Source organism: Aggregatilinea sp., assembly GCF_036822615.1.
In the GTDB taxonomy this organism is placed as follows: Bacteria; Chloroflexota; Anaerolineae; order Aggregatilineales; family Aggregatilineaceae; genus Aggregatilinea.
In genome coordinates this window covers 42091-94524 of the sequence record NZ_DAISHJ010000010.1, presented here as the reverse complement: position 1 = coordinate 94524, position 52434 = coordinate 42091, and the positions used below count along the sequence as shown (strand labels likewise).

Here is a 52434-nt window from a genome sequence, read left to right as displayed (position 1 = left end):
CCGGACGCCGGGCGAGCGTCGCCGCGCCGTAGGGTACGCGCTAGCGGGCGGCGTCCACCAGGTGCACGGGCGGCAGGTGGGCCCGATCCAGCGCGCCGGGATCGCCGCTTTCGAGCGCGGCGCGCACCTGGGCTGCATCGTCGCGCAGGCGGCGTACATCGACGCCCTGGCAAACGTCTGGCAGATCCGCGAACCACTGCACGCTGCGCCGCAGCATCTTCAATGCGCCGCGATCGTTGCCGCGCATAACGTGATAGTAGGCCACACCCACTTGCAGGATCGCGCGGTAGAGATCGCGCACCGGCCCCGGCTCGGCCATCCACAGCGCCTCGAATAAATCGTGCTGCCGGTAATACTCGCCTGCATTGAAGCGCTCGACGCCCTCCTGCCCTTGCGGCGACAGCGGCTGCGCGCACTGGCAGTCCAGTTCGGCGCGGCGCGCGGCATCGGGCTGGCGGGCCAGATCGCCCACGACGGCCAACAGGCGCGTTTCGAGCGCATTCACGAGCAAACACTCATCTGCGCCCGCCCCAAGCGCCTCTGCGCCCTGCTGCGCGTCCGAGAGCAGTGCCAGGGTGGGAATCCGGCGCGTGGCCTGCTCGATTTTGGCGCGGGCGATCCAGGTGCAGGCGTCGGTGTCCGCACCCGCCAGAACCAGCACGGCGGAGGAATCGATCAACTGAGTAATGTACGCTGCCGGATCGTCACAGCGCAGGACCGCATACCCGCCGTCACGAAGGACTGCGGCGGCGCGATCCATCCACGGGACGGCAGCGCCCACCAGCGCGATCACGAGCCCCTGTGCGAGCATCAGCCGGGGAAGCGCTCGCGGATGAAGGCGAGCACGACGGGATCGAGCACGTCCGGCGCGTCCGGGGACCAGCGTTCTTCGAGGTTTTCGATGCTCACGAAACGCCAGAATGCCTCAACCGAGGAGGCGTCCCACGCGCCGCTGACCGGGCCGTCCAGGAAACCGCGCTGGACGAGCAGCGTTTGCAGCTCCGCCGCCAGCGCCGCGTCGATGGGCAGCAGCGCGGCGGGATCGGATTCGCCAAAGTACAGGGCGTGCAGCGCCAGCAGTTCGGCCAGCCGCCCGACCGGGTTCGGATCGTCATCCACGCGCAGATCGAGGTATCGGTCGTTGTCGCCGCCGTAGCCACCGCCGGGCTTGACTACCAGCAGACCCGCTGACTGTTTGCCGCGTCGATCGCCGCCGATGCGGTCGCCCGCGTCCAGCGCCGCGACCAGCCGCTGTTCCAGCGCACCGGGCGTATGTTCGAAAGCGTCCGCCATTGCATCGAGCGTTTCCGGCCCGGTCAGAATATTGCCCTGGCATGCGTAGCCCTGCCCAACGCGATGCCCCGCCCAGGCCATGCACGCCTCACCCGTATATGCGGCAGCGCGGCCCTGTGCATCAACAAGCCCGACCTGACGGTGCGCGCGTCCCTCGTCGCCCGCGATCAGACGTGACAGCGCGTCGTCCGCGCTGAGGCCGCCCGCCATCAGGTCCAGGCCCTGCACGCCAAACGGCACGTTCGCGTGAGCCTGTGTCGCCACCGCCCCCGCGCCCACACGCGCCCAACTGACGACCGCACCCGCCGCCAGGAACTTGCTGGCGACCGCCACGCCCCAGGCAGGCACGGACGGATCGCACGCGACGATGGAAAACGTGTGCAGATGCGGGGTCTTCATGGCTGCGCTCCTCTGGGAAGGGCTAGAACGGCGGCTCACCGTCGAAGAACAAGTTCCACCACAGCGACCAGTTCGGTTCTTCCTGCTGCGGCGTCGGCGGCGCGATGATCAGGGCGGGCGGTGTCGGCGTTGGCGTCGGTTCGGTCGATCCGCCGCCGGGGATGGGGATAATCAGGATCTCGCCCTCGCGCACCATCTTGCCTTCCTGGTGCGCCCACTGCTCGATGCTGGCGTCGCTGGCGGCGTAATCACGCTCGCGCTGGAGGTCTTCACGCTGCGTTTGCAGCACGTCGAGCGTCGATTGAAGCTGCCGCCGCGCGGCCTCCATCTGCTGGCCGCGTGCGATGCGCCCGCTGAAGTTGATGACCAGCAGCAGGCCGATCGACAGCAGCAGCGCGAAGACAATCTGCACGCTCGACAGAGACTGGCGGCGACCTCGGCGCGGGGTGCGCCCGGTTGATTTTTGCGAAGCTGAGGAGGACGGATCGCTCATAGGTTGGCGGGTTACATACAGGCAAGAATGCTTCCCAAACGTACCACAGGCCCCCGCGCAAGGCAACAAACAAAAAGACCCAGACAAGCCTGTCTGGGTCTTCTGTGCCGAAGGTGGGAGTCGAACCCACACCCCCGTACGGGGACTACGCCCTGAACGTAGCGCGTCTGCCAATTCCGCCACTTCGGCGCTGATGGTGAACATTCTAGCAGGTCTGACGCCCACGTCAAGTATGAATTTAACGCAAACGCCGAATTTCCCCGGCTACTCGAACGTCCAATCGTGGATATGCCGGAAGCGATCGCTCGGCGTGCTCAAAAAGCCAAGCTGCACGCCCTGAAGCCGCGAATCCGCGCCGTAGAACCACAGCGGATAGTACAGCACCAGCGCCGGAGCGCGCTCGGCAAACAACTGCTGGAACTGCTGGTAGTAGACCTTACGGTCCAGCCCCAGCGTGACGCGCCGCGCCTGCTCCAGCGCTTCGCTGATGCGGCGATCGTCCATGCCGCCGTAATTCTGACCGGATCCAAACTGGCCCTGATGCCAGAACACGTAGGGATCGGGATCGGCGTCCGGCTCGAAGCTCAGCTCGACCAGCGCCGCATCGAAATCGCCCGCTTCCAGCCGCGCCCGCAGCGTGTCACTGTCCACCGGATCGATCGAGCCTTCCACGCCGATCTGCTGCCACGCGCCCGCGATGGCCGTCGCCATCTCGACCATGGCCGGATCGTCCAGCGTCAGGATCACCAGTGCCAGCTCCACCGGGCCTTCTTCGGTCGGCGCTTCGGTCGCAGGGGCCGTACCCTCCGCCACCGGCTCGGTTGGCGCTTCCGTGCTCACCGGCGCGCCCTCGCCGCCTTCAACCACCGCATCAGCGGGCTCCGCCGTCGCCGCGACGTCATCCTCCCCGCCGGACAGGTTCGCCGTGGAGATCAGCTCCTGCGCGTGGGCCACGTCATAGACGGGCCACTGCACGCCAGCATCGTAGGCCCACGAATTCGGCAGCAGCGGGCTGTTTGCCACGATGGCGGTTCCATCCAGCGCGTTCTGGACCACCGATGCGCGATCGACCGCCTGGGACAGTCCCAGCCGCACGCGCGGATTGCGAACGAACGGGATGGACTCGCGCTGCCAGTTGTAGATCACCACACCCACACGCGGTGCGACCCCCGAATAGAGGCTCAGGCCGGGAAGCTGCTCGGCCACTTGCAGCGAGCTGGCGGGAATCGTGCCCAGGCTGTTGACTTCGCCATTATGGTAGGCTTCAAGCGCCGCTTCGGCAGTCGGATAGGTGCGGAACACGATGCGATCGAGCGCGAAGCCGTCCGCACCTTCGGGGCGCTGGCGATAAACCGGCGCGACACGCAGTTGGATGCCGTCGATCTGCCCGTTCGATGTCGTCAGCGTTTCGATCTGGTACGGCCCTGTGCCGATAGGCGACAGGTTGAACGGATGCTGGCCCAAGGCGGCGACGTTCACACCGTCCAGCGCGTGCTTCGGCACGAGGCCAATGCGCATCTGGTCGGGGAACGACGCGAGCGGCTGCGTCAGACGGAAGCGCACGAGATGCGAACTGAGCGCGTCCACTTCGACCGTGCGCCAGAACTCAGACAGCGTCGGGGCCCCGGGAAACGCGGGATCGCTCAGCAGGCTGACCGTAAACACGACGTCTTCCGCCGTGAACGGGATGCCGTCCTGCCACAGAATATCGGTGCGTAGATCGACCAGATAGACCAGCCCGTCATCCGAAACCGTCCACGAGGCGGCCAGATCAGGCACAATCTCCCCGTAGTCGTTGGTGGTGGTGAGGCCCTCGTAGATGAGCGAGGTAATGTCCCGGTCCACCGGGTTATAAGTCGCCAACAGTGGATTGAGCTTGGAAATCTGCCCGACCAGAGCCTCGACCAGCACCGGCTGCACCGGCTGAGCCGGAACAGGCGTCGCCTGCTGCGCAGCGGGCGCGCTGACCTGGGTATCTGCCGGAGCCAGCGTCGGCGCAGCGGTTGGTTCCGCAGTGGGAGCGGATTCCGTCGCCGGGGTTGCGGTATCGAGTGTTTGCGCTGCACCGGGAGTTTCATTGGTACGGGTTAGGAGCGCTATCACGAACAGCGCCGCGGCAAGCACCAACACCAAAAACGGCCACCGCAGACTTTTAAGCATCGCTTCCTCCCCAAATAGAACGAGGTGTTCTGCATCACTGCAAAACACCCCCCTATTTAGTCTTTATAAACTTGAACGTGCGAAAAGCACCGCTATTGGATGAGCAACTGCAGGATCGCGTTGAGCAGAAATGCGATTGACAGTCCCACAGTGACCTGGAACAGGGTACGTTCCAATCCGCGACGGGTTTTGCTGATGCCCATGGAATCCGCGCCGCCAAAAAGGCCGCCCAGACCCTGCCCCTTCGCCTGAAGCACAATCACCACGATGAGCGTGAGTGAGGTCAAAATTTGGATAATTTCAAGCGCGTTCTGCATGTTGTCCCATTCTCCTCGGCAGTCAAGCGTGGCGATTATAGCACGCCGGTTGCCACGTGCAAGGGTACGATCGCCTGGACAGACACAACGCGAGGGAGGATTGCGCCTCCCTCGCCGGAAATTTCAGCGGGACTGCCGGTTACGACAGCCCGGCGTCCATGTTTTTGATCAGCGCGGTGGCGAACTCGCTGGTCTTGACTTCGGTCGCGCCTTCCATCTGGCGGGCAAAGTCGTACGTGACGATTTTCTGGTCAAGCGTGCGCTCGTAACTGCGCGCAATCAGGTCAGCGGCTTCCTGCCAGCCCAGGAACTCGAGCATCATCACGCCGCTGAACATCAGTGAACCGGGGTTCACTTTGTCCAGGTCGGTGTACTTGGGAGCCGTACCGTGCGTCGCCTCAAACAGCGCCACCGTGTCCCCAATGTTCGCGCCGGGCGCGATGCCCACACCGCCGACTTCTGCCGCGATAGCGTCAGAGAGGTAGTCGCCGTTGAGGTTGGGCGAGATGATCACGTCAAATTCCTTGGGACGCAGCAGCATGTGCTGGAACATGATGTCTGCAATGCGGTCCTTGATCAGGATCTTGCCCTGAGGAATCTGGCCGTTGTAGTCGTCCCAAAGCTGGTCTTCGGTGATGGTCTGATCGCCAAATTCCTCGCGCGCGACCTCGTAGCACCAGTTGCGGAACGCGCCTTCGGTGAACTTCTGGATGTTGCCCTTGTGCACGATGGTCACGCTCTTGCGGCCACGCTCGATGGCATAGCGCAATGCGGCGCGCATCAGGCGCTTGGTCCCGAAGGCGCTGATCGGCTTGATACCCAGGCCGCTGCCGTCGAAGAACTTCGCGCCCATCTCGTCGCGCAGGAAGGCCGCCAGCTTCTCATTTTCGGGCGTGCCTGCCTGATATTCGATTCCGGCATAGACGTCTTCGGTGTTCTCGCGGTAGATCACCACGTCCACGTTCTGCGGCTCACGGACGGGGCTGGGCACGCCGCGATACCACCGCACGGGACGCACGCACGCGTACAGGTCAAGCACCTGGCGCAGCGTCACGTTGAGGCTGCGGAACCCGCCGCCCACCGGCGTCGTGAGCGGGCCCTTGATGCCCACTTTGAACTCGCGCAGGGCCTCGAACGTTTCTTCAGGCATATAGTCGCCGTCGTACAGCCCGGCGGCCTTTTCGCCCGCGTAAATTTCGACCCATACGATTTTACGCTGGCCGCCGTACGCTTTTTCGACCGCCGCATCCCAGATCCGCCGCGACGCCCGCATAATATCTGCCCCGATGCCATCCCCCTCGATGAATGCGATCAGCGGGTGATCGGGGAAACATTCCCGGTTATCCAGGCACGTAATTTTCTCGCCTTCAGACGGTACGACGATATGTTGGTAAGCCATGATGGATGGGGACTCCTTTGTGTGTGCACAACATGCCGTGTAAGGTGGTCTAAGTATGGACCGGTCGCGGGTACATAACGCGCAGTCGCGCCCCGACCGGCAGTTACCCCTCAAAATGAACGAGCGCCTACGCGATTAGATGCAGTTTTGTGCCCCTGCGATTGCACGGCAGGATAATTGCCTCGGCGTGACCGGAAATATTACCTTAAACCGGCACCGGTCTACCAGCCCCCTGGAAAACTGGATCGAGGCGATCCGCAGTCATTTACAGTCTTCACGAATTCAGAACAATTAGCGCCGCCGTGCCCCCTAGCCAGGGACCGTGCCGCGAGTATACTAGAAGTCAGGGAAGTAAGGGGATATGCGGCGAATGGCAGCACAGCATCGAACGACGCTGTGGATTTTACTCTATTTCGGCCTGTTGATCGGCGGCCTGAGCACCATGCTCCTCGATGAGCTGGGATGGGTCGCCTTCACGATATACTATGCGGGCATGCCGCTGGGCGCGCTGTTGCTCTGGCGGCTATGTCGCGGCAGCTTTTCCATCCCCGGCATTCTTCCCTATCGCGGAGTTGTCCACCATTTTATTCTGGGCACGACCGGATCGCTGGCCGCCGTCCTTTTGGTCTATGGCGCGCTGCGCGCGGCAGGCTGGCTGCACATCACCACCCTGAACTGGACGATCGCCGGGCTGGTGATCGGCGTCGCCGCCCAGCAGTTCGTCGTGGCGGTCATCGAAGAATTCACCTTCCGCGGCGTGATCCAGACCCTTTTCAGCCACAGCACCGGACCGTCGCGCGGGCTGCTGATCGCGTCCAGCCTGTTTGGCCTGTTCCACCTGCCCAACATCCTGCATCAAGGCGTGCGAGGGCTTTACATTCCGCTCACCGTCGCCGTCCTGACCCTGATGGGGATCGTCTTCGGATGGGCCTTCGCGCGCACCAACCAACACCTCGCGCTGCCGGTCGCGCTGCACTTCGGCTGGAACACGGCCTGTTTTGGCCTGGAAGCCGTGCATGATTTTTCCTTTTCCGGTCCCGGATGGCTCACCGGGGTCGCGGAATGGTTCCCCGAATCAGGCGTGATGGGCGCGTTGGGGCTTGGCGTGCTCGGCCTTCTGGTTCACCGCCTGACCCTCAAACCGCTAAGAGTCTGGAATGAGTAAAAGTTACCCGAAACAAAATGACATGAAAGAAACCCTGGCAATTGGCGGTTTAGCCCTTAAGTACAAAAGTCCGGGGGGGAGATCCAGATGTATACGCAGCTTGATTTGGGGGCAGCGCTCGACGCGATCCACGATCCGGTGATCATCGCAGAGCGTCAAAGTTTGATCATCACTTATACAAATCGCGCGTTCTGCGAGGTGACCGGCTACGAGCCCGGCGACGTCTACGGACAGCTTCTGAGCGCGATTTACCTTCCTCTCGACGAAGATTTACCCGCCAGCGCGGACCAGTTTGCTAACGGCACCACCTCGCGCCGTCGCGGAGTGCTGCGCACCACCGGCGGCGAGAGCGTGCTGGTCGAAGCGCGCGCGTCGATGGCGACTATGGAAGATGGGCAGTACATCGTTTGTGTCTGCCGTGAAATGCCCGCCCCCACAGACCCAACGGACGAGATGGCCCGCTGGAGCGCGATGGAGCATCACAGCTTCGGCACGGTGCCGCTTGGCGTGTTTATAGTCGATTCCGACGGACGCATCACGCAGTTCAACTACACAGGTCCGGCACAATCGCGTTTCCCCAAGCTCAACGCTGACACGGTTGAGGGGCTTAATCTGCTCGAAACGCAGTTCGTCAGGCTGAATCCCCAACTGCACGCGCTGATACGCCAGCTTCTGGACGGCGAGCCGTTCGAGCGGGTGTTCACACGCATCAAGCTGCCTAACGACGAGTTCATCAACGTGCGCATCTTCGGCATTCCGCTCGAAAGGCCCGGAGAAATGCACCCCGGCGGACTGCTGGTGCTTGAAGATCTTTCCCATCACGAATTCCTCGCCCGGCAGTTCTCCGTCACGGAACATCGTTTCCAGGCGCTGCTCCAGGCCATGCCCGACCTGCTGCTGCTGATTCACAAAGACGGCACCTATCTGGACTGCAAAATAGCGGACGAGATGGGCGCTTTACTTCCGCCGGAGCAGTTCATCGGCAAGAAAGTGACCGAAATCGGCCCGCCCGATCTGGGCAAAACGCTCCTGAAGTCGATCCAGCGCGTGACGACGATGGGCCAGCCGGAGAGCCTCACGTACGACCTGCCCCATCACGGCGAGATGCACACCTATGAAGCGCGGTTGGTCCCCAACCTTCCCGATGAAGTTCTGGTCGTCGTGCGCGATATCACCGCGCGCAAGCGCAGCGAAGAAGCGCTGCAGCGCCAGGCGCGGCTGCTCGAAGGCATTGCCAAGACTTCGATCCGGCTGCTGAACGGCGGCAGTTACGATACCAGACTGCAAGAGGCGCTGAGCCTGATCGGGGAAGCGACCGAAGCGCAGTTCGTCCACCTGGGAGAATTCTGGGTCAACGACGAAACGCACGAATCCTTCATCCGTCTCCGCAACTGGTGGTCGATCGAGCGGCTCCACACCTTCTTTGAAACACACCCGCTGAACATCACCGCCGCCTGGAATCTCAAGGAATACCCGGAGGCATACGAAATTCTTCGCCAGGGTGGTGTGATTTACCGTACCGTTTCCAATTTGGGCGACAGACAGCGCGACCTGTTCGCCCCGCTCCAGATCCAATCGCTTGTTATTGCCCCCATCTTCGTCAACGGCGCTTTTTGGGGCATCATCGGCTTCGATGATTTTGAAACCGAACGCCAGTGGCGGCCCGAAGAACTCACCCTGATTCAAGCGATGGCCGCCGGGTTTGGCGCAAGCATCGAGCGCGAACTGGCCGCCATGCGGCTGCACCACGAACGTGAAATCGCGGATACGATGGTCGAAGCGGGCACCATTCTGTCCTCGACGCTCGACCGGAACGAGGTCTTGGCGCGGTTGCTGGAACAGGTCCGGCGCATCGTGCCTTATGACGCGGCCAACGTCATGCTGGTTGATGAGGGCATCGCACGTGTTGCCCTATCGCGCGGATACGAGGCGTTCGACCTGGAAGACGCCACGGTAAGTACTTATACGTTCGATCTGGCAACCACGCCGATTCTCAAGGCGATGTCCGAAACCAAAGAGCCGTACCTGTGCGGCGATGTCTGGCAGGAACCCAGATGGATCAACACGCCGAACAATGATTTAAAGCCGCGATGCTGGCTGGGCATTCCAATCGTCGTGCACGACAAGATGGTCGGGTTGTTCTCGCTCGATTCGCTCACCCCGAACTCCTACACGGACTATCACATCCGGCTGGTAACGCCCTTTGCGCGGCAGGCCGCCATTGCGTACGAAAACGCCGATCTGTACGCTCAGGTTCAATCGCAGGCCGCCCAGCTTCGTATTCGCTACAAGGAGATAGACGCGCTCTACCGGGCGGGACAAAAAATCATGACGAGCCTGGAGCCGCGCGAGATCCTGCTGCATCTGGCGGAACAAATCACGCAGCTTACCGACGCCACGAGCACCATCGTGTGCACGTATAACCCGGTCACGATGCAAGGCGAAGTGGAAGCCGCGGCTTTCCGGCCTAACGTCAGCCGCCCGGCAACCGACGCCGAGCGCATGACGCCCATCGATTTCCACAGCCCGGCGCTGAAGCCTACCATTACGGACGGGGAAAGCCAGCTGTTCACAGGCGAACAGGTCGAGCAGGCTTTTCCCAACTCGCCGTGGTTCGACAGAGTCCATATGGTGATTGTGGTGCCGCTGTTCAACAAAGGGCAGATGCGGGGATGTGTCATCGTGCGCGACAGCCGGTCGCAGTACACCAATAAGAAGGGCGATCTGTGGCAGTGCCAGACGCTGACGCAGCAAGCCGCCTCGGTGCTGGAACAAGCTATCCTGTTCGCGGAAATTCAAGACCTGGAACGCACGAAGTCCGAAATGATACGCATCGCGTCACACGACTTGCGCGGCCCGCTGCAGCGCGCGCAGGGCTTCGTGGAACTGCTGGACATTCAGATTCACGACTCGCTCACTCCGAAGCAGAGCGAATACGTGAGGCTTACGCTCGAAGCATTACAGGAAGTCGGACAGATCACGCGCGAGTTCCTGTCACTGGAGCGCATCGAGCAGCACTACCGCGTGACGCAGCCGGTCGACTGGCTGCAACTGCTCAACGACGTTTCTTCGTCGCTGTGTTCCGAGCTGGAAGCCAAGCAGCTCCAGCTCAGCACCGACCTCCCGGCAGAGCTGCCGATCATGCAAGGCGACGCCATCCAACTGGCCCGCGCCGTGAGCAACCTGATCAGCAACGCGATCAAATACACGCCGGAAGAAGGCAGCATCACGCTGCGCGCCTTCATCAGCACGATAGACGAACGCCCTCACATCAACATTGAGGTGCAGGATACGGGCGTGGGTATCCCGCCCGAACAGCAGACGGCGCTGTTCCAACCGTTCTATCGTGCCAAGCAGGAAGGTACGCGCGGCATTCCGGGGAACGGGCTGGGCCTCTCCATCGTGAAGCGCGCCGTCGAATATCACCGGGGGACGGTCTATTTCAGCAGCCAGAAGGGACGCGGCAGCACGTTCGGGTTCCGCCTGCCGCTCTAACCCGCTTCGTCCATTTGCGCCTGCCGCGCACGGGGACGCTTGATCACGTCCGCCTTCAACTGGCCGCATCCGGCATGGATATCGATCCCGCGCCGGACACGAACCGTACTGTTAACGCCGTAGGTGCGCAGCCGCTCCTGAAATGCTTCGATCCGCGCCGGATCGGGGGGACGCCCGGCATAGGATTCGGTGGGGTTGAGCGGAATCAGATTCACGTGGCACTTCAGCCCGCCGACAAGCTGGCCCAACCGGTCCGCCTGCTCGATCGTGTCGTTCTCTCCGGCAATCAGCGCCCACTCAAACGTCACGCGCCGCCCGGTCGCATCGATGTAGTAGCGGATCGCATCCAGCAGATCGGTCAGCGGCCAGCGGCGGTTGATGGGCAGCAGCTTGCTGCGCTCCTCGTCGGTCGCCGCGTGCAGACTGATCGCCAGCCCGATTTGCAGATTCTCGTCGGCAAAGCGCCGGATCGCAGGCACGAGGCCCACGGTGCTTAGTGTGATGTGGCGCTGGCCGATGTTCAGGCCGTCTTCGTCGTTGAGACGCGTGATCGCTTCGAGCGTGGCGTCGTAATTGTGAAGCGGCTCGCCCATGCCCATCAGGACGACATTGCTCAGGCGCTCGCCCTCGGCTTCCAACTGGCGCGCGAACACAACCGCCTGCTCCACGATTTCGCCCGGCGTCAGGTGGCGCGAAAATCCCATCTGGCCCGTCGCGCAGAATACGCAGCCCATCGCGCAGCCCGCCTGGGTGCTGATGCAGGCCGTGCGGCGGTTGCCATCATATTCCATCAGCACGCTTTCGATCATCTGGCCGTCGGGTAGGCCCAACAACCGTTTGACCGTGTGCCCATCCGAGGACTTAATCTCGGCAACCAGCTCCAGCGTGCCGATCCGGTACGCCGCGTCAAGGCGCTCCCGAAGCGAGCGCGGCACGTTCGCCATCGCCTCAAAGCGGTCTACTTTGTGCTTGTACAGCCATTCCCAGACCTGCCGGGCCCGGAAAGCAGGCTCGCCCCACCCCGCCAGAACGTCGGTGAGCTGAGCGAGCGAGAGATCGTAAATCGACGGTCTGCGATGTTCGTCTGCGATAAGTCGTTGTTCCACGATGTATCCTTACAGTACAGAGTCTTACTTCGACCGCCGCCGTAAGCTGGCGATGCCTAGCACGATCACCAACAGCCCCAGCACCGCAACGGCTCCGATGGCGCCGATCATCACCGGATCGACGTCGCTGCCGGTGTCTTCAGCCGGAGCGGACGCTGTGCTCGTCGGTGCAAGCGTGGGCAGGCTGCCCGGCGGCAGCGCGGTATTCGTCGGGCTGACCTGCGGCGTCGCGCTGGCGACATTGACGATCGCTGTGGGCGGCGGCGGACCCGGCGGGGTCGGCGTGAGCGTATCCGTCGGGGTCAGCGTAATGGTCGGCGTCAGGGTCGGCGTGACAGGTGTCGCGGAGGGCGTCAGCGTGGGCGTCGCGGTCACGGGCAGATAAGGCGTCCACACCGCCGCGCTGTCTGCTGCGGATGAATTCACCCATGCCAGGAACGGCTCCCACAACCCTGCCAGATTGGTCCCGGTGAGATCGTGCAGCGCGGCCTCAAACCCGCCTTCCGTATTCGGAATAGCGCGCGCCAGATCGAAAGGCGCATCCGCGCCAAAACGATCGGCCAGATACAATATTAGCAGGAATGACTCAGCTTTCCACGACTGCTGCACCTGCACGTCTGAGTCTTCACCGGGTTCCACGCCCAACGCGCCATAATCGAGCAGCGTGCGCCGCTCGATATCCATTCGCGCGCGAGCCAGCGCGGACAGGTTGGGCCGCAGCCCATACATCCCCGCCAACCCTTCGGTAAACCAGGCCGGAACGGTCGCATCCCCCCACAGATCCCCGTACACCTGCCGGGCCATCGCCGCGACTATCATATCTTCCAGTTCGGTGAAGCTCGCGTTGGTCCGGTGAATCGGGGTCATTCCCGCGCGCTCGTACAGCGCATCGTAATCCGCCTCTGTGCACGGATACACGATCAGGTTATCTGCGACCACGGCGCTCTGCGTTTCGCCGGTTCGCTCGTCTTTGACACGCGCACAAAAGTCCGCCGTTGGCTCGTAGATAACGAACTCGAACAACGGCGACCGCCCGGTGCGGCGCGCCAGCAGGTCATAGGCCGCGAGCACGTCAAGCTGCACGCGATCTGCGGCCAGCGAGCTTTTGTAGGAGTGCAGCGTCAGGGGCGCAGTGCCGGTCGTGCGCCACGTGCCCGCCGCAGCGTCAACGAGCACGAACGAATCGGTGAGGCTCGAAAGCATGCCGTCGGTCGTCTCGATCTGCCACGTGTAGTTGACGGTTTCGAACGGTGTCAGCGGCGTGTCTTCCAGCAGAAACCAGTCATAACGCAGATTGGTGAATTCCGGCCCGCTGTCACTGACGTAGTCGGCAAGCGGATCGAACGCCAGTCGCCGCTCGAAGCCGGTAGGCTGGCTGACGGTCAGCACCGCCGCGGTGATCTCATCGACAGGCACGTCCACATTGAGCACAAACCCGACCACGATGGGGAAACGCGGCGACGTGCTGTACCCGAAAATATGGGTGTCAGGCGGCGGCTCCTCTGCCTCCGCGCCCTCCGGCGGCGCTTCCGTTGCCGGGACCGGCTCTTCGGTCCCGCCTTGAGCGCCCACACGTATTCCAGAGGCCAGCGGCAGCAGGGCGGCAGCCAGCGCGAGAAGAACTACCCACACCCGCGCAGCCTGTCCCAAACGGTATGTGCCCATCGCGCATTGTCCTCATTCGCATGAAACCGGTACACGCGTAATCGTAGCACGAGACGCGGCCTCATGCGAGGTGACCCTATGGCTAGGGCTGACCTCTTACCTCTCCGCCAACAGAACGGCGAGTAAGCGCCAAAGCGCCTGCTAGACGTATTGGAACACGCACTGCACCAGCCAGTTCCTCATCTCGTCGGGCAGTTGGCTGCTCTCAGAATACAGGAACATGCCATCGTAATCGTCCTGGAAATCGTAGCCGCCCGGCATCATGGGCATCGACCGGTGCAGCCGGTTCGTCTCGGTCGTCAGCCCGATCATCAGCTCCACCGGGTCGAGCACGCTCCGCCCGGTATACGCCTTCAAGCCAATCGACACCAGCTCGACCACGCGCTGCTTACGTTCTTCCTGCGGCAGATCGCTGTTGAGCAGATCTTCCAGCAGCCCCGCCAGCGCCCCGGTCACCTCGCGCATCCGCTGACGGTGCAGCGCCTCCGGCGGCCATTCCAGCGCCTTAACATCGATGCGGTGCCCCCACCCCTTCAACACGACCTGTCCTTGCGGCGTAAAGCCCAGGTTGGCGCTGCCCCCGTGGACGCGGTGCACCAGATCGCCGTGGAACATGCCGCCATCGTTCAGCTTGCGCAGGGTATGCAGCAGGTTGTGCACGCCGAGGCAGAACGCCTTGAGGCGCACCGGATGCCCCAGGCTGGAATAGCCGCGCCCCAGCCGTAAAAACGTCGAGGGCCGGTAGTTCACGGCTTCGCTGTAGATCAGGAACGCGCCGTTCCAGCCGGGCATACTGAACTGGCCGCGCGCAGCGAGATCGGGCACGATGACGCGGTCATCGATCAGCGCCCGCGCCTGAACCATGCGATCGTGGATGTGGTGGCTCAGCGACAGCGCCAAACCGCCCTGCGGCTCATCGAACGTCAGCTTTTCGACCGCGAGCTTGCCGTTGGACATCGCATACCGGTAGATAGCGCCCATGTAGCGCGCTTTCAGGTTCGGGAGCTGGTAGGCGACCTCGTTACCCAGCCACAGGCGCGGCGTGCCACCACCGGCCACCGTCACGATGCGGCTTTCCTGGCCCGGCACGATCAGCTTCAGCTTGCGCGTCCATGCGCCAGGGCGCGGCAGTTCAGCCAGATACACGTTGCGCGGGTAGTCGCCACGCAGCACAGCCAGCGCGGCATCGATCGTCAATGTCGGCACCTCGCCCCGCCAATCGCACGTCAGCGCCACGACATCCGGGCGCTCGTGCTCATAGCGCAAATACGTGCCGATATCCCATTCGGTCTTGAGTTTGGGGGTCGTGTTGAACGTCTCGCTTTGCCTTGAGCCTGACATGGTACGCCTCCTGGTTCGTTCCACGCTTCCAGCCAGGCAGGGGACGCCTGGCACGGCAACCGGAAACTCACGTCAGTTAGGGCGGCACGAGATAGACCGCGAAGTGAAATTCAGGATCTCGCCGGAGCTGGCAACAGCTCGCTGTGTAAAACCTGTCCTCTCAATGATGGGACGGCACGCCGTTTTTTGGCCCGCATCTCCCCGTCCCGTTCTGCCCTCGCGCAGGACTGCCGCCCTCGGTCGGAGCCGGATCGCGCCCGGTTCATCCTGCTTGTAGCTTCAGTGTATCACTCAAAACGCAGCGGCATAAGTGATTTTCGCCACACACTGCCCAGCGAAACGGACCCGTCGGCACAAAAAAGCCCGCCGGAGGCAAGCTCGCGGCGGGCAGATAACCGGAAAAAGAGAGGCGTTACTGCACGATGAAGTGCGCGTTGCGATGACGCTCGGACAGGGCGTTGCCGACCAGCTCGGTTTCGATCGCGTCGCGGACTTCCTGAATGCCGTCTTCCACCGACACGATCGGCTCGTAGCCCAGGCGCGAGCGGATCTTCTCGAACGACACGCGGATGTCGCGCATGTCGCCGCCGAAGCTGAGGTCCTTGTACTGGATCTCGACCCCGCGCACGTGCTTTTTCACCAGCTGCACGATCTCGTCCTTGGAGAAGTTGCCGGTCTCGGAACCGACGTTGAACACCTGCCCGCCGACGATCCCCTCGTCCGCTGTCAGGCCCATGATCACCGCGCGCACCACGTCGTAGACGTGCACGAACGAGCGCGCATAGCCGCGTTGGTAGATGATCAGCTTGCGTTGGGTGAGCGCTTCGAGCACGAACTGGTTGATGATCAGGTCGAAGCGCGTGCGCGGCGAAATGCCGAACAGGGTCGCAAAGCGGAACAACACCGGCACGCAGCTTGAGGTCGCGGATTTTTCGAGCAGGAACTGCTCGGACGCGATCTTGGTCTCCGCATACAACGACTGCGGGCGCAGCGGCGATTCTTCGGTGACCATCAGGCCGTCTTCGGCCAGCCCGTAGTTGCTGTAGGTCGAGGCGAACACGAAACGCTTCACGCCCGCAGCCTCGGCATCCGCGAATACTTCCTGGGTCATCTCGACGTTGTAACGCCACGCGACGTCGTGCCCCACCGCCTGACAGGCCGGGAAGCCCACGATTGCCGCCAGATGCACCACCGCGTCCACATCGCTCAAATCGACCAGCGAGGACAGCCGTGTCTCAGTCAGATCTGCATAGTGAAATTTAAACGCCGGGTGCGTCATAAAGCCCAGCAGCGAGTCCCCGCCAAAAATCAGCTTATCCACCACCGTGACCTGATGGCCCTGGAACAGCAGATTCGCCGTCAGCATGGACCCGATATAACCTGCTCCACCCGTAATCAAGACGTGCATTTTCTTCTCCCTCCAGTCCACATCATCCCCACAGGGGGTCATTTTTATCATAGTCGGGTTGGGGTGGACATTCAACTAAACTTAGCTATCAACATTGCTCCACTTCATAACAGTTTGGCAAGGCAAGGCGGCGTTTCGCGTCCCGCCACAGAGGACAGTATACTTACAGGCGTTTTTTTGAGGATACTTAGTGCTCCATCGAGAGGACCCTTTTGCGGTGAACGACCAAGCTCAAACCACTCCGCTGCGCGTCATCAACAGCGTTGCCCCGATCCGTATCTGCGATAACGGCGGCTGGACCGATACGTGGTTCGCCGGACACGGGGAAATCTTTAACATCGGCGTCTATCCTTACGTCGAGGTCCAGATCAAGGTGTTTCCGGTCGAAGCGCGCGAGCACCGGATCATCCTTTACGCGGAAAACTACGGCGACGTGTACCCCATCGCGCCGGGACACAGCGAGTGGGATCGTCACCCACTGCTGGAAGCCGCAATCGAGTATATGCGCGTGCCGGAAGACCTTGCGCTGCATATCACGGTCTATTCCGAAGTACCGGCGGGCTGTTCGACCGGCACCTCGGCGGCGATCACCGTGGCACTGGTGGCCGCACTCGACCGCCTGACGCCCGGCACCATGACCCCGCACGAAATCGCCTACGCGGCCCACGACGTCGAGACGAAGATGCTCAACCTGCAAAGCGGTATTCAAGACCAGCTCTGCGCCGCCTTCGGAGGCATCAACTTCATCGACATGTACCAGTATCCCTACGCGACCGTCTCGCAGATCCAGGTTCCGAACACGGTCTGGTGGGAGCTGGAACGGCGGCTGGTGTTGTTTTTCCTGGGGAAAGCGCACGAATCTTCCGCCGTGCACGAGCAGGTGATCCGCAAGCTGGAAGACAGCGGCCCCAATAACGTCGCGCTCGATTCACTGCGACGCACGGCCCAGCTTTCGCGTGACGCGATCTACGCGGGTGACTTCAAGGCGCTCGGGCGCGCGATGATCGTCAACACCGAGGCGCAGGGCGACCTGCACCCCGACCTGATCAGCGCGGACGCGCAGCAGATCATCGACATCGCCAAACAACACGGCGCGGTGGGATGGAAGGTCAACGGCGCAGGCGGTGAAGGCGGTTCAGTCACCCTGCTGTGCGGGCCAAGCTCCAGCGAAAAGCGCGAACTCATCCAGGCAATCGAGACGGCCAATCCGGCCTTCAAGAGCCTGCCGATCTACCTCAGCCGGTTTGGGGTGCGTATCTGGGAATAACCGGGCGGCAGCGTGTGCTGCCTGTTATACGAGGCTTAACCGGGAGCGGCGGCAGTATGCTGGCCGCTCCGTTTTTTGGTGGCTCAGCTTTCAGCGCGATCGACCAGTACGTGTGACGCAACGTTCTGGCCGATGATCTGGTGGCGCTCACTCACCATCAACGACAGCGGCCCGTCGAAGGGATCGCGCGCGACCACTTCCACTGGCGCCCCTACAATCAGGCCCTTATCGGCCAGATAGCGCAGCATATCCGGCGACTGGTCCACCAGCCGCGCCACGCGGCCCCGGTCTTGCAGCGGCCACTCGGACAGCGGCGTCAGGAGGCGCTCGGTGACATCCCCTTCGGCGCTGGGAATCGGATCGCCGTGCGGATCGTAGCGCGGGTTGCTGAGGTACTGCGCGATGCGCTCGGCCAGCCGCTCGGAGACGGCGTGCTCCATGCGCTCGGCCTCTTCGTGCACCTCATCCCACGTGTAGCCCAGGGCTTCGACCAGGAACAGCTCGATCAAACGGTGGTGGCGGATAATCTCCAACGCGATGCGCTCGCCTGAGGGAGTCAACTGAATGCCGCGATACGGCTCGTGAACCACGAGGTTGGCCTTCGCCAGTTTTTTCGCCATCTCAGTGGTCGATGGCGCAGTAATCCCTAAGGCGTCGGCCAGCATCGACGTCTGGACGCGCTCGTGCTCCTGCTGAAGCAGGTAAATAGCCTTTAAGAAATCTTCGATTGCTTCGCTATAGTTGGGCCGGATTCCGGCCTGCTCGCTCACGCCGCGGCTCGCTCCTCATTCAGACCGCTCATTGTGCCTCCATAATAGCAGAATCTCGCGTCTCTCACCATTGCGCGCTGTATATCGCCCTTCCCGTAGCCGAGATGTAGAATTCGCTCGCCTACGGTATAACTGGTAGACGGCTGCATGGGCAAAATCTGCCGCACAACCGGGAAAAATGCCGTCATTTTAGAGGAGATTAGAGGCATGCAATACAGAACCTTTGGACGCCTGGGCTGGCAGGTGAGCGAGATCGGGTATGGCATGTGGGGCATGGCGGGCTGGACCGGCTCGGAAGACGAAGAGTCGATGGAGTCGCTGCGCTATGCCGTCGAACAGGGCGTCACGTTCTTCGACACCGCGTATGCGTATGGGGAGGGCCACAGCGAGCAGCTTCTCGGCCAGCTTTTGCGCGAATATCCCGGCAAGGCTCTGTATACCGCCAGCAAGATCCCGCCGAAGAATCGCAAGTGGCCGTCGCGGCGCGGCTTCAAGCTGGAAGACGTGTTCCCCTATGACTACATCGTGGAGATGACCAAGCGCAGCCTGGAAAATCTCGGCCAGGACAGCCTCGACCTGATGCAGTTCCACGTCTGGGAAGACGCCTGGGCGGAAGACGAGCAGTGGCAGCGCGCCGTGGACGACCTCAAGCGCGAAGGGCTGATCAAGTCGATGGGCGTCAGCGTCAACCGCTGGGAGCCGGAAAACGTCCTGAACACCCTGCGCACGGGCAAGATCGACGCCGTGCAGGTCATCTACAACATCTTCGATCAGAACCCGGAGGACGAGCTTTTCCCACTGTGCGACGAACTCGGCGTGGCGATCATCGCACGCGTACCGTTCGACGAGGGCACGCTGACGGGCAACCTCACCAAGGACTCTACGTGGCCGGAAGGCGACTGGCGTAACAGCTACTTCGTGGCGGAAAACCTGAACGCCTCCGTCGACCGCGCCGAAGCGCTTCGCCCGCTGGTCCCCAACGGCATGACCATGCCGGAAATGGCGCTGCGCTTCATCCTCGAAAATCCGACCGTCAGCACCATCATTCCGGGCATGCGCAAGCTGAAGCACGTCAAGAGCAACACCACTGTCAGCGACGGCCAGGGGCTGCCCGATGGACTGCTGCAAAAGCTGCGCGCGCACCGCTGGGACCGCACCCCTACGGATTGGTCGCAGTAGCTCACCCGTGCCACACACAATACAGGCTCCCGTAGGAGCCTGTATTTTTTATACGCTATACTGCTCGGAAGCCTTAGCGCCGGGCCTCGGAGCGATCCAGCCAGTCGTTGATCTGGCGATCCGCTTCGTCCTTGGCGATGCCATAACGGGCCTGGATCTGGCCCGAGAGCTTTTCGCGCTCGCCCTCGATGATATCCATGTCGTCGTCAGTGAGCTTGCCCCACTGCTTCTGAACTTCACCCTTCGCCTGCTTCCAATTACCCTTAATACGATCCCATGTACCAGCCATTTTTCCTCCAATATCGATACAATCTCACACTTGTTTGCATGGGTGCGCGGTCCCGATTGGCCCCCGCACCAACTCATCAACTTACATCCTCTATTTTAGAGCAAGCGCCAGTTATAACATGAGGAGGGTGGATGATTTCGCACTAGGCTAACTGGCTGATTCATGAGTAGGTAGCCCACGCACCCTGACTATTTCCCTGTTCGAGTAGACCAAAATCCCGCCACCCGGCCTAGAGCCAAACCCGCCACTTCCCTCATGTGCCAAAGATCGCGTTGCAGTACAAATACATTAGCAAGTCGCACACCCCTACAAGTGGGCCGCATGCGACAACACCGTTTACAGGAACGTTTGGGAGGAAAAATGACGGTAGAAGGTAAAGTAGCGGTAGTGACAGGTGCGGGTTCCGGCCTGGGTGAAGCTGCAGCGAAGCGCCTTGCCGCAAGCGGCGCGAAGGTCGCCGTGCTGGGGCGCACGCCGGATGAACTGGAGGCGGTAAAGCGCCAGATCGAGCGCGACGGCGGCGAGGCGATGGTCGTCCTGGCAGACATTTCAAAGCCCGACGAGATGGAGCAGGCCATGCAGGCCGTTGCCGACAAGTGGGGCACGATTGACGCCGTCTTTGCGAACGCCGGGATCAACGGGGTATGGATATCCATCGAGGATCTCACGCCAGAAGACTGGGACCAAACGCTTGACATCAACCTGAAGGGGACGTTTCTAACGATCAAATATGCCGTGCCGTATCTCAAGCGGCAGGGCGGCTCGGTGGTTGTCACCTCGTCGATCAACGGCACGCGCGTCTTCAGCAATACCGGCGCGACGGCTTATTCAACGTCCAAGGCGGGGCAGGTCGCGCTGGCGAAAATGCTAGCTGTGGAGCTGGCGAAACACAAGATTCGCGTGAACGTCATCTGCCCCGGCGCAATCGAGTCGGAGATCGATGACAACACCGAGCGCGTCGATCTGGACGAGATCCGTGAGCCAGCGGAATACCCGGAGGGAAACATCCCCTTGACCGATGGCGTACCGGGACGGGCCGAACAGGTCGGCGATCTGGTTCACTTTTTGTTGTCGGATGAATCGAGCCATATCAGCGGCAGCGAAATCTGGATCGACGGCGCGCAGTCGCTACTGATCGGATAACCCTCACGCATCACCCAAACGAGCGGACGGGGGACCTGTAAAGTCCCCCGTCCGCTCGTCTCACCGACCCTGTTCCCAGCAGCCAGATAGCGCCAAACAGAGCAGGACTTTCGCGATCGTCGCCGCAGGGCTCACGCTCGCATTGTCTCACCTTCCGGCTGGATTTGCGAGCAGTAACCAGGGAAATCAAGTAGACTTGTAAGTGGGGTACTATAGAGGCTGGCTTCCGCATTGCACGTGACAGGGGGCTTCAGATGAGTCAAACTGGCCAGGTCCATACCGTGACGGGCGCTTTTGGCTACTCCGGCAAGTACATCGCAACTCACCTGCTCGAACGCGGGCACACCGTCCACACGCTGACGAACTCAACTCGCCGCGCAAATCCGTTCGGCGACCAGATCACCGTGCACCCGTTCAACTTCGACGATCCGGCAGCGCTCACCGAATCGCTGCGCGGCGTGTCGGTCCTCTACAACACCTACTGGGTGCGCTTCAATCACCGGCTGTTCACGCACGCCGACGCCGTGCGCAACACGCTGACCCTCTTTGAAGCAGCACAGCGTGCCGGGGTCGAGCGCGTCGTGCACGTCAGCATCACCAATCCCTCCGAAGACCTGGGGCTCGAGTACTTCGCGGGCAAGGCGCAGCTCGAAGCGGCGCTGCAAAGCTCCGGCCTGTCGTATGCCATCCTGCGTCCGGCGGTGCTGTTCGGCAAGGAAGATATCCTGATCAACAACATCGCGTGGACGCTGCGCCGCCTGCCCATCTTCGGCGTTTTCGGTGACGGCAGCTATCGCATTCAGCCGATCTACGTCGACGATCTGGCGGCACTGGCCGTCGAGCTGGGCGCACAAACGGAGAATGTGACGCTCAACGCGGTCGGTCCGGAAACCTTCACCTTCCGCGAGCTGGTGGCCGAGATTGGGCACATCATCGGCAAACCGCGCCCGATGGTCTCGATGCCGCCGCGACTGGCGTATGCCGCCACGCGAGTCGTCGGCTGGCTGGTGCAGGATGTGTTTCTCACCTGGGAAGAAGTCGAGGGCCTGATGGCCGGTACGCTGGCGGTCAATACACCGCCCACCGCCCCGATGAAGCTCACCGAGTGGGCCAAGGAGCACGCCGACACGCTGGGTCGATCCTATGCCAACGAGCTGGCGCGTCGCAAGGACCGCGCCAGAGGTTACTAGCGCACCACCAAAACGAGCGGACGGGTGACCTGTGAAGTCACCCGTCCGCTCGTCTCATCGATCCTGCTCCCAAGCAGCTAGATGACGCCAAACAGGAACAGCACCAACACGATCAGCAGCACGAAACCGACGCCGCTGCTCGGATAGTATCCCCATCCACGACTGTACGGCCACGCTGGCAGCGCCGCTAATGCGATCACCAGTAGCAGCAAAAGTAGAAGTAACATTGCTCATCTCCCCTCAACGTTTGCGCTGTAGAAATTCGCCAGAACCAGCTAGACTTCGACCCGGCGGCCAAACAGCAGCGAAACGACGAACAGCACCAGGAAAACCAGGAACAGGACCTTTGCGATCGTCGCCGCAAGGCCCGCGATCGCCACGAAGCCCAGAATACCCGCCAGTAGAGCCACGATCAGGAACGTGAGTGCCCAACCTAACATGATGTCCTCCGCGTCACATGGGGCGACTTCTGCCCCAGCGTATTTTCCCTTACCACGATAGACACAATGTAGATCACAATGCGTGGGTCCAAACGTGCGGAGTGGCGCATCTGCGAGGAGCCGAGTGGCGCATTTCGCTATAGGTCATGTGACTATCTTCTCTCAAATTGCCCCGCATAACGCCCGCATCGCACAGCAATATTCCGGGGCATATGGTCGAAACTGGCCCCACAACCTTAAAATTCTCACAGCATATTGGAATGAACCAAAGGGTGCTGTGACGGAGGATACAGGTGTAATGCCAGAACATGAAGGAATTCCATTTGCACTTTTTGCGCCTTATAACGAGTACGTCGCGCTCGTGGGCGACTGGAACGATTGGCAGCCACTCGAAATGGAGCGCGGCGACGACGGCTGGTGGCGCGCCAGCGTGCCGCTGGACGACGGCGAGCACGAATACAAATTCGTGGTGAAGTCCAGGAGCTATTTCGCGGAAGACGAAATGGTCGAGATCCCCGACCCGCGCGCGGCGCGTGTCACGCCCGACACCTACGAAAACTCGTGCGTGCTGGTACAGGGCGGCAAGTCGGTCGTCACCACCTACGAATGGCGGCACGACGATGTGCCCCTCCCGCAGAACGTGGATCTGGTGATCTACGAAATGCACATTGGGGATTATCGAGGCGGGCCGGGAGACGAACAGGCCGGGCGCGGCACGTTCCGCTCTGTGGCCGAAAAGCTCGATCATCTGGCGGAGCTGGGAATCAACGCGGTCGAGCTGATGCCCGTAACCGAGTTTCCCGGCGATCAGGGCTGGGGCTACCTGCCCCGCAGCCTGTTCGCGGTCGAAAATAGCTATGGCTCGCCGGACGACCTGTGCTACCTGATCGACGAGTGCCACGCGCGCGGCATTCGCGTCATCCTCGACGGCGTGTACAACCACGGCGAAGACAGTACGCCGCTGGCCCAGATCGATTACACGTATTGGTACTACCGCGACAATCCGGACCGGCCTGACGTGCAGTGGGGACCCAAATTCAACTATGAGTTCCACGACGACAAGCTCGACGTCTGGCCTGCCCGCGAGTACGTACGCGACGGCATTCTGTACTGGATCGACCACTATCACATCGACGGCATCCGCTTTGACGCCACGGCCATCATCAACAACTATGACGTGCTCGGCTGGCTGCGCAGCGAGATTAGAGGCTATCTCGGGGATATCAAGCCGTTTTTCGCCATCGCGGAGCATGTACCGGAGGATCCGACCGTAGCGGGCATGCAAGGCCCCATGGATGCGGCATGGCACGAGAGCTTCTCCAAGCAGCTCATGTGCACGATCCTCGGCAAAGATGCGCACGGCCAACAGCCGTTCAATGTGGATAACATTGCGCGCACGCTGAACCCGCGCCAGGAAGGCTACCAAAGCCCGTACAACGTGATCAACTACATCGACAACCACGACCAGGATCGCATCCTGTGGCAGCTCGGACAGGCGGGCATTCTCGATGATCCGGCGTTCAGGCGCATGAAGATGGGCGCGACCCTGCTGCTGACCGGCCCCGGCATCCCCATGATCTGGATGGGGCAGGAATTCGGAGAAAGCCACGAAAAAACGCTGGAACGCCAACCGATCGACTGGTCGCTGCTGCAAAACGAACGCAACGCGGACCTTCAGCGGACCTATCAGGGCTTGATCGCCCTGCGCAAGAAAGCTCCCGCCCTGCGCTCCGATACCGTCGAAGTGTTCCACGTCGATCATGAGCGAGCCATCATCGCCTTCAAGCGCTGGACCGGCGAGGGCAACATCATCGTGATCGTCGCCAACCTCAAAGACCAGTATGGCGGGCAGGTCGAGATCGGCAACTGGCCCGGCGACGGTTCGTGGCACGAGTACACCGACAACTACGACATCGACGTGCAGGGCGGCGTCCTGCGCGATTCGCTGGCGGAAAGCGAAGTGAAAGTGTACATAACAGGCATGCAGGACTGATCTGTTTTTCACCTGACGGATCGGGCAGACACGGAATCTGCCCGGTCCGCCCCGACAGCCTACCGTTGCATCCCCGCGTAGATCGTGTACACTTCGCTACACACCCTGGTGGCACCAGCGGCACACCATCAACCACCTCCAAGGACGACACACAATTATGAACGCTCTGCTCGACACGTTTTTTGCCCAATTCCCCCTCACATTCCAGGCCCAACCGGTCACCGTGGCCCTGGAAGAACTGGCGCATGTAGTCGGCACGCAGGAGCCGGTCCGCGAGCAGCCGGACGAGCGTGCACGCGGCCTGCTGGCCGCCGGATGGCTCAAAATCGAAAGTATCGACACCACCGTGCCGGAGGAACAGCGGGCGACCCTCGTGAGTGACGTACAGCACGCCGCGCGGAACTGGCTGAAGCAGATGTCAAAGGTCGCTCAGCCCCCCGAACGCGAACAGGTGCGCTGGATGGTCGAAAAAACACGCGCCCACGAGAGCAAACAGCAGATCACGCAGCGCATCTGGTTGGCGATGGTGCTGTACAACATGGGATGCCGCAACCTGCGCTTCGACGCCGACGGGCAGATCCTGTACGACGACGGTGCTGCCGGGCGGATCGGCCTCGCGCCGGACGCCGCGCTCGATCTCGCCTGGTCTCAGCCCAGCCGCCAGATCTATACCGCCAGCTTCCGGCATCCGAACGGCACGATCGCGCGCGGCAAGGGACGCCACCGCTGGTATGTGTACCGGCTGCGCGTCGCGCCTGAAGCGGATTTTCTGTTCGAGCGCCACGCGAAAGCCGTACAGGAAACTATCGCGCTGATCGTCGCCAGCGAGAACCACGCGACCCAACCCCAGCTCCCGCGCAATTTTTACGGCGGCAACGAGTTCCAACAGGCGTGCATTGACGCGCAGGATGCCGGATTCACGCACATGCTGGTGCTGTCGCCGCAGCACGGCGTGGTGTCGCTGGACGATCTGGTGCCCTCCGACCAGCCCTGGGATTACGTGCTCGATCACCGCATCTGGCGCTGGCAGATCATGACGGTGCAGCGTCTGGGCGCGGCCTTGTTCGGCTCTCCCAAGCGATCCGTGAGCACGGGCAGCGAAACGAACTGGTGGGCATGGCTCAACCCGAACTCACACTACGACCTTACCCTGTTCGGGGGCGGCTTCGCAGTCTCCATGCTCTTGAGCTTCCTCAGCCGCTCGAAAGAGCGCATGCCGGACTCGTGGCCGGAGATCACCGTCATCGAACAGCGCCCGGGGTATGACACCGGCACGCTGGACGAAGACCTGATGTACGATTTTGAAGAGGCGAGAGGCGACGGATTCGGGGATTACGACGACCTCGACGACATCAGCTATGACGAGGCGGAGAGCCTGGATCAACTGCTGGACTGGGCCTCCGACTTCGCGGAGACGGTCACGATTTACATTCCGCCGACCGGCGAAACGCGCGATCTGGCGCCAGATGAAGCGCTCATCCCGACGCGGCTGCTGCTGGACAGCGAAATGGATATCGATGATCTGCTGGAACTGCTGTCGGACATGAGCCTGCTGCTTGAGCAGCGCCTGCCGATTACCATGCTGTTCAACGCGTCGATGATCGTTTCCACCCTGCTCCAGATCACGCACAGTCTCGTGCACGAGGAGCGCGACGCCGTGCCGGAGTTGTTGGCAACGCTGACGGAACCAGTTTTACACCAGTACATCGAGAGCGCCATGCAGGAACCCAGCCGCGAAGATCAGCTTTGCGCCTGCCTCACGCTGGCGGAACAGCTTCAACTGGTGTCGATCGCCATCCCGAAGGACATCGCCAATCACCTGCTCGTCTGGTTCCAAACCTACTTATCGACGGTCATGCGACAGCAGATCCTGGGCAAGCAGTAAGCCCAGAGATCGCGCTGCCATGAAGTCATTTACCGGATAAATAAGCCTTAAGGACTAGAGACGATGCTTACGCCTGTCGAGATGATTCTGTTCCTCCTCGCCGTAGCTGCCTCGCTCTACCTCACCCAACGTACGTTTCGTCAAGCCGCCGCCGTTATCAATCGCGGCGAAGGCCAGCTCTACACCGACAACCTGCCGCGCCGCATGTGGCGCGCGGTCGAGGTTGCGGTGACGCAGCGCACCGTCCTGCGGTCGCGGACGGGCACCAGCATCATGCACGCGTTCATCGTGTGGGGCTTCCTGTTTTACTTCCTGGTGAACGTGGGCGACGTGTTGGAAGGCTACTTCGACATCCAGTTCCTGGGGGATGGCCTCGTAGGCGGACTGTACCGCTTCGTCGCGGACGTGCTGAGCGTGCTGGTGCTCGCGGGCATGATCTATTTCCTGGTGCGGCGGTTCTGGGTTAAATCGCCCGCGCTGACCTTCCACGACAACATCAAGCTGCTCGATCACGTCCAGCCGGGCATCCGCCGCGACTCGCTGATCGTCGGCGTATTCATCCTGGTGCACGTCGGCGCGCGCTTCCTGGGGCGTACGTTTTGGGTCGCGGATGAATGGGGCGATCCGTGGCAGCCGTTTGCCGGGCTGGTCGCGCGGCTGTGGGACGGGCTGGACACCGATACGCTGGTCACGATGGAACATCTGACATGGTGGCTGGCGCTCGGCGCGATCCTTGCCTTTATCCCTTACTTCCCCTACACCAAGCACATGCACCTGTTCATGGGGCCGCTGAACTACTTCACACGCCCGGAACGCACCTCGCTTGGGGAGCTGCCGCCGCTCGATTTCGAGGACGACGAGCGCGAGCAGTTCGGCGCGGCCAAATTGGAGCACCTGCACAAGACGCAGATCTTCGACGCCTTTGCGTGCATCATGTGCAACCGCTGCCAGGACGCCTGCCCGGCCTACGTGACGGGCAAAGAACTGTCGCCCTCCGCGCTGGAAGTCAACAAACGATACGAGATTAAGTCGAACATGGTCGCACTGGCGACAGGCGCGGAATCGCCCCGCTCCCTGCTCGATTTCGCCATCACGCCGTCGGCAGTCTGGGCGTGCACGGCTTGCGGCGCGTGCGTGGATATTTGCCCGGTCGGCAACGAGCCGATGTTCGACATCATGGATATCCGGCGCAATCAGGTGTTGGTCGATGGCGACTTCCCCGCCGAGCTGCAAGGCGCGTTCAAGGGCATGGAAAACAGCGGCAACCCGTGGCAGATGAGCCAGAGCCGTATGCAGTGGGCCGAAGGGCTGGACGTGCCGACCGTGGACGAGGTCGAGGACTACGAGATCCTCTACTGGGTCGGCTGCGCGGCCAGCCTGGAGCCGCGTGCCCAGCAAACAGCCCGCGCTCTGGTGAACGTGCTGCACAAAGCGGGCGTGAAGTTCGCCGTATTAGGAGAGCGCGAAAGCTGCACGGGTGACAGCGCCCGCCGCGCCGGAAACGAGTACCTGTTCTACGAAATGGCGATGGCGAACATCGAAACGCTGAACGAGGTCAACCCGCCGCGCATCCTCGTCACCTGCCCGCACTGCTTCCATACGCTGGGCAAGGAATACCAGCAGTTCGGCGGCAAATACGACGTCGTGCATCACACCGAGTACCTCGACGAGCTGATCCGCGATCACCGGCTGGCCCCGGGCAACACGCGCTCGCCCAACGTCACCTTCCACGATCCGTGCTACCTGGGCCGTCATAACGACGTGACCGACGCGCCGCGCCACGTGCTCGAACAGGTGACGGGCGGCCCGCTGCTTGAGATGGAGCGCAGCGGCAAAAAGTCCTTCTGCTGCGGCGCGGGCGGCGCGCAGTTCTGGAAAGAAGAAGAACCCGGCACGGCGCGCGTCAACCTGACGCGCTACGCGGAAGCCAAAGAGACGGGCGCGGCGACGCTGGCGGTCGGCTGTCCGTTCTGCATGCGGATGCTGACCGACGCCGGAAACGACGCCAGCGGCGCAGGCGGACCGGTCGTCAAAGACGTGGTCGAGATCCTCGCGGAGCAAATGGGCATAGACGCGTAACCGAAGCGCAGCGGCATTTACCGCGTTTTTCCCCTCGTAAACCACTCAGGGAGCAGCACAGATGCTGCTCCCTTTGTATTTTTATGATATTTTATATAAATATTCCGAGCTGTGAAAATGATCACGAGTGGAACCGTAGAGTTTGAGGAGCTTCGATGGACCTTGACCTGAGTCGTGCCAAGCTGGAAGCGAGATTCGACCACCTTGACCGCCGCATCACGTTCTGGATGGCGCGGCATGGCCTGCGCATCATGCGCCTGAGCCTGGGCGTCGTGTTCCTGTGGTTCGGCGCGCTGAAGCTGTTCCCCGATCTCAGCCCCGCCGAAGATCTCGTGCGCGAAACAACCTATTTCGTCGATCCCAACTGGTTCATCCCGGTTCTCGCGCTGTGGGAAATGGCGATCGGCCTGGGGCTGATCGCCGGCAAATTCATGCGGATCACGCTGCTGCTGTTGTTTCTGCAAATGCCCGGCACGGCGCTGCCCCTGGTCATCAAGCCGGACGCGGTCTGGACGCATTTTCCGTATGCCCTGACGCTTGAAGGACAGTACATCATCAAAAATCTGGTGCTCGTCGGCGCGGGAATCGTGCTCGGCGGCACGGCGCGCGGCGGTGGCCTGGACCCGGAGCCCGAACCGGACGACGAGATCGGCAGACCCTAAAGGCGTACGGCAAGCGCCGCATCAAAAGTCAGGGTTATAATGCACCTAACGCGTCCTTACCACTGACGAGAGGATGTTCTTATGACCGATTTGCTCTACCAGACCGACAGCTATCTCCAAACTTTTCAGGCTGTGGTGACTGCCATCGACGAGGCCAACCACGCTGTCATCCTCGACCGCACGGCGTTTTATCCTGGCGGCGGCGGCCAACCCTACGACTGCGGCACGCTGCGCGCCGGAGCCGCGACCTATCCCGTCAGCCGGGCCAAAAAGGCGGGCGCGGACGTGCTGCACATCATCGACGCGAACAGCTCGCTGCCCTTCCCTGGCGATCGGATCGAGGGCACGATCGATTGGGAGCGGCGCTACAAGCTGATGCGCACGCACACCGCCATGCACATCCTGTGCGGGACCGTGTTCCGCGATTACGGCGCGCTGGTGACGGGCGGCGACATGGACCCGCTGCAGGGGCGGATGGACTTCGAGTTCGAGACGATGCACCGCGAGCTGGTGGAAGCCATCGAAGCGGCGATCAATGCCGAAGTGCAAAACGCGCGCGACGTGCAGGTGAAGATTCTGCCGCGCGCCGAGGCGTTCGCCATTCCCGACCTGATCCGCACCAAGATCAACCTGCTGCCGGAAGGCATCGAGCAGGTGCGCGTGGTGGAAATCATGGGGCTGGACTTGCAAGCGGACGGCGGCACGCACGTGCGCAATACGTCTGAGGTAGGCCGGATTCATGTCACCGACTACAAGAGCAAGGGGAAGATCAACAAGCGTATTTACGTTCAGCTAGACGTGTAAGTCCCCGATCCCACAGGCCGGGCCACAATCAGCTGGCCCGGCACACTCCAAATTTATCGCTTTTATACAAACATTTTGACATCGGACTCTGAACCTGATTAATATACGATATATTATACTGTAGAGTAAGAACAATTATCACAAAAGTCGAGAGGAGGTTTGCACGCCCCGAATTTCGTGTACCTGTCGCACCGGCCATCGCAAGACGCACCTATGAGGAGACTCCCAAATATGAAACGCTTCTCCCGTGCAGTTTTACTCGCTGTCCTCACCTTTGCCCTCATTGCTGCCTTTAGTTTCCCTGCTGTCTCGTTCGCACAAGACGGCGCGAGCGGCAAGCTGCAAGAAGTTCTCGATCGGGGTGTTTTGAACTGCGGCGTGAACGGTCAGCTCCCCGGTTTTGCCGCGCTCAACCCCGACACAAATGTTATGGAAGGCTTTGACGCCGACTTCTGCCGCGCGGTGGCGGCTGCCATCTTCGGTGAAGTCACCGACCAGAATGTCAATTTTGTGCAGTTGACAGCGCAGGAACGCTTCACCGCCGTTCAGACCGGCCAGGTGGACGTGCTGTTCCGCAACACCACCGAGACCTTCTCGCGCGATACCGAGCTGGGCCTCGACTTCGGACCGACCACGTTCTACGACGGCCAGGGCCTCATGGTCCGCGCGGACGCGGGCGTGTCCTCGATCGATGACCTGAACGGCGCGTCCATCTGCACGTTGACGGGCACGACGACCGAACTGAACATCACCGAAGCAATGGAATCGCGCGGGCTGGAATACGAGCTGGTGCCCTTCGAGCAGTCGAGCGAAACCATCGCCGCCTTTGAAGAAGGCCGCTGCGACGTTCTGACCTCTGACCGCAGCCAGCTGGCGGGTCTGCGCTCCAACGCGAGCGATCCCGGCTCGATGATCCTCCTCGAAGACGTGATCTCCAAGGAACCGCTCGGCCCGGCTTACCTCGCCGGTGATTCGCAGTGGGGCGACGTCATCAACTGGACCGTCTACGCGACCATCCAGGCCGAAGAATTCGGCATCAGCTCGGAAAACGTGGGTGACTTCCTGTCCTCCGACAACGAAGGCATTCAGCGTTTCCTCGGTCAGGGCGACGCCGCGACCGGATCGCTGGTCGGCCTGGACAACGATTTCGTGGTAAACGTGATCACTGCCGTTGGTAACTACGGTGAAATCTTCGACCGCAATGTTGGTCCCGACAGCGACCTTGGCCTGTCGCGCGGGCAGAATGCCCTGTGGACCGACGGCGGCCTGATGTACTCGCCGCCCTGGCGCTAATCACCATCTCGACTGAAATGCCCCGACCGTCCGGGGTCTGCCGCAGGGGTGTGCACGCTGCACCCCTGCGGATCACCGGTTCAGTCCAATAATTTTTCTGGCTGTTTAGAAACTGGTCACACTTTGTTTTGCGCTGAGATTTTGGGTTGGGATAGACATGCCTGTGATCCTCGCCTGCGGCTTCTATTATTCCGTGGGGTAAGCCATGGCTGAACGAACTCCTTCACGGCTCACGCCGTCTGCCCACGCTCCGGTTCCCTTCTGGCGAGATATCCGGGTCATTCAAATTTTCCTGCAAATCGCCTTCGTCGTGCTGGTCGTCGTGTTCTTTTACGCGCTCCTCAACAACCTCGTCACCGGCCTTGAGCGCAGTAATCTGCCCATCGACTTCGGCATCCTCACCCGCCCTTTCGGCACGCAGATCTCCGAAGGCCAGATGGACTTCAACCCGGGCGAGTCGTCCAACTTGCAGGCGCTGTGGGCGGGCGTCAAAAACACGCTGCGGGTTATCAGCATCGGTCTGGTGGGCGCGACGATTCTGGGCATTCTGGTCGGCGTCGGGCGGCTGGCGACTAATGCCCTGATTCGCAGCGTGTCGAGCGTATATATCGAGATTTTCCGCAACACGCCTCTGCTGGTGCAGCTCTACTTCATTTATCGCGGCATGCGACTGGTGCTGCCTGAGACCCTGCGCGACTCGATCGAGCTGCCCGGCTCGATCTATCTCAACCGGCGCGCGGTGAACTTCCCGCTGATTCGCGGCACGGACTCGGTCACTATTTTATGGATCGGGCTGGCAGCGGGATTAGCGATCGGCATTGGCCTGTGGATCTGGCGGCTGCGCGTGCAGGAACGCACCGGCCATCCCGCCAACGTGCTGTACTGGTTCATTCCCAGCCTGCTGGTCGGTGGCGCGATCGGCTGGCTGCTGTCGGGCGGGCCGCTCTCGGTCCAGTCGCCGGAACTGAAGGGCTTCAACTTCTCCGGCGGCGATCGTCTCTCGGCGGAGTACCTCGCCCTGACGATTGGGCTGGTGTTGTACACCGCCGCGTTCATTGCAGACATCGTGCGCGCGGGCATCCAGGCCGTGCCTTACGGCCAAATCGAAGCAGCACGCGCTTCCGGTTTCACCCAGTCGCAAACGCTGCGGCTGATCGTGCTGCCCCAGGCGCTGCGCCTGATCATCCCGCCGCTGGGCAACCAGTACCTGAATCTGGCGAAGAACTCCAGCCTGGGTATCGCCATCGGCTTCTTCGACACCTACAACATCGCCAACGTCATCGCCAACCAGACCGGCCAGTCAGTTACGCTGTTCGCGGCGATGATGGCAATTTACCTGACGATCAGTCTCATCATTTCGCTGGTCATGAATTCGGTCAACTATTTCATGCGGCTCAGGGAGCGTTGACATGCGGGGATCCTATTCCGACTCCGACTTCTACGTGGCCCCGTCCACGCCGCCGCCGAGCCGCCGCCCGCCAATCACAACGGTTGGGCCGCTGGGATGGGCCAAACAGAATTTATTCAGCAGCGTGACCAACACGCTCGCCACACTCCTCACGGCGGTGGTCGTTGGGGCGCTGCTGTGGGCGTTCTTCTCGTGGGCGATTCGCAGCGCGCAGTGGAGCGTGGTGTTCAACAACCTGCGCGTGATCATGGCGGGGTTCTACAATCGGGACGAGATCTGGCGCATCCAGATCACGGCGGCGATTCTGCTTTTCCTGTCTGGCCTTTCGATCGGCATCTGGGGCGCGATCACGCGCGGCGCGTTCCTCGGCGTCGTCGTGACGGTTGCGGTGATCCTGCTGGTCCCGCTGATCGGCGCGACCATTCCCGAACCGTCCGCCTACGTACTGATCGAGCCGGAACGCACACCGTCAAACGTCACGTTTCTGGGCCAGGAAGGTGACGAGATCACCTTCGGCGTCGAGCCGCTGACCTCGCCAAGCGACGCCGGAATCCCGCTCGGTTTCATCGAACAGAAATCGCGCACGGAGTGGTCTACGCAGTCGCGCGCCATCACGAGCGGCGAGCTGGACCCGAGCAACTATAACCTCGTGCTGTCGGTGCGGCTGCTGGATGCCGCCGAAGCACCGGTCAGCGCCGATGGCGAGCCCGCGCAGGTCTCGTCTACTCCGGACAACCCGGGCGGATCGCAGACGGTGACGCTGGCGAAAACCGGCTGGTACGAGCTTGAGGTCACGCGCGACGACGAAGCAAACGATACGAACGCGGGCTATGCGTGGCTGCGCATTAAGGGCGTGGAGTTGTTCTCCAGCGCGCAGGACGACCAGACGGCGCGCATCGATGAATATGGACCGCCGCCGGGCGGGGATCGCGTGCTGTTCGCGGAAGAAGACGCATTCCGGTTCGAGGGCACGCGCACCTTCGCAGAGTTCATCAGCCTGCAGGTCGCGCCTTTCTTCAATAAGCTGGCGCTACCCGCGGTCATTGCCGCGCTGTTGTTCTTCAACGGCTGGACCATCGGCCACCTGGGAAAACGCGAGCAGCCCGTACGGCGGCTGGCCCTGATTGCGTGGGCGATCTCCCCGGTGGCGATTTATCTCGTCCTGGCTGGGATTCCCGGGTCGCACTTTCTGCCGTCCGTACCGCCCGCCAACTGGGGCGGTCTGCTGCTCACGCTGCTGCTGACCATCGTGGGCATCGTGGCGTCGTTCCCGCTGGGTGTGGCGCTCGCGCTTGGGCGGCGCAGCGATCTGCCCGCGATCAAGTGGACCTGCACGCTGTTCATCGAGATGGTGCGCGGCGTTCCGCTGATCACGATCCTGTTCATGGCCAAGCTGATCGTGCCGTTCTTCTGGTCCGGATTGGCAAACATCGACCTCACCGTGCGTATGATGATCGGTGTAACGTTGTTCTCGGCGGCCTACGTGGCGGAAAACGTGCGCGGCGGCTTACAGATCATCCCGAAGGGCCAGCTTGAGGCGGCGCGCGCGTTGGGCATGAACCCCATGCTGACCACGACTCTAATCGTGCTGCCGCAGGCGCTGCGCGCGGTGATCCCGGCGCTGGTCGGGCAGTTCATCAGCCTGTTTAAAGATACGTCGCTGGTCGCGGTTGTGGGCTTGTTTGAACTGGTCGGGATCGTGGATACTATAGTAAGCGGACAGCCGATCTACCGCCCCTATCAGCGTGAGGCGTATATCTTTATCGCCATTATCTACTTTGTCATCAGCTACGCGATGTCCGGCGTGAGCTACCGCCTGGAAGCCTCCGGCGCGGGCAGCGTACGTAAGATGCGCTAACCAGTTAAGGACCCATGAGCATGGCAGAAACCCCTTCAAGCGAGCCGATTATCGTCTGTCGCAGCGTCAACAAATGGTTCGGCAACTTCCACGTGCTGAAAGACGTGGAACTGACCGTCCAGCCGCAAGAAGTGGTCGTGATCATCGGGCCGTCGGGTTCGGGCAAATCGACCTTCATCCGCTGCATTAACCGTCTCGAAGAACACCAGGAAGGCACGATCATCGTGGACGGCATCGAGCTGAGCCACGACGTGCGCAACATCGCCGCCATCCGCAGCGAGATCGGCATGGTCTTCCAGCAGTTTAACCTGTTCCCGCACCTGACTGTGATGCAAAATGTGACGCTGGCCCCGCGTTATGTACGCCGCCAGCCGCGCCGCGTAACCGATCAGGTCGCACTGCAACTGCTCGACCGCGTGGGCATTCCCGAGCAGGCGCGCAAATATCCCGGCCAGTTGTCGGGCGGGCAGCAGCAGCGCGTCGCCATCGCGCGGGCGCTGGCAATGCAGCCCAAGATCATGCTGTTCGACGAGCCGACGTCTGCGCTGGACCCGGAAATGATCAAGGAAGTGCTGGACGTCATGAAAGAGCTGGCGCAGAGCGGCATGACGATGCTCGTCGTCACGCATGAAATGAGCTTCGCGCGCGAAGTTGCCGATCGCATCGTGTTCTTCGACGAGGGGCGCATCGTGGAAATCGGCACGCCGGAGCATTTCTTCACCAACCCGCAGCACGAACGCACCAAGTTATTCCTGTCGCAAATTCTATAGGAGCCAGGAGCGCGCAATGCCGGTTGCCTCGTTAGCGTACCAACGCATCCTCGTTCCGCTGGACGGGTCCGAGACGGCGGAATTTGCCGTGCCCTACGCGGTCGATCTTGCGCGCCGTCACGATGCCGAGCTGGTTTTGCTCTACCTGGAATTTTTGCCTGCGCTGGTCAGCGAATCGGACGACGCCGAGCAGATCGAGCAGGCCAAAGCCAGCGTGATCGACCTGCGCAACCAGCTTCGCGCCGACGGACTGCGCGTGCGCGACGTGATGCTCGAAAGCCGCAACCTGTCCGAAAGCCTGTTCCAGTTCGTCGAATCGGAACATATCAGCGTCGTGGTGATGTCAACCCAGGGTCACCAACCGATGATGCGCTGGCTGTTCGGCAGCCAGTTCGAAACCGCGCTGATGACGAGTCCCGTTCCGATCATGCTGGTGCAGCCTGTGTATCACAAGATCGTGGTGCCGCTCGACGGCTCGGGCTGGTCGGAGACCGCGATCGGTCCCGCTACGGAACTGGCCCGTGCGCACAACGCCGAGGTCGTCTTGCTGCACGTGTACCAATCCCCGGTGGGCGAATACGAAGGACAGATCTCACTCGCCGGGCAGCAGCAGATCGCGGATCAGACCTACGACCAGATGCACGATCAGCTCGTGGCGCTGCGCAACATGCTGCGCCATGAAGGGCTGCGCGCCGAAGAACGGATCATCCGCAGCAACAACCCGGCCCAGGCGATCAGCGACTTCGTGCGCAACGAAGAAGGCGTCACCATGATCGTCATGTCCACGCATGGCCGCACCGGGATCTCGCGCTGGCTGTTCGGCAGCGTCGCCCAAAAAGTGAGTAAGAACCTGCGCTGCCCCGTCACCCTCGTCCGCCCCGACTGACATCAAGGCCGGGTGGCGATCCAGCCGCCCGGCATGCGTTTTACAGCCCGGAATCCTGAAGCCATTTTGTAAGAAACTTATCCCATCAAATGCTTGCTATCCGCATTTTAGTAGTTTATAATCAAACTACTAGTTCGGAGGCAAACCACTAAGATGGCTGAACTGCATTTATTGGAAGACCTGGACGCAATTGGCTTCACCGAATATGAAGCCAAAGTGTTTCTCGCCCTGCTCAAAGATCACCCGGCAACCGGCTACCAGCTCAGTAAAGCGGCAGGCATCCCGCGATCGATGGTGTACGAGGCGCTGGGGCGTCTCGACGCGCGCGGCGTGGTGCTGAAGACCGAAGAAGCGAAAGCGACGCTCTATCGCCCGATGCCGCCGGGAATCATGCTCGACCGGCTGTCGATGGAGCACGAGCGGCGTATGCAGGCGCTGCGCACCGGGCTGGAGTCACTGTATATCCGGCGAGACGAAGGGTATCTATGGACGTTTTCCGGTGAGAGTCCGGTGCTGAGCTACGCGGCGAATATGCTGGACAACGCCGAACAAGAAGCCATGCTCGTGCTGGCGGACGCGCACCTGGATGCGCTGGGGGCTCACGTGATCGCGGCGCACCAACGCGGCGTGTCATTGGGTGTCCTGCTCACCGGGGAAGGCACGCTCGATGTCGGCCAGGTGGCCTACCATCCGCCCACCGAAAGCAAACTTCACAAGCTTGCGGACAGCCTGGTCGTGGTGGTGGACGAACAGGAAGTGCTGATTGCCAGCGCGCAGCCCGACTGCACCGCGACGGTAACGACCAACGACAACATGGTGCAGATTGGCCGCCAGTTCGTGTGGATGGAACTCTTCGCGCACCGCATCTTCAGCCAGATCGGGACCGATCTGCTCGACCGGCTCGATCCGGCAGACCGTGAAGTCTTCGAGGCCGTCGGCAGAGGCCGCTAGGCCGCCAGTGCCGTTTACCCGCTCCCGTTTGAGAGCGGCCCATCACATCCTGAGTGTCAAACATCGAGGTTAACATGGGCGATTCGGCCACACTTTCTCGCACGCAAAACGTGTCAACACCGCAGACCGGCACGCTGTCGCTCAGCCGGTGGCTTGAACGTAAAACGCTCGAACCCGCGTTGGTCGTCGTTACACTGGTCGCAATCCTGCTCAGCCTGATCGTCAAATGGGCTGGCCTGCCCCACTGGCCTAATGATGTCCTGGGTGCGATCGCCTATTTCGCGGGCGGCTTTTATGGCGTACAGACAAGCTGGGCGAGTCTGCGCCAGAAAATGCTGGATATCGACTTCCTAATGATCGTGGCGGCGGCGGGCGCGGCCCTCGTTGGCCAGTGGCGCGATGGCGCGATGCTGCTGTTCCTGTTCTCGCTGAGCAACGTGCTGCAAGATTACGCGATGGGCCGCAGCCGTCAGGCGATCCGCGCATTGTTCGAGCTGTACCCCGAGGATGCGAAAGTCCAGCGCAACGGCCAGACCGAGATCGTGCCGATCAGCGAGATCGCGCTGGGCGAAATCGTGCTGATCCAGCCCGGCGAACGCATCCCGGTGGACGGTACGATCACCAACGGCCAGTCGAGCATCGACCAATCGACCATTACCGGCGAGTCGATGCCGGTCGAAAAGCGCGTGGGCGATCCCGTGTTCGCGGGCACGCTCAACCAGCAGGGCGCGCTCGACGTGCGGGTGACGCAGCTTGCATCCCAATCGACCCTATCGCGCATCATCCAGATGGTCGAAGAAGCGCAGTCGCGCAAGGCGCCCACGCAGCGCTTCCTGGACGACTTCGAACAGTATTACGCGATGGCCGTCATCGCCGGATCGACGCTCGTGCTGCTGATCTGCTGGCTGCTGCTGGGCTGGACCTTCGACGACAGCTTCTACCGTGCGATGGTCGTGCTGGTCGTCGCGTCGCCGTGCGCGCTGGTCATTTCGGTCCCGGCGGCATTCCTCAGCGCGATCGCAGCGGGCGCGCGCCGGGGCGTCATCTTCAAGGGCGGCGCGCACCTGGAACAAATGGGCACGATTCAGGTGGTCGCATTCGACAAAACCGGCACGCTGACCGAAGGCCGTCCAGCGGTCACGGACGTGTTCGCCTTCAACGGTCACACGGAGGAAGAACTGCTCCACGCGGCGGGCGCAGTCGAAGCCCGGTCCGAGCACCCACTGTCGCGCGCCGTGCGCGAAGCCGCCGAAAAGCGCGGGCTGACGCTGGCCGAAGTCGAGGATTTCGAGGCCGTCACCGGGCAGGGCGTCAACGGCTTTCTGGGCGATACGCTGGTGCGGGTGGGCCGCTTGAAGTACATTGCCGAATGCGCCGGTGAGCCGCCCGCCGAACTGATGGCGGTGCACGACCGGCTGCATACCGAGGCCAAGACCGTGCTGTTCGTCTGCTACGGCGGCGAGTGGATGGGCCTGTTGGCCGTCGCAGACCAGATCCGCGCGCAGTCCGCGCGAATCGTGCAGGACTTGCATCGCGCTGGAGTGAAACGCGTCGTCATGCTGACCGGCGATAACGTCAGCGTCGGCCAGCGCATCGCCCAAATGGCGGGGGTGGATGAAGTCCGCGCGGAGCTGATGCCCGGCGATAAGGCCGCGATGATGACCACGCTGGAAAATGAGTTCGGCCCGGTAGCGATGGTGGGCGATGGCGTAAACGACGCGCCCGCACTGGCCGCTGCGACGGTCGGCATCGCTATGGGCGCGGCAGGAACCGACGTCGCGCTCGAAACGGCGGACGTGGTGCTGATGGGCGATCATCTTGAGGCGATCCCCTACGCCATCCGCCTGAGCCGCCGCGCGCGCCGGGTCGTCTGGGAAAACATCATTTTCGCGCTGTCGGTGATCGTCATCCTGTTGATCAGCGCGTTCGTCATAGAGCTGCCGCTGCCGTTGGGTGTTCTGGGGCACGAAGGCAGCACGGTGATCGTTGTGCTGAACGGTTTGCGCCTGCTGACCGGGCGCGCCGATTAGCGTTATCCCCCGCGCAACAGCGCATTTGAGCACCCTGCCCCCCTCTTACCGCAGGGTGCTCATCGTGTCTACTACCCGCGCGAGATTGTTTCTTTTATGCCCACTTTATACTAGAATAACGCCATCTACACTGGCAACTATGCGCGGCCTGTTTCCGTGACGCTGCGCCAAATCGCCCTTGGCTGTGAGAGAGGCTTATGGCATTACAAATCCTGCTGATCTGGGTCCTTACTGGGGCAGTCGGGGGTGCGCTCGTTACGTCCATCCTCTATGCCAAAAAGCAGCGTAACCCGCTGCCGGGCGTATTCGTCGGGGCGGTGGCCGGGGCGATTGGCAACCTGATTGTACTTGTGCCGCTGTGGCTGTCGATTGTGCGTTCCAACGAGGAGACGCGCAGCACACCAACCGATCCCGTCATGCAGGAAGCAGTGCTGGCCGCGGTCACACCGTCCTATCGCGCTGACTCGTCCCCCGAAACGGCCTCCGAGCCGCACTACGACCTCGCCGCTGATAGCGCGTGCATTATCGTCGAAGACGACCCCGATCTCTACGACACGTTGATGGTGCTGCTCGAAATCTGGAGTATCGATCCCATCGCATTCACCGACGGCACGGACGCTGTCAGGTGGATCGAAGACCTCGAAAACGACGTCAACGTGGCGAGCGTGCCGCCCGTCGCGCTGATTGATATCCGGCTGCCGGGCGTTTCCGGGCCGGAGGTCGCAGCCCGCATGCGCCGGAGCCCGCTCCTCAACAACTCAGCGATCGTGCTTATGACCGCATACTCCCTCTCGCCCCAGGAAGAACGGGACGTCCTGGCAACTTCTAAGGCCGACAAGCTGATCTACAAGCCGCTGCCCGAACCGGAAGAGCTGCGCCAGATCCTGCGTGACGTGATGATCAAGCGTCAGAAAGAAAGCGTGCTCTAGGGCATGGACGCCGCGCTCGGCCCTATTTTTGAACGGTTCATCGTGTCCGCCAAGTGCGCCACGTATGCGGGCGGCGGGGCGAAGCTGCTGCCCTACCGCCTCGGCTCGCACGATCTACAGTTCCGCGAGGGTGACTGGGCCTATCACGACAGCTACTTCGGCGGCAGCAACTTCAGCGGGCAGGAAGTCGTGTATTACCGCGACGAGCCTGTGTGGAGCATGAATTACTTCGGCTACCTGCTGCGCCCGGATCTGCTGTCATCAGCGGGTGCGGGCCAGATGATCATGGCGAGCCTGACCGCGCTCTACGACGAGAACCGCTTCCTGGGCGGCTTCGAGCACGTCCGGGGCGATCTGCGCTACCTGGACGAAAACGAGGGCGATTTCCGCGCCTTCCAGGGCAAGGAGACGATCACCCAGGGCGACACGCTCGTCTACTATCTGCTGTACCACGGCGGGGAAATCATCCCCTAGCCGGTGCAGGGTTTTACCAGGACGCTCACGCGGGGTGGGCGTAAAACAGCGGGCGACTCGTCTGAGCCGCCCGCTGTCGCGTTCAGCCGAATTCGATGCGCCGCTAGTCGTCCGCCCTGCCCACCTGCACGCCTGCCAGCGCTTCGAGCACGGTGATCACAGCGCTGTTGTCCAGTTCACCATTGCCCATCGCCACCATCGCCTCGTAGAGCTGGTGGCTGATGCCGGTCAGCGGCAGCGGCACGCCATACGTGCGCCCCGTATCGACCACGATCTTCAGGTCCTTGGCCTGCATGTACGCCTTGAAGCCCGGCCCCAGGTCGCGCTTGAAGATCTTGGGCGGCTTCTTGTCCAGCGCCCAGCATTGCGCCGCCCCGCCGCTGATGGCCTGCACGACGCGTTCCGGGTCCACGCCGGACTTCTGCGCCATGACCAGCGCCTCGCACATGGCGACCATCGTCCCGGCGACGACGATCTGGTTGGCGACTTTGGCGATCTGTCCCGCACCGCTGTTACCGACGCGAGTGATGGTCTTGCCCATCGCCTCGAACAGCGGCAGCGCCCGGTCGAAGGCGTCCTGCGGCCCGCCGACCATGACGCTCAGCGTGCCGTTGCGCGCGCCGATGTCGCCGCCGCTGACCGGCGCGTCCAGCGCCTGCACGCCCTTTTCGGCCAGCGTCTCCGCGATGCGCCGCGCCGTCTCCGGCTTGATCGTGCTGTTGTCGATGAAGATCAGGCCCGCGTGCGCGCCCTCGACGATGCCATCCGGCCCCATCGCGACCAGTTCCACGTCGGGCGAGTCGGGCAGATTGGTGAACACGAATTCCACCTGTTCCGCCACCTCGCGCGGGGACGTCGCCGGAATCGCGCCTTCCGCCGCGAACTCGTCCACGATGGCGCGGCTGCGGTTGTGCACCACCAGCGTATGCCCGGCTTTCATCAGGTTGCGCGCGATGCCGGACCCCATCAGGCCCAGGCCGATATAGCCTACTTTTGCCATGAAATGCCCCCTAACCTGCCGCGCCGCGCTTCCACGGCGGCGTGTCAGGCAGATACGTCTCGAACTCACGGATCAACGCCGCTTCGTACTCGCCCGCGTAGGCGCAGTCAAAGAAGCGGCCCATTGCCTCATTATAGAAACGTTCCCACGAGCGTTCCTCGTCCCCCGGATTGACCGGGTAGAACAGCGCGCCGTTGGCTTTGGCGGCTTTCATGTCGCCCGGCGCGTCCCCGATCATCAGGATCTTGTCGGGATCGTAGCGTCCTGCCGCCGCCGCGCCAAGGCACACCGTCTTGCTGCCGTATTCCTGCCCGGCGATCATGCGCATGTACTGCGCGATGCCGTGCTCGTTCCATTCCTGCTCCAGCGCCCGGTTAGGCGTCGCGGAGACGACGATCATATCGGCTTTGTTCTGCATGTCGATCAGGCTTTCGCGCACGAACGGAAACGGCGACACGCCGACGACCATGTCCGCCACGGCGTCGTTGATGGCCGTCGTCCAGGCCAGCCCGCGCTCCAGGTCCGGGTCGCCGGGATGCTCCGCCATGTAGGCGCGCAGGCCGCTGTCGCTGTGCGGGTATTTCTCCTGAGCGATGAAAGCGCGCAGGCTGTCCGCCTGGGGAATCGTCACACCGCGCCGGATCACCTCGTCGCGCTCGCGCAGCAGGTCGAGCACCATCACCAGCGCGGGCCAACGATTGATGCCGCGCCACTTGGAATACAGGTTCACAAACAGGGCTGCATCGCGCGCATACTTCGAGACGGGCTGCAAACCCCAGTGCTTGATCGTGTTGGGTGCGAAGCACTCCTTGTGCTTCAGTTCCATCGTGTCGAACGCGCAGCCGTCCGAATCGATGCCGATGAAAAACGCGTGCTGCGGGGCGAGGTCGCGCAGGGGCTGGGCTGAATCGCTCATTTCACCGTCTCCTTGCGATAGGTCTGCGGCACGTAGGCGGGCAACGTTTGCGGCGCGAAGATTCGCTCGAAGCGCGCGAAGCGCTGGCGGCCATCCACCACCGGAATCGCGGGCCAGTCGTCGCCAATCAGCGGGCGGGCGTAGGCCACGAAGTCGTCGGTCACGTCCAGGCGATCCGACGCGATCCAGTTCGCCGGGAAGCTGCGCTCGGAATTGGCGACCTGCTCCAGCGGCACCTTGTCGAACGTCACGGTGTAGATCGATCCCGGCGCGCGCAGAATGGTCGCCATGAAGCCGTTCGCGCCGCTGGCCGCGATCTCGACCGCCTTGCAGCCCACGTGATACGCTTCGTCCAGATCCACCGTCGAGGCGTAGATCATGGCGTGGCGCTGATCCGTGCCGGGGATGTTGGCCCGCGCCCCGCCGGGCACAGGCAGTCCTACCCCATTCAGGTAGTTGATCACGGCCTGCGCGGCCTGCACTTCGCTCGCGCCAAACTCGGTGTGCCCAAAGCTGTCCTTGCGCGCGCCGATATCGCCCACGTCGAAGCCCTCGCTCACCACGACCAGCGCGCGGCCTTCGCGGCGCAGCAAGTCGTTGACGCGATCGGCCAGCTCCGCCAGCGACACGCCGGATTCGGTCAGCGCGATTAGCATCGGCCACTCGCGCCCCGGATCGGCCAGACGCGCGGCAGCGGGGATGAAGCCGATCTTGCGACCCATCGCCTGCGCGACCATCACCGGGTCCGCCGGGCTGGACCCCGCGTTTTCTTCGTTGAGGTTTTGCAGCGCCAGAGCCCAGTAACGCGCCACACTACCGTAGCCGGGCGTATGGTCGATCAGCTTGAAGGCGCTGTCGCCCACGTCGTTGTCGATGGTCTTGGGCACGCCAACCGCGATCAGGTCCAGACCGCGCCGCGCGGCCAACTGCGCGACCTTGTTGGCCGTGTCCATCGAGTCGTTGCCGCCGATGTAGAAGAAGTAGCCGACGTCGTGTGCCTTCATCACGTCGATGACGCGCTCGAAGTCCTCTTCCTGGCCCGCTTTGAGCTTATAGCGGCACGTGCCGATCGATCCGGCGGCAGGCGTCGTGCGCAGCAGCGCGACTTCCTGCGGATCCTGCGCGGACAGATCGAGCAATTCCTCTTTCAGTACGCCCTCGATGCCGTGCCAGCCGCCGTAAACCGTGCCGAACACGTCCGGCTGCGCGCGGCACGCTTCGATCACGCCGCGCAGCGAGCTGTTGATCACGGGCGACGGCCCGCCCGATTGGGCGACGATGACATTCTTCGGTCCAGACATGCGCGTTCTTCCTTTATGCTCCCCTCAAAGCGAATATTCTCTTGGTTCCTGTCGGACGGATCATTGCCGCCCTCAAATGTTGAGTTGCGTAGGGGCGGGGCTTGCTCCGCCCGTTTTTCGCCCCTTTACCATGATGTTCTGTGTAGGGGCAATTCATGAATTGCCCCTGCGAGAATCGTTAAATTTGCCGTCCGCCCTTACGCTTCCCACTCCGTGTGGAACACGCCGTCGCGGTCCAGGCGGCGATAGGTGTGCGAACCGAAGAAGTCGCGCTGCGCCTGGGTCAGATTGGCGGGAAGGCGCGCGCTGCGGTACGCGTCGAAGTACGCCAGCGACGCGGCCATGCCGGGTACGGGCACGCCCATGCCAACCGCCGCCTGGATCACGGCGCGCCAATCGGCCTGCCGCGCTTCGACCGCTTCTTTGAACGGCGACGCCAACAGCAGATTCGGCAGATCGGGCTGCGCGGTGTACACCTTACGGACGTCTTCCAGCAGTCCGGCGCGGATGATGCAGCCGCCGCGCCAGATGCGCGCGATGTCCGCGATGTCCAGGTCGTAGTCGTAATCCTTGCTGGCCGCCTGCATCAGCGCAATGCCCTGCGCGTAGGAGATCAGCATCGAGACGTACAGCGCGTCCCGCACCTGCTCGAAAAACTCGCCCCGGTCGCCGGAGTAGCCGCCCTTTGGCCCGCCGAACACCTTCGCCGCCTCGATGCGCTCCGCCTTCAGGCCGGAGATGATGCGCCCCTCGACCGCCGCGTTGATTGTGTGCGTCGGCACACCCAGGTCCAGCGCGTTCTGGCTGGTCCACTTGCCGGTGCCCTTCTGCTGGGCCTCGTCGAGGATGATATCCACCAGCGGCGTGCCCGTGTCGGGATCGCGCCGCGCGAAGATTTCGCCCGTGATCTGCACGAGGTACGAGTTCAGCTCGGCATGGTTCCAGGCGCGGAAAGCCGCCGCCAGTTCGTCAGCGCTGGCGTCCACGCCGCGCTTGAGCAGGTCGTACGCCTCCGCAATGAGCTGCATGATGCCGTACTCGATGCCGTTGTGGACCATCTTCACGTAGTGCCCCGCGCCGCGCGGCCCGATGTACGTCACGCACGGATCACCGTCCACCTTGGCGGCAATGGCCTCGAAGGCCGGGGCGATCAGCGCATACGCCTCGCGGTGGCCACCGGGCATGATCGATGGCCCGCGCAGCGCGCCTTTCTCCCCGCCGGACACACCGCTGCCGATGAAGTAGTAGCCCGCATCCTCCAGCGCCACCGCGCGCCGTTCTGTGTCGCCGAAGAAGCTATTGCCCAGATCGATCAGCAGGTCGCCCTCGTTCAGCATCGGCTTGAGCGAGCCGATCGCCTCATCCACCACCGACGACGGCACGAGCAGGATGATCCGGCGCGGCTGTTCGAGCGCGCCGAGGAAGTCCTGCACGTCCGCGAAACTCTTCAGATCACCTTCGCTCGCGTACCGGTCGAACGCCTCGCGCTTCTCCGCCGCGAGATCGTATCCGGCCACGCTGAAGCCCTTGCTCACAAAATTACGGGCCAGATTCGCGCCCATGACGCCCAGCCCGACCATGCCAATGGCATACTCGCCCATTTCCGCTATCCTTCCTTGAGCCGGTACAGGAACTCGCCCGCTTTGGGCACGTATAGAATGCCTTCATCTTCACGATTTTGCCACGCCGCCACGTCGAACTCCGCCGGATCGGCGTAACCGAGATTCAACGTCGCGCAGTCCTCCGGCGAGATGCGTGACGCCAGCGTCACCTGAATGCGCGGACGCTCGACGCCGTTCTCGAACGTGCCCGCGCCCTTCAGATGCGTGCTGTGTGCCAGCACGCCCAGCGGCACGTCACCGAAGCGATCCCACTGCTTGAGGAAATAGTCGCGCACGTGGTAGCCCACCTGATACAGATACTTGCCGTGCACCAGACTGACCGTATCCAGGTGCGGCGCATGCACGATCACCTCGCCGCCATCCGCGATAGCCGGTTCGAGCTTGTACATCGCCTTTGCCCCGGTCCACAGCTCGTCGTACATGGCAGGCGCATGCGACAGCACGCGCTTGAAGGGCTTGTCCACCCAGATGATGTGCCGCTGCGACGACAGCCGCGCGGCGGCGGCGTACGCCTCGTACATTGGCCCGATAAACATCCCGGCCAGCCCGCCGCCTTCCACCACCAGCGCGCACAGCGTCACGGGCGTGGTCAGGCAGTCCGCCGCCGCATGGATCATGGCGCGCACCGGCGTCTGCTCCATGCCGATCATCTCCATGATCGTGATCAGCGCGCCCAGCCAGTGCGTGACGTTGATCATCTCCGGGCCGGAAATGCCGGGGAACAGGTACTTCGCCCCGCCGGAAAAACCGACCACCTCGTGCGGGAAGGTCGGCCCGACGATCAGCACGCGGTCGGCTTCCAGCGCGGCGCGGTTGAGGCGCACCGGTACGTCGCCGCCCAGCGACGGGTGCCACACGTCCCCGGCGATGTCCTGCACCTGATCGCGTGTAATCGTGCCGATCTGCACCAGCGCGCCGGGATCGCTCCAGGCGTGGTTAAATAGGCCCATGTTACGGTAGGTCGTGGCGCGCTGCTCCGGCGTGATGCCGACCAGCCTGCACAGCGACGCGTCGTCGAGCGGCAGGTGCGTGCCGAGCGCCACCATAAAATCGACGTGCTTTGCGTCGTGCAGCGCCTCGACCAGCAGCGGGAACAACTGCGGCAGCGGGATCGTGCGGGTGTGGTCGGGGACCAACACCAGCACGCGCTGCCCGGTGAAGTGCCCCGCGAGGCCCTGCGCGATCGTCTGGCGGATCGTTTCGTCGTCGAGCGTGCCCTGCGGCACGGATGCCTGGCTATCGAGCATGTTACACCCCCGAAAAGGCGCTAAAGCCGCCGTCGATGGGAACCACCACGCCGGTTACGAATGCGGACGCGGGCGAGACGAGCCACAGTACCGCGCCGAGCAGATCCTCCGGCGCGCCGAAGCGCCCCGCAGGCGTGTGGTCGAGAATCTGGCGACCCCGCTCGGTGAGCGCGCCGGTCGCCTCGTCAGTCAGCAGAAACTTGTTTTGTTGGGTCATGAAAAAGCCGGGCGCGATGGCGTTGACGCGCAGCCCCGCGCCGTATTCCTGCGCGAGATGCACCGCCAGCCACTGCGTGAAGTTGCTGACCGCCGCCTTCGCCGCGCTGTACCCGGCGATGCGCGTCAGCGGACGGAAAGCGTTCATTGACGAGACGTTGAGGATCACGCCCTCGCCGCGCTCGGCCATGTGCCGCCCAAACACCTGCGACGGGATGAGCGTGCCCATCAGGTTCAGGTCGATCACGGCGCGCAGCGCGTCCGGCGGCAGGTCGAAGAAGGTGCGGCCTTCGCCGGTCGTCGCGGCGGCGCGGTTGCCGCCCGCGCAGTTGACCAGGATGTCAATCGTCCCGGCGCGTTCCTCGATCTCGTCCGCCACGCCTTCCAGCATCCCGGCGTCGAGCACGTCCGCGTACAGGCCGAGCGTTTCGCCGGGAATCATACCCGCGCAGTTCGGCAGGCGCTCCGTGTCGCGGTCCAGCAGCACGACGCGCGCCCCGGCGCTCGCCAGCCCTTGCGCGATGGCCGAGCACAGCACGCCGCAGCCGCCGGTCACGACGGCGGTCTTGCCGGTCAGGTCGAACAGGTCGAGGATGGAAGCCATGTCGTCAACTCTTTTCCTGTGTGCGTCAAACCAGATTATCGTGTAGCGCGGCGCAGGAGCCACGCGTCACCAGCGCCACGTCCAGCAGCGTCGTGCGCGGCAGACGGGCGCGCGGCTGTTCGATGCGCCGCAGCAGCTGCCGGACCGCCACCTGCCCCAATTCGTAGGCGGGCACGCGCACCGTGGTCAGCGGCGGGTCCACGTAACGGCCCGACACGCTGTCGTCGCAGCCCGTCACCGACAGATCGTGCGGGATGCGAATACCCCGCTCTCGGCACACGGCGTACACCTGTAAAGCAACCTCGTCATTGAACGCCACGACTGCCGTGGGCGGATTGGCACGGTCGAGCAGGTCGCGGATCGTTGCCTGCCACTCGTCATTGGCGTAGGTCGGCTGGTGGATCTCCGCGATCAGCGCCGGATCGGGCGCAGCGTCCACTTCCGCGAACGCCCGCTCGAAGCCCTCGCGCCGCATCCGCGCCGGGGTGTAGTACGGCGCGTCGAGGCTCAGCAGCGCGATGCGCCGGTGTCCCAGCGCCAGCAGATGACGCGTCGCCTGATAGATCGAACTGACGTGATCGACCAGCACGCTCGGCGTGCGCGCGTCGTCCATGACGTAGTTGCACAGCACCAGAGGCGCGTCGCCGTGCGCCAGCCGCAGCACATCCTCCGGCGCGGCGCGCGGCGAAATGTACAGCACACCGTCCACCACGGTCTGCTGCGTCAGCAGCCGGATGTACGCCTGCTCCCGCGCCGCCTCGCCGCGCGTACTGCACATCAGCAGCGTCATGCCGTGCTCGATGGCCGCGTCTTCGACGGCTTCCACGGCGCGGTTGATGACCGGATCGGCGATGGTGGGGATCACGATCGCGAGGGTGCCGGTGCGGTTGGTGCGCAGGTTGCGGGCCGCCAGATTGATCTTGTAGTCCAGCTCGTGGATGGCCGCCATCACGCGTTGGTGCGTCTCTGTGCTGACCAGCTCCGGCGTGTTGAGTGCGCGGGAAACGGTGGCCGTGGAGACCCCGGCCAACCGGGCGACGTCTTGCATTTTGGCGGGCATTTGGCTCTCTAATCGCTCTAACCGTAACATTTTATGGTATAGTGTAATCGATTACAGTAAACACCAACCCCAGGGGGTTTGTCAAGATAATTCAGGTTAAGGAGCACACGATGACCGCAGCTTCTCAAGACTATTTGCCTGACGACCGCTACTTCGGCCCCGACGCGCGCCAGAAGGACATCGCGCTGGGCCTGTACGCGCAGGTGCGCGACCTGCCGCTGATCTGCCCGCACGGGCACGTCGAGCCGCGCCTGTTTTCCGACCCCGACGCGAGCTTCGGATCGCCGTCGGAGTTCTTCATCATCCCCGACCACTACGTGTTCCGCATGTTGTACTCGCGCGGCGTCTCGCTGGAAGCGCTCGGCGTGCCGCGTATCGACGGCGGCCCCACCGAGCAGGATCACCGCAAAATCTGGCAGATCTTCGCCGAACACTTTTACCTGTTCCGGGCTACACCGACCAGCCAGTGGCTCAAGCAGGAATTTCACGATCTGTTCGGCATCGACGAGCCGCTGACCGGCGACAACGCGCAGGCGATCTATGACCAGATCGACGCGCGGCTGAAGTCGCCGGAGTTCAGCCCACGCCCGCTGTTCGAGCAGTTCAACATCGAGGTGTTGTGCACCACCGACGCTGCGACCGATACGCTGGAGCACCACCGCGCGATCCGTGACTCCGGCTGGCGCGGCGACATCCGGCCCACCTTCCGCCCCGACGCCGTGGTGAACCTGGGCAGCCCCGGCTGGCGCGACCAGATCGATCTGCTGAGCAACGTCAGCGGCATCGCCGTCACAGATTACGCGCACTTCATCCAGGCGTTGGAACAGCGTCGCGCTTTCTTCAAGGACATGGGCGCGCAGGCGACGGATCACGCGGCGCAAACGGCGCACACAGCACGCCTCTCCGAGCGCGAAGCCGACGCGATCTTCCAGCGCGCATTGCGCGGCGAGGAGGATACGGACAACGACGCGGCGCGCTTCACGGCGCACATGCTGATGGAGATGGCGCGCATGAGCGCCGAGGACGGATTGGTGATGCAGATGCACATCGGCTCGCTGCGCGACCACAACCGCGACGTGGCGGCACGATTTGGGCGCGACAAGGGCGCGGACATCCCGCTGCACACCACTTTCACTCGCGAACTGCAGCCGCTGCTGAATACCTACGGCACCGATCCGCGCTTCCGGCTGGTGATCTTCACCCTGGACGAATCGACGTATTCGCGCGAGCTGGCTCCGCTGGCCGGGCACTACCCCGTGCTGCGCATCGGGCCGCCGTGGTGGTTCTTCGACAGCCTGAATGGCATGGAGTACTACTTCGAGCGCATCGTAGAGACAGCGGGGCTGTACAACACGGCGGGCTTCAACGACGACACGCGCGCCTTCCCGTCGATCCCGGCGCGGCACGATTTGTGGCGGCGGGCCAGCGTCAACTGGATCGCGGGTTTGGTCGCGCGCGGCATCGTCACCCGCGCAGACGCCGACGCAATGGCCCACGCCACGGCCTATGGGCTGGCGAAAGAGACGTATCGGTTCGCAAGCAGCAAATAGCGGTTAGCCGTCAGCAATTAGCCCAAAACAACAACGCGCCCCGATCCCATCTTTTTCCTGGGATCGGGGCGTGTCGTATGGTCTTGTAGGGACGTATAGCTATACGTCCCTACAAGCGGGCCAATTTAGATGTATCGCGGACCGGGATCGCCCGCCGCCTGCACGTGCGCTTCCGGTTGAGCGCGGCGGCGCTCGTCGTCGAGCGCGTCCTTCAGAAAGCGCGCCGCGACGTGCACCGGGATCGCCACGCCCGCGTCGGGGCCGTTCATCAACGTATTGATTCCGACTAACTTTCCCTGCGCGTCCACCAGGGGACCGCCGGAGTGGCCGGGGCGCAAGTGCAGGCTCGCCACCAGCCAGTCATTGCGACCGGGCAGTATCTCCGGCCAGTCCGCGCCCATGCCGACCACGATACCCGCCGTCACCGCACCGAGTGCGCCCCAGGGATGGCCGAGCGCCATCACCCAGTCGCCAGGACACAGCGTGCGCGAGTCGCCCAGCGGGATCGCGGGCAGGTCGTGCGCCTCCACGGACAGCGCCGCAAGGTCGCAGTCGGGATCGCGCGCCAGCAGCCGCGCCGGAAGGGTCTGCCCGTCCGGCAGCGTAACGGTCAGGCCGCCGCGCTGCGCGACGTGCGCGTTGGTGACGATCAGCCCGTCCGCGTGCCAGATCGTGCCCGCACCCAGGCTGCGGTCGCGGTAGCGCACCTGCACCAGACAAAGCCGCACCGCTGCAACGATCCCGGCCAGCTCGTCGTCGAGCTGCCGCACGATGTCACTCATAGTCGCCCCCTCAGGCGTGCTCACCAACCGTCACAGCCATATCTTGAAGCTGCCCGCCGCGCGCGATCTTCACCGGCACGCTGACACCGATGCGCTCGCCCGTCAGCAGGTTCAGCAGATCGTCCATGTGACGCACCGGCTGGCCGTCGAGCGCGACGATGGTGTCGCCCAGCGCCAGCCCGGCCTGATCCGCCGCACCGCCCGCCTCGACCGAGACCAGCAGCACGCCCGTCTCCTGCCCCAACTGCTCTTGCAGCGCTTCCGGCAGGCGGACCGGCTGCGCTGCGACGCCCAGGTAGCCGCGCCGCACGTGTCCGTGCTGCAGCAGCGACTCTACCACGCGTCGGATGGTCGGCACCGGGAGCGCTACGCTGACGCCGCGCAGCAGCGCCGAACTGTTGAGGCCGATCACCTCACCGCCCGCGCTGACCAGCGGCCCACCGGAAAAACCGGGATACATCAGCACGTCGGTTTGCAAGTAGCGGTCGATCTGGCCGCCGGGCGGGGTGCGCCAACCCTGGCCGAGCGCGCTCACCACGCCGAGTGTGGCCTGCACGAACTTGCCGGGGCGGCCCAACGCCAGCACCAACTGGCCGACCTTCACGCTGTCGATCTCGCCCCACGCTGGTGCGGTAAGGCTGTTCGTCTCCGCGCGCAGCACGGCCAGATCCGTGGACGGATCGCGCCCCACCAGCGACGCGGACGCGATCGAGCCATCGGGCAGGCCGATCTCGATGCCGCTTTCTTTGTGCACCACGTGGTGCGCCGTGACGATCACGCCGTCCGCCGACCACACGACGCCGGTCCCCGCCAACCGCTTGCGTCCCTCGACGCGCACGATGCTCTGGCCGACGGTCTCGGCGGCGTTCGCCATCGCATCCGATAGGTCTTGCAATACACCGGGCATTGTCCACTCCTCACGCTACATCCTGTCCATGATTCCAGCATACGCCCGCCGCGCCCGGACGTCTTCCCCCGTCCGGGCAGGGTGATCCTATCCTTTTGGCTAGGATGAGAAAGCGTGAGTGGAGTTACAGCAAAATCAGTCCGCGCCGAGTAGCTTCGATCACGGCCTCGGTACGGCTCTGCGCGTCGAGCTTGCGCAGCAGCGCGTTGACGTGGAACTTAACCGTGTGCTCGCTGATGTCCAGCCGCTGTGCGATGGCCTTGTTCGCCAGCCCTTCGGCCAGTAGGCGCAGCACGTCCGTCTCGCGCGGGGTGAGCAGCGCGCCGGGATCGGCGGGCGAATCGCCGGGCATGACCAGCGCGGCCTCCGCCAGCGCCGGATCGAGCACGACCAATCCCAACGCCGCCGCCCGCAGCGCCGCGACGAGCGGATCCGGCTCCGTCTGGCGCAGGATCAGCCCACGCGCGCCTGCGTTCCAGGCCGAGGCCGCCGCATCCTCACTCAACAGCAATCCGATCACCGGCACGCCTGCATCGTCCAGGCCGCCCATGCGCGCCAGCGACGCTTCCGCGTCCCAGCCGAGATCCCACACGATCACGTCCGGCGCAAACGGCGCAGCCAGATCGCTCAGGTCGTCGCCTGCCGCGCTCTGCCCCGCCACGGTGACGCCCGGCGCGTCACCGAGCAG

The 52434-nt window shown here is 62.8% G+C and carries 45 protein-coding genes and 1 tRNA gene; 21 read left to right on the top strand and 25 right to left on the bottom strand.

Annotated elements, in window-relative coordinates; all coding sequences use genetic code 11:
• Positions 1-40: 40 nt before the first annotated feature.
• The 7 genes from V7116_RS05675 to icd all read right to left on the bottom strand — a co-directional run bounded on the left by V7116_RS05675 (position 41) and on the right by icd (position 6061).
• Positions 41-811: a DUF309 domain-containing protein gene (locus V7116_RS05675; RefSeq protein ID WP_324390923.1), complete on the bottom strand. Its 771-nt coding sequence runs from the start codon at positions 809-811 to the stop codon at positions 41-43.
• A complete protein-coding gene (locus V7116_RS05670; RefSeq protein ID WP_324390922.1) occupies positions 811-1692 on the bottom strand; it encodes a DUF1028 domain-containing protein in 882 nt (293 codons plus the stop codon). The genes V7116_RS05675 and V7116_RS05670 overlap by 1 nt, the downstream gene beginning before the upstream one ends.
• 22 nt (positions 1693-1714) lie before the next feature.
• The gene (locus V7116_RS05665; RefSeq protein ID WP_324390921.1) at positions 1715-2185 is read right to left on the bottom strand and encodes an FtsB family cell division protein; all 471 of its coding nucleotides are present in this window, start codon (positions 2183-2185) and stop codon (positions 1715-1717) included.
• A 105-nt stretch (positions 2186-2290) separates the two neighbouring features.
• Positions 2291-2374 (bottom strand) — tRNA-Leu (locus tag V7116_RS05660).
• Between the two features lie 75 nt (positions 2375-2449).
• Positions 2450-4345, bottom strand: a complete 1896-nt coding sequence (locus tag V7116_RS05655) for an ABC transporter substrate-binding protein (protein WP_324390920.1) — start codon at positions 4343-4345, stop codon at positions 2450-2452.
• A 92-nt stretch (positions 4346-4437) separates the two neighbouring features.
• Entirely contained in the window at positions 4438-4662 is a 225-nt protein-coding gene (secG, locus tag V7116_RS05650; protein WP_324390919.1) for a preprotein translocase subunit SecG, read from the bottom strand.
• 139 nt (positions 4663-4801) lie between these two features.
• Positions 4802-6061 carry an isocitrate dehydrogenase (NADP(+)) gene (icd, locus tag V7116_RS05645; RefSeq protein WP_324390918.1) on the bottom strand — a complete coding sequence of 420 codons (1260 nt, stop codon included), beginning with the start codon at positions 6059-6061 and terminating at the stop codon, positions 4802-4804.
• Between the two features lie 370 nt (positions 6062-6431).
• Here icd and V7116_RS05640 point away from each other — a divergent pair, with 370 nt between their 5' ends.
• Together V7116_RS05640 and V7116_RS05635 are read left to right on the top strand one after the other, a co-directional pair.
• Positions 6432-7226 carry a CPBP family intramembrane glutamic endopeptidase gene (locus V7116_RS05640; RefSeq protein WP_324390917.1) on the top strand — a complete coding sequence of 265 codons (795 nt, stop codon included), beginning with the start codon at positions 6432-6434 and terminating at the stop codon, positions 7224-7226.
• A gap of 87 nt (positions 7227-7313) precedes the next feature.
• A complete protein-coding gene (locus V7116_RS05635; protein WP_324390916.1) occupies positions 7314-10721 on the top strand; it encodes an ATP-binding protein in 3408 nt (1135 codons plus the stop codon).
• Here the strand turns inward: V7116_RS05635 and rlmN are convergent.
• From rlmN to V7116_RS05615, 4 genes are all read right to left on the bottom strand, one after another.
• Positions 10718-11827: a 23S rRNA (adenine(2503)-C(2))-methyltransferase RlmN gene (gene rlmN / locus V7116_RS05630; protein ID WP_324390915.1), complete on the bottom strand. Its 1110-nt coding sequence runs from the start codon at positions 11825-11827 to the stop codon at positions 10718-10720. The genes V7116_RS05635 and rlmN overlap by 4 nt on opposite strands.
• Before the next feature lie 24 nt (positions 11828-11851).
• Entirely contained in the window at positions 11852-13492 is a 1641-nt protein-coding gene (locus V7116_RS05625; protein WP_324390914.1) for a hypothetical protein, read from the bottom strand.
• 141 nt (positions 13493-13633) lie between these two features.
• Positions 13634-14833, bottom strand: coding sequence for a hypothetical protein (locus tag V7116_RS05620; protein WP_324390913.1), 1200 nt, complete (start codon positions 14831-14833; stop codon positions 13634-13636).
• A 412-nt stretch (positions 14834-15245) separates the two neighbouring features.
• A complete protein-coding gene (locus V7116_RS05615; protein ID WP_324390912.1) occupies positions 15246-16241 on the bottom strand; it encodes an NAD-dependent epimerase/dehydratase family protein in 996 nt (331 codons plus the stop codon).
• 217 nt (positions 16242-16458) lie between these two features.
• On the opposite strand from V7116_RS05615, the gene V7116_RS05610 reads away from it, so the two are divergent.
• Positions 16459-17508 (top strand): GHMP family kinase ATP-binding protein, encoded by a 1050-nt coding sequence (locus V7116_RS05610; protein ID WP_324390911.1) that lies wholly within the window; start codon positions 16459-16461, stop codon positions 17506-17508.
• A gap of 83 nt (positions 17509-17591) precedes the next feature.
• Here the strand turns inward: V7116_RS05610 and V7116_RS05605 are convergent, their stop codons facing one another.
• Positions 17592-18278: a metal-dependent transcriptional regulator gene (locus tag V7116_RS05605; protein ID WP_324390910.1), complete on the bottom strand. Its 687-nt coding sequence runs from the start codon at positions 18276-18278 to the stop codon at positions 17592-17594.
• Positions 18279-18485: 207 nt separating this feature from the next.
• On the opposite strand from V7116_RS05605, the gene V7116_RS05600 reads away from it, so the two are divergent.
• Positions 18486-19457, top strand: coding sequence for an aldo/keto reductase (locus tag V7116_RS05600; RefSeq protein WP_324390909.1), 972 nt, complete (start codon positions 18486-18488; stop codon positions 19455-19457).
• A gap of 73 nt (positions 19458-19530) precedes the next feature.
• Here V7116_RS05600 and V7116_RS05595 read toward each other — a convergent pair whose 3' ends face one another.
• Complete coding sequence (locus V7116_RS05595) at positions 19531-19746, bottom strand: CsbD family protein (protein ID WP_324390908.1); 216 nt, start codon at positions 19744-19746, stop codon at positions 19531-19533.
• Positions 19747-20106: 360 nt separating this feature from the next.
• On the opposite strand from V7116_RS05595, the gene V7116_RS05590 reads away from it, so the two are divergent.
• Both V7116_RS05590 and V7116_RS05585 read left to right on the top strand, forming a co-directional pair.
• A complete protein-coding gene (locus V7116_RS05590; protein WP_324390907.1) occupies positions 20107-20889 on the top strand; it encodes an SDR family oxidoreductase in 783 nt (260 codons plus the stop codon).
• A 254-nt stretch (positions 20890-21143) separates the two neighbouring features.
• On the top strand, positions 21144-22079 hold the full coding sequence (locus V7116_RS05585; protein ID WP_324390906.1) for an SDR family oxidoreductase: 936 nt from the start codon (positions 21144-21146) through the stop codon (positions 22077-22079).
• A 77-nt stretch (positions 22080-22156) separates the two neighbouring features.
• On the opposite strand, the gene V7116_RS05580 is transcribed toward V7116_RS05585, so the two are convergent.
• Together V7116_RS05580 and V7116_RS05575 are read right to left on the bottom strand one after the other, a co-directional pair.
• Entirely contained in the window at positions 22157-22306 is a 150-nt protein-coding gene (locus V7116_RS05580) for a DUF3309 family protein (RefSeq protein ID WP_324390905.1), read from the bottom strand.
• Positions 22307-22354: 48 nt separating this feature from the next.
• Entirely contained in the window at positions 22355-22519 is a 165-nt protein-coding gene (locus V7116_RS05575) for a DUF1328 domain-containing protein (protein WP_324390904.1), read from the bottom strand.
• A 298-nt stretch (positions 22520-22817) separates the two neighbouring features.
• On the opposite strand from V7116_RS05575, the gene V7116_RS05570 reads away from it, so the two are divergent.
• The 14 genes from V7116_RS05570 to V7116_RS05505 all read left to right on the top strand — a co-directional run bounded on the left by V7116_RS05570 (position 22818) and on the right by V7116_RS05505 (position 40541).
• Positions 22818-24512 (top strand): alpha-amylase family glycosyl hydrolase, encoded by a 1695-nt coding sequence (locus V7116_RS05570; protein ID WP_324390903.1) that lies wholly within the window; start codon positions 22818-22820, stop codon positions 24510-24512.
• A gap of 157 nt (positions 24513-24669) precedes the next feature.
• Positions 24670-26397, top strand: coding sequence for a hypothetical protein (locus V7116_RS05565; RefSeq protein WP_324390902.1), 1728 nt, complete (start codon positions 24670-24672; stop codon positions 26395-26397).
• 63 nt (positions 26398-26460) lie between these two features.
• Positions 26461-28476: a (Fe-S)-binding protein gene (locus V7116_RS05560; RefSeq protein WP_324390901.1), complete on the top strand. Its 2016-nt coding sequence runs from the start codon at positions 26461-26463 to the stop codon at positions 28474-28476.
• Between the two features lie 155 nt (positions 28477-28631).
• Complete coding sequence (locus V7116_RS05555; protein ID WP_324390900.1) at positions 28632-29138, top strand: DoxX family membrane protein; 507 nt, start codon at positions 28632-28634, stop codon at positions 29136-29138.
• 81 nt (positions 29139-29219) lie between these two features.
• Positions 29220-29942: an alanyl-tRNA editing protein gene (locus V7116_RS05550; RefSeq protein WP_324390899.1), complete on the top strand. Its 723-nt coding sequence runs from the start codon at positions 29220-29222 to the stop codon at positions 29940-29942.
• A 231-nt stretch (positions 29943-30173) separates the two neighbouring features.
• A complete protein-coding gene (locus V7116_RS05545) occupies positions 30174-31235 on the top strand; it encodes an amino acid ABC transporter substrate-binding protein (RefSeq protein ID WP_324390898.1) in 1062 nt (353 codons plus the stop codon).
• A gap of 205 nt (positions 31236-31440) precedes the next feature.
• Entirely contained in the window at positions 31441-32643 is a 1203-nt protein-coding gene (locus V7116_RS05540; protein ID WP_324390897.1) for an amino acid ABC transporter permease, read from the top strand.
• Position 32644: 1 nt separating this feature from the next.
• Positions 32645-34501 (top strand): amino acid ABC transporter permease, encoded by a 1857-nt coding sequence (locus V7116_RS05535; protein ID WP_324390896.1) that lies wholly within the window; start codon positions 32645-32647, stop codon positions 34499-34501.
• Between the two features lie 20 nt (positions 34502-34521).
• Complete coding sequence (locus tag V7116_RS05530) at positions 34522-35271, top strand: amino acid ABC transporter ATP-binding protein (protein WP_324390895.1); 750 nt, start codon at positions 34522-34524, stop codon at positions 35269-35271.
• 16 nt (positions 35272-35287) lie between these two features.
• On the top strand, positions 35288-36157 hold the full coding sequence (locus tag V7116_RS05525; protein ID WP_324390894.1) for a universal stress protein: 870 nt from the start codon (positions 35288-35290) through the stop codon (positions 36155-36157).
• Positions 36158-36310: 153 nt separating this feature from the next.
• Positions 36311-37108, top strand: a complete 798-nt coding sequence (locus V7116_RS05520) for a TrmB family transcriptional regulator (RefSeq protein WP_324390893.1) — start codon at positions 36311-36313, stop codon at positions 37106-37108.
• Between the two features lie 74 nt (positions 37109-37182).
• Positions 37183-39138 (top strand): heavy metal translocating P-type ATPase, encoded by a 1956-nt coding sequence (locus tag V7116_RS05515; RefSeq protein ID WP_324390892.1) that lies wholly within the window; start codon positions 37183-37185, stop codon positions 39136-39138.
• Positions 39139-39335: 197 nt separating this feature from the next.
• Complete coding sequence (locus V7116_RS05510) at positions 39336-40067, top strand: response regulator (protein ID WP_324390891.1); 732 nt, start codon at positions 39336-39338, stop codon at positions 40065-40067.
• Positions 40068-40070: 3 nt separating this feature from the next.
• Positions 40071-40541 carry a DUF5680 domain-containing protein gene (locus V7116_RS05505; RefSeq protein WP_324390890.1) on the top strand — a complete coding sequence of 157 codons (471 nt, stop codon included), beginning with the start codon at positions 40071-40073 and terminating at the stop codon, positions 40539-40541.
• A 103-nt stretch (positions 40542-40644) separates the two neighbouring features.
• Here V7116_RS05505 and V7116_RS05500 read toward each other — a convergent pair whose 3' ends face one another.
• From V7116_RS05500 to V7116_RS05470, 7 genes are all read right to left on the bottom strand, one after another.
• On the bottom strand, positions 40645-41541 hold the full coding sequence (locus V7116_RS05500) for an NAD(P)-dependent oxidoreductase (RefSeq protein ID WP_324390889.1): 897 nt from the start codon (positions 41539-41541) through the stop codon (positions 40645-40647).
• Between the two features lie 10 nt (positions 41542-41551).
• On the bottom strand, positions 41552-42457 hold the full coding sequence (locus V7116_RS05495; protein ID WP_324390888.1) for an HAD family hydrolase: 906 nt from the start codon (positions 42455-42457) through the stop codon (positions 41552-41554).
• The gene (locus V7116_RS05490; protein WP_324390887.1) at positions 42454-43758 is read right to left on the bottom strand and encodes a diphosphate--fructose-6-phosphate 1-phosphotransferase; all 1305 of its coding nucleotides are present in this window, start codon (positions 43756-43758) and stop codon (positions 42454-42456) included. The genes V7116_RS05495 and V7116_RS05490 overlap by 4 nt, the downstream gene beginning before the upstream one ends.
• Positions 43759-43955: 197 nt before the next feature.
• Positions 43956-45359, bottom strand: coding sequence for an NADP-dependent phosphogluconate dehydrogenase (gene gndA / locus V7116_RS05485; RefSeq protein WP_324390886.1), 1404 nt, complete (start codon positions 45357-45359; stop codon positions 43956-43958).
• Between the two features lie 5 nt (positions 45360-45364).
• Positions 45365-46627 carry a lactate racemase domain-containing protein gene (locus V7116_RS05480; RefSeq protein ID WP_324390885.1) on the bottom strand — a complete coding sequence of 421 codons (1263 nt, stop codon included), beginning with the start codon at positions 46625-46627 and terminating at the stop codon, positions 45365-45367.
• Between the two features lies 1 nt (position 46628).
• Complete coding sequence (locus tag V7116_RS05475; protein WP_324390884.1) at positions 46629-47447, bottom strand: SDR family oxidoreductase; 819 nt, start codon at positions 47445-47447, stop codon at positions 46629-46631.
• 25 nt (positions 47448-47472) lie between these two features.
• Positions 47473-48507: a LacI family DNA-binding transcriptional regulator gene (locus V7116_RS05470; protein ID WP_324390883.1), complete on the bottom strand. Its 1035-nt coding sequence runs from the start codon at positions 48505-48507 to the stop codon at positions 47473-47475.
• Positions 48508-48617: 110 nt separating this feature from the next.
• Here V7116_RS05470 and uxaC point away from each other — a divergent pair, with 110 nt between their 5' ends.
• A complete protein-coding gene (gene uxaC, locus V7116_RS05465; protein WP_324390882.1) occupies positions 48618-50057 on the top strand; it encodes a glucuronate isomerase in 1440 nt (479 codons plus the stop codon).
• Between the two features lie 125 nt (positions 50058-50182).
• On the opposite strand, the gene V7116_RS05460 is transcribed toward uxaC, so the two are convergent.
• The 3 genes from V7116_RS05460 to V7116_RS05450 form a co-directional block, all read right to left on the bottom strand.
• Entirely contained in the window at positions 50183-50839 is a 657-nt protein-coding gene (locus V7116_RS05460) for a S1C family serine protease (RefSeq protein WP_324390881.1), read from the bottom strand.
• A gap of 10 nt (positions 50840-50849) precedes the next feature.
• A complete protein-coding gene (locus V7116_RS05455; RefSeq protein ID WP_324390880.1) occupies positions 50850-51746 on the bottom strand; it encodes a S1C family serine protease in 897 nt (298 codons plus the stop codon).
• Positions 51747-51870: 124 nt separating this feature from the next.
• Positions 51871-52434 (bottom strand): response regulator transcription factor (locus tag V7116_RS05450; protein WP_324390879.1); only part of this gene is annotated, 564 nt, incomplete at its 5' end.

Bases quoted from the DNA above. Each gene is read 5' to 3' on its own strand.
- V7116_RS05675 (WP_324390923.1), bottom strand. From the start codon at position 811: ATGCTCGCACAGGGGCTCGTGATCGCGCTGGTGGGCGCTGCCGTCCCG.
- V7116_RS05670 (WP_324390922.1), bottom strand. From the start codon at position 1,692: ATGAAGACCCCGCATCTGCACACGTTTTCCATCGTCGCGTGCGATCCG.
- V7116_RS05665 (WP_324390921.1), bottom strand. From the start codon at position 2,185: ATGAGCGATCCGTCCTCCTCAGCTTCGCAAAAATCAACCGGGCGCACC.
- V7116_RS05655 (WP_324390920.1), bottom strand. From the start codon at position 4,345: ATGCTTAAAAGTCTGCGGTGGCCGTTTTTGGTGTTGGTGCTTGCCGCG.
- secG (WP_324390919.1), bottom strand. From the start codon at position 4,662: ATGCAGAACGCGCTTGAAATTATCCAAATTTTGACCTCACTCACGCTC.
- icd (WP_324390918.1), bottom strand. From the start codon at position 6,061: ATGGCTTACCAACATATCGTCGTACCGTCTGAAGGCGAGAAAATTACG.
- V7116_RS05640 (WP_324390917.1), top strand. From the start codon at position 6,432: ATGGCAGCACAGCATCGAACGACGCTGTGGATTTTACTCTATTTCGGC.
- V7116_RS05635 (WP_324390916.1), top strand. From the start codon at position 7,314: ATGTATACGCAGCTTGATTTGGGGGCAGCGCTCGACGCGATCCACGAT.
- V7116_RS05625 (WP_324390914.1), bottom strand. From the start codon at position 13,492: ATGGGCACATACCGTTTGGGACAGGCTGCGCGGGTGTGGGTAGTTCTT.
- V7116_RS05620 (WP_324390913.1), bottom strand. From the start codon at position 14,833: ATGTCAGGCTCAAGGCAAAGCGAGACGTTCAACACGACCCCCAAACTC.
- V7116_RS05615 (WP_324390912.1), bottom strand. From the start codon at position 16,241: ATGCACGTCTTGATTACGGGTGGAGCAGGTTATATCGGGTCCATGCTG.
- V7116_RS05600 (WP_324390909.1), top strand. From the start codon at position 18,486: ATGCAATACAGAACCTTTGGACGCCTGGGCTGGCAGGTGAGCGAGATC.
- V7116_RS05595 (WP_324390908.1), bottom strand. From the start codon at position 19,746: ATGGCTGGTACATGGGATCGTATTAAGGGTAATTGGAAGCAGGCGAAG.
- V7116_RS05590 (WP_324390907.1), top strand. From the start codon at position 20,107: ATGACGGTAGAAGGTAAAGTAGCGGTAGTGACAGGTGCGGGTTCCGGC.
- V7116_RS05585 (WP_324390906.1), top strand. From the start codon at position 21,144: ATGAGTCAAACTGGCCAGGTCCATACCGTGACGGGCGCTTTTGGCTAC.
- V7116_RS05580 (WP_324390905.1), bottom strand. From the start codon at position 22,306: ATGTTACTTCTACTTTTGCTGCTACTGGTGATCGCATTAGCGGCGCTG.
- V7116_RS05575 (WP_324390904.1), bottom strand. From the start codon at position 22,519: ATGTTAGGTTGGGCACTCACGTTCCTGATCGTGGCTCTACTGGCGGGT.
- V7116_RS05570 (WP_324390903.1), top strand. From the start codon at position 22,818: ATGCCAGAACATGAAGGAATTCCATTTGCACTTTTTGCGCCTTATAAC.
- V7116_RS05565 (WP_324390902.1), top strand. From the start codon at position 24,670: ATGAACGCTCTGCTCGACACGTTTTTTGCCCAATTCCCCCTCACATTC.
- V7116_RS05560 (WP_324390901.1), top strand. From the start codon at position 26,461: ATGCTTACGCCTGTCGAGATGATTCTGTTCCTCCTCGCCGTAGCTGCC.
- V7116_RS05555 (WP_324390900.1), top strand. From the start codon at position 28,632: ATGGACCTTGACCTGAGTCGTGCCAAGCTGGAAGCGAGATTCGACCAC.
- V7116_RS05550 (WP_324390899.1), top strand. From the start codon at position 29,220: ATGACCGATTTGCTCTACCAGACCGACAGCTATCTCCAAACTTTTCAG.
- V7116_RS05545 (WP_324390898.1), top strand. From the start codon at position 30,174: ATGAAACGCTTCTCCCGTGCAGTTTTACTCGCTGTCCTCACCTTTGCC.
- V7116_RS05540 (WP_324390897.1), top strand. From the start codon at position 31,441: ATGGCTGAACGAACTCCTTCACGGCTCACGCCGTCTGCCCACGCTCCG.
- V7116_RS05535 (WP_324390896.1), top strand. From the start codon at position 32,645: ATGCGGGGATCCTATTCCGACTCCGACTTCTACGTGGCCCCGTCCACG.
- V7116_RS05530 (WP_324390895.1), top strand. From the start codon at position 34,522: ATGGCAGAAACCCCTTCAAGCGAGCCGATTATCGTCTGTCGCAGCGTC.
- V7116_RS05525 (WP_324390894.1), top strand. From the start codon at position 35,288: ATGCCGGTTGCCTCGTTAGCGTACCAACGCATCCTCGTTCCGCTGGAC.
- V7116_RS05520 (WP_324390893.1), top strand. From the start codon at position 36,311: ATGGCTGAACTGCATTTATTGGAAGACCTGGACGCAATTGGCTTCACC.
- V7116_RS05515 (WP_324390892.1), top strand. From the start codon at position 37,183: ATGGGCGATTCGGCCACACTTTCTCGCACGCAAAACGTGTCAACACCG.
- V7116_RS05510 (WP_324390891.1), top strand. From the start codon at position 39,336: ATGGCATTACAAATCCTGCTGATCTGGGTCCTTACTGGGGCAGTCGGG.
- V7116_RS05505 (WP_324390890.1), top strand. From the start codon at position 40,071: ATGGACGCCGCGCTCGGCCCTATTTTTGAACGGTTCATCGTGTCCGCC.
- V7116_RS05500 (WP_324390889.1), bottom strand. From the start codon at position 41,541: ATGGCAAAAGTAGGCTATATCGGCCTGGGCCTGATGGGGTCCGGCATC.
- V7116_RS05495 (WP_324390888.1), bottom strand. From the start codon at position 42,457: ATGAGCGATTCAGCCCAGCCCCTGCGCGACCTCGCCCCGCAGCACGCG.
- V7116_RS05490 (WP_324390887.1), bottom strand. From the start codon at position 43,758: ATGTCTGGACCGAAGAATGTCATCGTCGCCCAATCGGGCGGGCCGTCG.
- gndA (WP_324390886.1), bottom strand. From the start codon at position 45,359: ATGGGCGAGTATGCCATTGGCATGGTCGGGCTGGGCGTCATGGGCGCG.
- V7116_RS05480 (WP_324390885.1), bottom strand. From the start codon at position 46,627: ATGCTCGATAGCCAGGCATCCGTGCCGCAGGGCACGCTCGACGACGAA.
- V7116_RS05475 (WP_324390884.1), bottom strand. From the start codon at position 47,447: ATGGCTTCCATCCTCGACCTGTTCGACCTGACCGGCAAGACCGCCGTC.
- V7116_RS05470 (WP_324390883.1), bottom strand. From the start codon at position 48,507: ATGCCCGCCAAAATGCAAGACGTCGCCCGGTTGGCCGGGGTCTCCACG.
- uxaC (WP_324390882.1), top strand. From the start codon at position 48,618: ATGACCGCAGCTTCTCAAGACTATTTGCCTGACGACCGCTACTTCGGC.
- V7116_RS05460 (WP_324390881.1), bottom strand. From the start codon at position 50,839: ATGAGTGACATCGTGCGGCAGCTCGACGACGAGCTGGCCGGGATCGTT.
- V7116_RS05455 (WP_324390880.1), bottom strand. From the start codon at position 51,746: ATGCCCGGTGTATTGCAAGACCTATCGGATGCGATGGCGAACGCCGCC.